The organism is Campylobacter sp. BCW_6461 (genome assembly GCF_001762735.1).
Classification (GTDB): domain Bacteria; phylum Campylobacterota; class Campylobacteria; order Campylobacterales; family Campylobacteraceae; genus Campylobacter_D; species Campylobacter_D jejuni.
The window spans coordinates 1-57,671 of the sequence record NZ_MJXJ01000020.1; the positions used below are offsets into that span (position 1 = coordinate 1).

A 57,671-nucleotide genomic window follows, 5' to 3' on the forward strand; every position below is an offset into this window, starting at 1 on the left:
ATGGCGCAGCGGACGGGGCTCGAACCCGCGACCTCCGCCGTGACAGGGCGGCATTCTAACCAGCTGAACTACCGCTGCATCCAAAGTAAAGAAGTAGAGATTATAAAACCTATTTATGATTTTATAAAATGGTGGTCACTATAAGACTCGAACTTATGACATCCACCTTGTAAGGGTGGCGCTCTACCAACTGAGCTAAGCGACCTTTATAATGGTGTCCCGTGTTGGATTCGAACCAACGGCCCCCTCCTTAAAAGGGAGATGCTCTACCGGCTGAGCTAACGAGACATTTATCTGAAATAAAAATGTGATTATGCCAAAATTAGCTCTATTTGTCAAGCTTTTTTAAATCATTTTTGGCATTTTCTCTCCAAATAACGAGAAAATATACTTATAGGTAAAGTCAAAACAAGATATGTAATAGCCAAAATTACATAAGCTTCAAGAGTAGCAAAAGTATAAGAATTTATCTCTTGCGCACTTTGGGTTAATTCATTTACAGCAATAACGCTTAATAAGGAACTATCTTTAATTAAATTTGCAAATTGTCCACTCAGTGGTGCTAAAATATTTTTTAAAGCTTGGGGAAAAATTACATACGCAAAAACCTGCATCTCTTTTAACCCTAAAGCCCTAGCGCTCTCAAGCTGAGATATAGAAATACTTAAAATTCCAGCTCTAAATATTTCAGCTAAGTAAGCAGCAGAAAAACATGATAAAATAATAACTCCAGCCACATATCGATTATCAAGTCCTAAATTATTTGCAATGATATAATATATCAATAATACCTGCACTAGTAAAGGGGTTCCTCTGATAAGCTCTATGTAAAATGTAGATAAAAATCTTAAAAAAACAATCGAACTTAAAGAAAAAGCACAAAAAACTCCACCCAAAATTATACTCAACAATAAAGAAAAAAAACTGATTATTAAAGTATTTAAAAAACCTTGAAGAAATTTTTCTTTATAGGTCGCAATTGCGCTAAAATCAAAATGATAAGCACTTACACTAAAACTACAATAACAAAACAATATTAAAAATAAAATCAAAAGAATTAAATTGGTGATTATTTTTGACTTTGATAGAGGTTTTAAAGGTTTAAAATTTTTATTTTTTTGAATAAACAAAGACAATAAAAATCTCCAAAATTACAATTTATTCATTTCTTAAAGTATCTAAAATATTAATTTGAGTTGCTTTTTTTGCAGGATAAAAAGATGATAAAGCTATGATTATTAAAGCACCCACAATGGTTAAAGAAAAATCCATTAAAGACAAATCAAGTGGTAATTTACTAGTTCCATAAACATCAGCAGGTAAAGTTACAATATCAAAATTTCCTAAAAGCCATAAAGCAAAAAATGCAAGCACCACACCCACTATCATACCACCACCACCAATAAGCATACCTAAGGCAAAAAAACTCTTTTTTACCTCATTTTTGCTTGCACCTAGAGCAAGTAAAAGTGCTATTTCACTGCGACGATTCATTACTATCATCAATAAAGAACTTACTATATTTAAACTTGCAACCAAAATAATAAGCATCAACACTATAAAAAGCGCTCTTTTTTCAAGTTCTAAGGCTGAAAAGAAATTTTTATTTTGTTCCCACCAACCTACCACAGCATAATCATCTTTTAAATAAGATTTAATTTTTTCAACATCTTTAAAAGCATTATCACTATATACATGAATTCCATCATAATTTGGATTTTTAGGCATTCCAAGTACTTTTTTCAATGCATCAACATCTGTATACATATAAGCTTTATCATAAAATGCAAGCCCTGAAGTAAAACGCGCTTTAACATCAAAACGTTTAGTTTGCGGTATTAAAGAAAATCCACTAGGATTAAGATTTGAAAAAATAAGTGAAAGTTTGTCATTTTTATGCAAACCAAATTCATCGGTAAGTGCTGATCCTACAAGTATATCAAAACCACTTAAATTCTCATCCTTTAAAGCTTTAGCAACCACTTCGTTTATTTTTTTTTCATCATTAAAATTAACGCCAAAAAGCACACCACCTTCAAAACGATTATCTCCCTTTACAACAACTTGAGTGCTTATATAAGGGCTAAATAACAAATTTGGAAATGTTTTTCTTAACTCATCTATAAATTCATCATTTACAGGAGCGTAAAATTTAGGCAAAATAGCAATAGGATAATTCATCACAAAAAAGCGTTTTTCAAATTCTTTATCAAAACCATTCATAATTGCCATAGCTACAAGCAAAACGCAAAGTCCTACACAAACTCCTAAAAAGGCCAAAAGCATAGAAAGATTGATAAAGGGTTGTTCTTTATCAAATCTTAAATATTTAAAAAGTAAATATTTTAAAACGCTTTTATTCAAGCTAAAATTCCTTGCTTAGGACCACTTTTTCCATGGCATTCTTTAAATTTTTTTCCACTTCCGCAAGGACAAGGAGCATTGCGTGGAACTTTTTTAAACTCAGCTTCGCCAAGATTATCTTCGCTTGCGCCCATTTCTACTGAGCTTTGAAGTAGCTTTTCATTTTCTTCATTGGCTTTATTTTCTAAATTTTGTACCTCTTCTTGATTAAATTGCACGCTAAAAAGTAGTTTAATACTATCAAATTTAATACGATTGACCAACTCCAAGAAAAGATTATAACTTTCTTTCTTATATTCCACAAGAGGATCTTTTTGATTGTATCCACGAAGCCCTATTCCTGTTTTTAAAATATCCATTTGATACAAATGCTCTCTCCAAGCATTATCCAAAACTTGCAAATATAAAATACGCTCTATATTACGCAATTCTTTAATCTCAAGTCTTGACATCTTTTCGTTATAAGAATTTTCAAGAATTTGACTTAGCTTGTCTTGCATTTCAATGACACTTAAATTCTCAAAATCTTTTTCACTAATCTGAGTTGAACATTCGTATAAAATTTTTGCTTTCAAATTTTCAAAATTTACATTAGAACCGCTCTCATCAAGTATATAATCATTCATTACATTTGCACTATATTCAGCGATATTTTGAGAAATTTTAGCTCTAATATCATAGTTTTCATCTAAAAGCTCATTACGATAACGATAAATAGTTTTTCTTTGTTCATTTGCTACATCATCGTATTCTAACAAATGCTTTCTGCTTTCAAAATGCAAGCTTTCAACTTTTTTTTGCGCATTTTCAACCGCTCTTGTAACGATTCTTGATTCTATGCTTTCGCCCTCTTCTATGCCCAAGCGATCCATAATACTTTTAATACGATCCCCACCAAAAATTCTTAAAAGATTATCTTCTAAACTTAGATAAAAACGACTTATTCCAGGATCACCCTGCCTTCCTGCACGACCACGAAGTTGATTATCAATACGGCGGCTTTCATGTCTTTCTGTACCGATGATATAAAGCCCACCCAAAGCCCTAATCTCATCATCGATTTTTATATCCACACCACGACCTGCCATATTTGTAGCGATAGTTACAGCACCTTTTTTACCTGCATCTTGGATAATCAAAGCTTCTTGCTCGTGATTTTTAGCATTTAAAACATGATGAGGGATTTTCTCTTTTACAAGCATATTGTGAAAAACTTCACTGCGCTCTATACTTGCGGTTCCTACAAGTACAGGCTGACCTTTAGCATTGGCTTTTTTAATCTCTTCAATTACAGCTTTGAATTTTTCATTTTGAGTTTTATAGATAAGATCATCTTTATCTTGTCTTTTAATAGGAATATTTGTCGGTATAGAAATAACATCTAAACTATAAATTTGAGAAAATTCAGTCGCTTCTGTTTGTGCAGTTCCTGTCATACCTGCAAGTTTATTGTACATTCTAAAATAATTTTGAAAAGTAATATCTGCTAGAGTTTGGCTTTCTTCTTGAATTTTTACATTTTCTTTAGCTTCTAAAGCTTGATGCAATCCTTCGCTAAAACGACGTCCTTCGCTTAAACGCCCTGTAAATTCATCAACAATGATAACTTCATTATTTCTTAAAACATAATGCACATCTTTTTCAAAAAGATTATGTGCTTTTAAGGCTTGATCAAGCTGATGAGCTAAGATAGCATTATCAAGACTGTATAAATTTTCTACGCCAAAAAGTTTTTCAGCCTTAGCAATACCTGCTTCTGTAATTAAAATATTACGATTTTTCTCATCTACTACAAAATCACCCTCAGGTTTTGCAGGGGGTAAAACTGCTTCACCTTTTTGCATTTGTTTAGCTACTTCATTGGCTTTAATATAACCATCTAAAGTACGATTTGTAGGACCACTGATGATAAGCGGAGTTCTTGCCTCATCAATTAAAATACTATCTACTTCATCTACGATAACAAAATTATGCTCTCTTTGAACTTTTTCAGCTTTTGAAAATTTCATATTATCACGCAAATAATCAAAACCAAACTCATTATTGGTTCCATAAGTAATATCACAATCATAAGCTTGCTTGTGTTCTATATCACTATTTTGAGAAGAAAGCACCACGCCAACACTAAAACCTAAAAAATTATAAATCGCACTCATTTGCTCAGCATCTCTTTTGGCTAGATAATCATTTACTGTAACGACATGTACGCCTTTGCCACTCATGGCATTTAAAACAACAGGTAAGGTTGCTACAAGAGTTTTACCTTCTCCTGTTTTCATTTCTGCGATTTTTCCATCGTGCAAAACCATACCACCGATTAACTGCACATCAAAATGACGCATATTTAAAGTTCTCTTACCTGTCTCTCTGACTATAGCAAAAACATCATTTAAAACATCATTTTCGTTTTTTTCTCCGCTTAAAATTTGCTCTTTAAATTTTGCAAATTCGGCTTTTAATTCATCATCGCTTAAATTTTGATAGTTGCCTTCTAAAGCATTGATTTGTGCTACACGCTTGAAATATTTCTTAACTTCACGATCATTTTTTGTGCCAAACACGGCTTTTAAAGTATTTAAAAACATTTTTAAACCTTTATAAATTTTTCAAACTATCATTATAACGATTATTTAATTAAAATTAGCTAGAATGACATAAAAAATATATTTTTTTAAGGAAAATAAATGAAAAAAACATTCTTGATATTTTTTATTTTTATAGGACAACTTTTTGCCCTTGATCTTAATTTTAATACCTTTTCAAGCAATTTTACCCAAATAGTGAAATCCAAAAACTCTACACTTTCTTATTCTGGGCATTTTATACTGAGCAAAGATCAAGCATATTGGAGTTATGATACTCCTAGTAAAAAAGAGATTTATATCAACAAAAATCAAGTAACCATAGTAGAGCACGATCTAGAACAAGTCATTTTCTCTCATCTTGATAACATTCCAAATCTTAATGAAATTTTCAAAAAAGCAAGTCTTATAGATAAGGATAAACTTGCAGCAAAATATGATAATATAAACTATACAATTAAGCTTAATGAAGAGCAAATTCAAAGCATATCCTATAAAGATGAATTTGAAAATGATGTTATAATCAATCTAAACAATCAAATTAAAAATCCAAAAATCAACTCCGATATTTTCAAGGCAAAAATTCCGCAAAATTATGATATAGTTCGCTAATTTTGCGTTGAATTTTCATCAAGCTTTATATCATAGCCTGTTTGTGGTAAATGATAAGGCTTGCTTGCGTTATTTTCTTTGAATATTTGTGGAGGATTGGCGATTAAATCTCTTTTAATTTTTTCTTCTATATCTGGAGTCATTTTAGGTGTATTTAAATTATCTATATTGATTTCTCCATTGTCATTTTTATTTTCTTCATCTGGATCTTTGAAAAGCTGTTCAACTTGCTTGACTTCTAAATTTGGAACACTAGGAGTTGGGATCTTTTCAACACTAGGAACTTGAGTTTTAGGAACTTCTAAGTTTTTAAGTGCTTTTTTTACCTCGCTGCCCATACCCTTCTCTTTAGCCTCAGTACTTTCTAAAAAGCGTTTAAACTCCTCTAAATCAAATTTTTCCACTCCGCTTAAAGATATGATATATATATCATCTAATTCAATCTTATACTTCTTATCTAAAAATTTTTCTAAAGTTTTTTTGAAATTATTTTTTCCAATTTCTGTAAAAATATCTTCGTAAAAAAACCCTGAAATTACTGTATTTACAGCATCAATTAACTTATTTTCATTTTCTTTTAAATTATTCCCATCAAATTCCAAAGAAATTTCGACTTTTTTAAGAACATTTGTCCCACTTTTAGAATACAAATCTGTTCTTATTTTATCTATTTCAAGATTTTGAGCATTTAAACTCAAAACCAAAAAAACACTTAAAAATATTTTTTTCATTTAATGCCTTTAAATGATTTGTTCTTGTATTTCGAGATCTAAAAAATTATGTTTTTTATAAAATTCAATCACATTAGAATCTATTTTTAAAATATTAGCAAAATAAAATCCAAAATTTATCTTTTTTGTAGAATAAATTTTTAAAGTATTTGGGTTTGTAGCGCGAGAAAGAGCGACATAAAGCTGTCCATTTTCAAAAATATGATCAATATCACACACTAATTTTTCAATACTCATACCTTGTGATTTGTGTATAGTAATAGCATAAGCTAATTTAATAGGAAACTGTGTAACACTTGCGAGAATATTAACAACAAAATCTTTACCTGATTGCTCAAGTTCTTCCATGAAAAAAGTATAAGGTTCAAGTAAAATTTTCATCCCATTATTTTTAATAATGCTAATATAAATTTTCTCCTCTTCATAAAGAATATCTTCTATAATACCTTGCTCTCCATTATAATAATTTTTATCCCAATTATTTACGCAAAAAATAATACGAGCGCCTATTTTAATATTTAATTCTTCCAATATATTTAAGCTTCTAATCCAAGAATCAAGCTCTTCATCTTTTATTCTCTTATCTTCTTTTTTAACCTGAGCCTTAAAGCATACAAGCGGGGTCTCAAGTTTGCTTAATTTTTCTTGATTGATATTGTTTACTTTTTTATTGATACCACAAAGTAAAGTATAATCATCTTCTAAATTTTCTAATTCTTTATAATCAATTCGCAAAGATTCAAAAAAGCTTAAAATTTTTTCATCTAAAAAACCTTGTCTAATCAAAGATAAATGGTTATAAAATTCCATATTTTGCGTTCTTTTAGGTTGAGAAAGTTTAATATTCTTAAAATTTAAATCTTGCCAAAAAAATGAAGAAAAAGCATAATAAGAATGGTTAAATAAAGTTTCTTTTTTTTCTTTAATTACTGGAGGCAGTTGAAAAAAATCTCCAACAACTAAAATTTTTCCATTAAATTGAGAATTTTTAAGTCTAAAGCCTATCATTTCAAAAACATTTGCGCTAACCATGGAAATTTCATCGATAATAATAAGCTCAATCGTTTTTAAAAGCTCTTTAAGTTTTGTTAATTTTTCTTTTTGTTTTTGATTGCGATCCAATGCGCTTAATTTCATCATATCATCACAATACCCTAAACAAAAAAAGCTGTGTAAAGTAACACCGCCTATATTAAACGCCGATAGAGCACTAGAACCAAGAGCTATGGCTAATTTTTTTTGTTTTCTATAAGATTTGATAAGCTCATTTGTCAAAAAGCTTTTACCAACTCCAGCGCCACCACTTAAAAAAACATTATCATAAGCTAAAATTTTTTCTAGTTTATCAAGCATTATATTTCCTTAGCTTTAATTATAACTATTTTTTCTAAAAGGTTGATTATGAAATCTTGTTTATATTTTACTTTTATAGTGCTATTTTTAACAGCTTGTTCAACAAAAAATTTAACTTCGCTTCATCATGAAAATTTAGAACAAAAAAATGAAAATCAACATTATGCAAAACTTGAATACGAACAAAATGTAAGCATTTTACCACAATTTACTTACAATATTAATTTTGATGTAAAACGATATAAAAAACATTTCTTTAATCCTTGGCATGATTCATTTAAAAATTACAAAGGACAAAATATTTTTTGGTCCTTTCCTTTATATTTAAATTCAAAAAATACTTATTATTTTTTCAATAAACAAATTATTCCACTTTCATGGTTTAAAAACGCTATAAATAACGCAAATATCCAAGAATTCGGTAAACTTAATCAAAAAGCTTTAATTATCCAAAATACAATCATTAAAAATCTTCCAACCCAAAGAGCTATCTTAAAAAATCCTTTTTTTGAAAATGAAGGAATTCCTTTTGACTATGCAAGCGATGGCATTTTAAATACTGGAACCCCTGTCTTAATTTCACATTTTAGTAAAGATAAGCGTTATGCTTTTGTTTTAGGTGAAGCTGGATTTGGATTTGTTGAAAGTAAAAATTTGGAATTTTTCTCAAACGATAGAGCGAAAATCTATGAAAATCTCAACTTTATCACACCACTAAAAGAAAAATTTCCTATCTATAGCGAGGATGGTAAATTTTTCTTTGAAAGTAGAATTGGCGCTATTTATCCTTACTACAAAGAAGATAAAAACTATTTTTATGGAAAAATAGGTTCTAAAAAATATAAAATTTCTAAAAAAGATGTATCTAAATTTCCTTTACAATTCAATGATAAAAATTTAAAAAATCAACTTTCACAAGTTTTAAATTTGCCTTATGGCTGGGGCGGTTATAATTTTGAAAGAGATTGTTCTTTACTAACTCGTGATATCTTTTCAGCTTTTGGACTTTATCTACCAAGAAATTCAGCTGCACAAAAAAATTCTTTTAATCATTTTGATATAAGCACTCTTAGTAATTCTCAAAAAAAAGATTTTTTAAACCGCTTTGGGAAAGCTTATCTTAGTTTACTTTATTTACCTGGACATATTATGCTTTATGCGGGACAAATTACAGATAATAATATTGCCATACATAATATATGGGGCTTAAGAAAAGATGCAACCCAAAGACTTCTCATAAGTTCTAGCGTCATCACTTCTTTAGAAATAGGAAAAAATGAAATTTTAGAAGATAATTTGCTTTTATCAAGACTTAAAGAAATAAGTTTTATAAATTTAAACGAACAAGAAAAAGAGCAAATAAAAAGCTATCTTGAAAATATACAAAACAAATAAGATTTATTGATTTAATCAATAAATCTTTTAGTTAAATCTGCAAAATATTCTATGCGTCTATCTCGCAAAAAAGGCCACCAACGACGCACATTTTCACTTCTTTTTTTATCTATTTCTATGATTTTTACACATTCGTTTTGAGAATCTAAAAGACAAAGTTCTTCACCTTGAGGGCCAAAAACAAAAGAATTTCCCCAAAATCTAATGCCCTCTTCTACCCCGCTTACATCTTTTTCAAAACCTACCCTATTGATAGCTACTACATATAAACCATTAGCTATAGCATGTCCTTTTTGTACGCCAAGCCAAGCATTGAGCTGTCTTTGTTTTTCTTCATCTTTATCCTTATCAAACCAACCAATTGCCGTGGGATAAATAAGAATCTCAGCTCCTTTTAAAGCCATAATTCTTGCTGCTTCAGGATACCACTGATCCCAACAAATAAGCACTCCAAGCTTACCTAAACTTGTATTTATAGGTTCAAAACCCAAATCTCCAGGAGTAAAATAAAATTTTTCATAAAAACAAGGATCATCGGGTATGTGCATTTTGCGATATTTGCCTGCTATAGAACCATCTTTTTCAAAAACCACTGCAGTATTATGATAAAGTCCGGCACTTCGTTTTTCAAACAATGAAGCAATAAGCACTATTTGATTTTTTCTAGCTATATTTGCCCAAAATTTCACATCTTTTTCATAATCATTAGCATAGTCAAAAAAATCCACATTTTCACTTTGACAAAAATACTCACTTTGATGAAGTTCTCCTAAGCAAACAAGCTCAGCTCCTTGTTTAGAGGCTTCTTCTATAAATTCGCAAGTTTTTTTTATAGTTTGTTCTTTATTTAAATGAAATTTTTGTTGTATTAAAGCGATTTTCATTGTCTTTGCCTTTCTTGTTCTGCATCATCATAAGGATCTAAATGAATTTGTATATCCCATTTTTCATTTTCAAACATCTTACGCACACCTTCTTCTATTTCATCTGAAATTTTATGCGCATTTAAAAGCGAAATTATAGGGCAAAAAACCAAATGCACGCTTAAATAATTACAACTTGGAGTTTTACGCGTCTTTAATTCATGATAGGAAATTATTTCAGGATTATTAGAAATCAAAGTACAAATTTTATCCACTTGTTCCTTAGGTAAAGCCTCATCCATTAAAAAAGCTAAAGCTTTTTTAATGATTTTAAAAGCAGAAAATGCCGTATAAAGACTGATCACTATCCCAAAAATAGCATCAATAATATGTAAATTTGTAAAATAAATCAAAACCAAAGCCCCTAAAGTACAAGCATTGGTTAAGCAATCTGTTTTGTAATGCAAAGCATCACTTTCTATAATTAAACTTTTGGTTTTTTTAGCTACATAATTTAAAAAAAGTACAAGAAAAAAAGTCATAATTAAAGCAAAAATCATCACATAGATGCTTGAATTTAAATCTTTAATTTCTTCTTTATAATAAATCTTTAAAATACTCTCATAAAAAATAAAAATCCCCACGCCAACTATAAAAACACCTTCTAACAAACCCATTAAAGCTTCAATTTTAGAAAAACCAAAATTATAATTTTCATTCGCCTTTTGTGAGCTTTTTTTAAGAGCCAAAAAATTAAAAGCAGAAATAGCAAAATCCATTAAAGAATCAATCGCACTTGAAAGTACTGCAACAGAACCACTTGTTAAGCCTACTATAAATTTAACCAAGGCTAAAACAATGGCACATAAACTTGCTACAAGAGTTGCTTTTTTTTGCAAACTCATCTTAAACCTTTGAAACGATTTTGACAAGAACAATGCAAAGAACCGTTTTGTCGTAAAAACACTCTTGCATCTACTCCTATAATTTTATGACTAGGTAAAGCTTTAGAAAGTCTTTTAGCTATGATTTCATCATTTTTATCCTTATAAAAAGGCACAATTAAAGCATTATTTATAAAAACAAAATTCGCATAAGTTGCGCCTAATCTTCTTCCTTCATAGTATAAAGGATTAGGTATAGGAAGTTCTACTAAATCAAAGCCTGTTTTTTTAAGCTCTTCTTTCATTTTTTGCAAAGGCAAATAATGTTCATCCTCTTCATCTTCACAAATACAATGTGCTATGGTATTTTTATCTATAAATCTTGCTAAGGTATCGATATGATGATCTGTATCATCACCTTTTATGAAACCATTTTCTAGCCAAATAATTTGCTTTAAACCAAAAATTTCTTTTAATTTTATATCAATTTGGGTTTTGTTTAGATGAGAATTTCTATTTTCATTTAAAAGACAATGAGAGCTTGTAAGCATCACACCCTCTCCATTAAAGTCAATACTTCCTCCTTCTAAAATAAAATCAACCTTTTTAAGTTCCTCTTTAAATTTCTCTTTAAAAAGCTTAGAATTTACAGCATTATCAAGCTCACTTTGAAATTTATTTCCCCAAGCATTAAAAGTAAAATCAAGAGCCTTTAAACGACCATTTTCTATTATATCTATAGCTCCAAAATCACGTATCCAAGTATCATTGGTATCACATTTAAAATACTCTACTTTTTTTATATCTTTAAAATTTTCAAAATCACTCTGTTTAGGAGCTATAAGTAAAACTTTTTGAAATTCACTCACTGCTTTTACAAATTCTTTATAACTTTGCAAAATTTCCTCTAAATAGGGATTCCAATCGCTTTTTTCATGGGGTAAAGAAAGCATGAGGTATTCTTGCTCACTCCATTCAGGAATTGATTTTATCATTTAACTACCTTTTTTGATAATAAAATTATAATTGTATCATTTTTTAGACTTTTGTCAAATTTAAGAAGATTACCTCGATATTTCGAGGCTTTAGGATATTATTTAAAAAAGATCTTCATTTCATCATTACTTAAAACAAGTTTTCCATTTTCATTTGAAATTTTAAAAATTCCTTTGAAATTTGAAAGGAAAGAATTTTCAAAATCCATTACATCCATTGGATGACAAAGCATTTGAGTTGAAGCTACGCGATCACCTTCGATTTGCAAAGTATCCGCCTTAGTTTGATAAGAACCAAAAAAACGATTACACCCTGAATAACCATAAAATTTATTATTTTCAAAACTAATATTTGGACTTTCCTCCGCGTTTTTTGGATCAAAAGTTTTACCATTAACTATAATTTTTTCTATTTTGAAAAGCTGATTCTGCATAAGTTCATTACTACCTTTAGAAACAGATGAAGTAACAGAAGTACTAGCACAACCTGCAAAAAAAGTTGCAGCTAAAGCAATTTGAAGCGTTTTTTTCATTTTATTCCTTTAAATTTAAAATTGGTTAAGTTCGCTTTCGAGATTATGACACACTATTTTTAACTCATCTACAACTTGAAGTAGAATTTTAGAAATTTCTTCATTCTTTTCACTTACTTCAACATTTTCTTGCATACGAGAAAGTAAATTTTATATATTCTCTTGGGAAATTTTTATTTTTTCAGTACATTGAGTTACCAAAGCCCTAGCATCTTCGTTACATAATTTAACCTCATTAGCATCATCAACCAATAAAGCGGTGTCATCATTTAAAGCTTGTATACTTTGAGTATTTTTCTTTAATTCTGCGTTAACCTCATTAATACTTTGCAAAAGCTCTTTTGTAATTTGAGCTACATTTCCCAAAAATTCTTCACTGTTCTGAGCCAACTGCCTATCATCCTCAGCAATTACAGAAAAACCTAGTCCAAATGCACCAGCCCTAGCTACTTCTATGTCAGCATTTAGGGATGGTAATTTTGTTTTATCTGCGATCTTATCCATCATTTGAGTTGCTTTTTGTATATTACCTGCTTGATTAACCATGTTTTCAACTTTTTTAGCCAATTCATTTTCATTTTGGGATACTATTGATACTTTATTAGCAACATTAAACAAAGATTTAAGCATTTGCTCTAATAATAAAAAGGATTTTTCATTGGCACTATTTGCCTTATTTGACAAACTAGCAAGTTCTCTAAGTTCATTGCCAACATTTGCACCAAGTTTAAAACTTTGATCTATTTGCTTATGACTTTGTGAACTGATATCACTTAAAAAATAGCATTTGAATTTAAAAGATTGCTTTGTTTTTCTACATTTTTTAAATTATGACTTGCACTGCTAACTGCCTTGTGAGTTTTTTCGATAAATTGATTGATATATCCACAAGCTAAAGCAATTTCATCTTGACCTTTAACTGAAATACGAGCTTTTAAAATTGCCGCTTCCTTGAGCTAATTCTTTAGCATGATTTAAAAGCTCTAAAACGGGCTTTCCAACAACAACTTTAAGCATTAAAAGAACCACCACAAAGGGTAAAAATCAAAGCAATAGTAAATATTATAATATAAGATTGACCGGTTTTGCTTATATCTTTTTAAACACCTTCTAAAGAATGTGATATATCCATAACCCCAATCACACTTCCTGTATTAGCATTTCATGACAAGTAACACAACTTTCATCTGCAATCAAAGGGCGTATCAATCTTAAATACACAACACCATTTATATTTTCTTCCAAAGCTTGAATTTTAGGATTTGAAAATTGTTCTACAATACGCTTATCATTTGAAATTTGAGGGGCTTTCATCTCAAAAAGATCTATAGTATCTTTTGAAGGATAAATTTTAATATCACTAATACCCTCTATACTTTTTACATCTTCAATGGCTTCTTTAATTTTTTCAGGATCTCCTAAATTCATAGCCATTCTCATTGTTTGAAAAACAGAAGTACTTACGGTATTTAAATTTGCCCTGCTCATTTTATTGGCAGTATTTTTAAAATCCAAATTTAAAATCACTTGCATTACAATGAAACTTATAAGCAACACCACAAAAATTGCAGCAGAAACCTTAAATCCTATAGTTTTAAACATCATAGTTTCCTAAAAATAAAATTTTTCGGAAATATTTTACACATAATTTATTTAATTTTTATTGAATTATGTGTAAAAAACATAACATTCCATTAAACTTAATGTAAGAAATGTCTTACTCCTGTAAAATAAAGCGCCATACCATACTCATCAGCCGCCTTTACCACTTCATCATCTCTTATACTTCCGCCTGGTTCTACTATAGCTTTAACTCCTACTTTACTTGCTTCATCTATGCTATCTCTAAAAGGAAAAAAGGCTTCACTTGCTAAAACGCAACCTTGCAAATCAAGCCCCATTTCTTTAGCTTTAGCGATTGCTACCTTTGCTGCATCGATTCTGCTTGTCATACCCATGCCTATAGCCACCATAGCGCCATTTTTTACATAAACAACATTGTTTGATTTGGTAAATGCTGCTATTTTCATGGCGATTTCAAGATCTTTTAATTCTTCCTTACTTGCCTCTCTTTGACTCATAAGCTTTGCATTTTTAAACTCATCTTCGCCAACTTCATCGCTGTTTTGATATACAAAACCCCCATCAATATGTTTAAAATCATATTTATCAAAACTGCGGATTAAAAACGAGCTTTCTTGAGTGAAAATTTTAATGCGTTTTTTACCTTCAAACACAGCTAAAGCTTTTTCATCTACATTGGCTGCGATGATTACTTCTACATAAATTTCATTGATTTTATTTGCTAAAGCCTCATCAAGAGTTCCATTGATTGCAACCACTCCTCCATAAGCACTAACGCTATCGCATTTTAAAGCATGTATATAGCTTTGTACTAAATTTTCTTTTATAGCAAAACCGCAAGGATTTCCATGTTTTACTATAGCAATAGCTGGAGCTTTATCGAAACTACTAGCCAAATTTAAAGCTGCGTTAATATCGGTTAGATTATTAAAACTTGCTTCGCCTTTAAGGGCTTTGAAATTTGCACTAAAAAAGGCATCAAACTCGTATAAAGCCCCTTTTTGATGTGGATTTTCTCCATATTTTGTATCAAATACTTTTTGTCCTACTATAAATTTACTCGCTCCAAAACCTCCGTTAAAGCGTTCATTCATATAATTTGCAATATAAGCATCATAATTTGCCGTATGCTCATAAGCTTTTATCATCAAATTTAAACGAAAATTCTCATCAATTTGACCTTTTTTTAAAGTCTCGATGACTTTTTCATAATCAAGCGGATCGCAAAGTACCATCACATCTTTATAGTTCTTTGCTGCACTTCTTATCATCGCAGGCCCACCTATATCGATATTTTCTATAATTTCATCAAAATCATCACTCATGATAGTGGTTTTTTTAAAAGGATATAAATTCACACAAACTAGATCAATTCCTAAAATTTCATTTTCTTTTGCTTGTTTGATATGATTTTCATTGCTTCTTTTGTGTAAAATTCCACCATGAATCTTAGGGTGTAAAGTCTTTACACGCCCTTCAAAAAGCTCAGGACTTTTTGTAAAATCACTCACTTCCATAACTTTTATTCCATTTTCTTTTAAAAACTTAAAAGTCCCACCTGTTGAAAGAATCTCAAAGCCTAAATTTTCAAGCTCTTTGCCAAATTCTACTATACCTTCTTTATCACTCACACTAAGCAATGCTCTCATTTTTACCTTTCTAAATGTTTTTTAACTTTTTCGTAAGCTTCGTTGATTTTTTGAAATTTCCCTACACCGATTTTAAGCTCTTCTTCACTAACATTGTTTGCATTTAAAATATCAGGATGATATTTTTTTGCTAAATTGCGGTATTGTTTTTTTACCGCATTTAAATCTGCATTATTTGGAAGTTCTAAAATAGTAAAAGCTTCATCAAGACTTAATTCTTTTTTAGAACTTTTTAAATTTGAAAGACTTGCTATAAAAGCGTCTAATTCGCTTTTTGCTATATCAAAGGCTTTAGCGATTTGCTCTAAAATTTCACGCTTTTTAGCATTAAAATCTGCATCGATTAAAGCCATAAAAACAAGCACACGCAAAACATTAAAACGCTCATTTTTAGGTAAAGGTACTTCTTTTAAAAAATCTTTTGCCACGTAAAAAGCATCGCTTAAATTTTCTTTATGTTCATTAAAACTTGCTTTTAAAAAAGCTCTTTCTTTTTCATCTTTGGCATTTGCATCTAAAAGATCTTTGATCATTTCAGCTTCATTTTCACTTACTCTGCCATCGCTTTTTGCAATTTTTGCCAAAAGTGCGATAACATAGTAATTCATACGCCTTTTAAACTCATCCATTCTTTCTTCCATAACCCCACGAGCAAAACCCTTAGCAAAGCCTTTGGCTCCTCTTGTAGCTGAGTTTAAAAAATCCTGTTTTCCCCAAGTTTTATAATACCAGTAAAACACCAAAACAACGAGTATAATTAAAACTAAAGTCATTGGATTTGCTCTTTAAAACTTTCAAAATAAAGCTTATCAAGTTCAGCCTTGCTTAACTCAATGCTATCAAGTTTAAAATGTTTTTGGCTAGTACTCACACCTAATTTATAAGCTTTTACTCCAAATTCTTTGGCTAAATTTAAAAAAGCTTCTTCATTTTCTTTACTAAGCCCTACTATAGCACGACTTGCACTCTCATCAAAAATCATTTTTTCATCATCAAAACCACTTGTTAAATTTGCACCTACACTAGAAATAGCAAACATTTTTGCCAAAGTCATAGCAATACCCCCTATTCCTACGCTATTGGCACACTCAAGTAAAGAATTTTGATTGGCTTTATAAAGCAAATCCCAAAGTGCAATTTCAGCTTTATAATCAAGCTCTTTAAGACTTCCTGATACTTTTTTATCTTGGATTTTCATTACCATAGATCCACCAAATTCCCCTAAACTTTCACCCAAAAGATAAACACTTAAATTTTCTTTTTCAAAACTAGCTTTTAAGGTTTTATTTGCATCTTCTAAAACCCCTACGCTTACTATAGTAGGACTTGGATAAATACTTACGCCTTCAGTTTCATTATAAAGTGAAACATTGCCGCTTACTACTGGGGTATTTAACTCTTTACAAGCTTCTTTAATGCCTTCGCAACCTTGTGCAAATTGCCACATCACTTCAGGATTTTGCGGATTTCCATAATTTAAACAATCACTTATTGCCAAAGGCTTAGCCCCCGTGCAAGCAACTTTTCTTCCTGCTGAAGCTACTGCTAAAGCTGCTCCTATTTTAGGATTTACATAATTTAAGCGTGAGTTACATTCTATAGCCATAGCCACACTTGCACCATTTTCTTTGATACGAATGGCACTAGCACCTAATCTTCCATCAGCTTTTATAGTATTGGTTTGCACACTTGAATCAAATTGATCATAAATAAAAGCTTTGTTGTTAATATTTTCATTTTGAAGCATTTGTATAAAAAGCTCTTGAATGCTTAATTTTAACTCAAATTTATAATCTTTAATTTCACTTAAATATTTTGGCTCACTTATAGGACGACTTAAAATCGGCGCTTTTTCACTTAGAGGCTCGATAGGAATAAGCCCTACAAGCTCATCATGCCAAAAAAGCTCCATTTTTCCTGTATTGGTAACTTCACCTATAACCACAGCATCTAAATCCCATTTTTTGAAAATTTCTATAACCTTATCTTCATAGCCTTTTTTCGCACAAATAAGCATTCTTTCTTGAGACTCGCTAAGCATTAACTCATAAGGAGTCATACCGCTTTCACGTATAGGAGTTTTATCTAAGTAAAGTTTCATGCCACTGCCACTTCTTCCTGCCATTTCAAAAGAACTTGAAGTAAGCCCTGCAGCACCCATATCTTGAATACCCACAATATAATCAGTTTTAAAAAGCTCTAAACAAGCTTCCATAAGAAGTTTTTCACTGAAAGGATCGCCAATTTGCACTGTAGGACGCAAAGATTTGCTTTCTTCATTGAAGCTATCACTTGCCATAACCGCTCCACCAAGTCCATCACGCCCTGTTTTTGAACCCACATAAATCACAGGATTTCCTACACCTTCAGCCTTAGCATAAAAGATATCTTCACTTTTACAAACCCCTAAAGCAAAGGCATTAACTAAGATATTTCCATTAAAACACTCATCAAAAGCACATTCTCCACCTATAGTTGGCACACCCATGCAATTTCCATAATGAGAAATTCCATTTACCACACCTTTAACAAGGTATTTTTGATGTTTGCTGCATTTTTCATTATGAATATTGCCAAATTTTAAAGAATTTAGCCCTGCAACCACTCTTGCACCCATAGTAAAAACATCACGTAAAATTCCCCCTACTCCTGTAGCCGCACCTGCAAAAGGTTCAATAAAGCTAGGGTGATTGTGACTTTCTACTTTAAAAACTGCTGCCATACCTTGCCCGATATCAATAACCCCTGCATTTTCACCTGGGCCTTGAATCACCCAAGGTGCTTTAGTTGGAAAACCATTAAGATATTTTTTACTAGATTTATAAGAGCAATGCTCACTCCACATCGCAGAAATAACCCCAAGCTCTAATAAATTTGGCTCACGTCCTAAAATTTCTAAAATTTGTGTATATTCTTCATCGCTAATTTTGTGTGCTTTTATGGTTTCTTTGTCCATTTTTATCCTTTCATTTTCCTAAACAAAAATTACCAAACATTTCGTCTAAAATTTCATCTCTTTGAAAATCTTTGGTAAATCTTGCAAGTTCATTAATCGCTAAATTAAGTTCAAAAGCAAAAAGTTCTAAAGAACTTTCCTCTAAAAGTCCCTTAGCTCTAAAAATCGCTTCACTTGAAATTTTACAAGCATTAATAAGATCTAAAGAACTTACCATAATACCTTCACTATCAAAAGAATTAAGATAATTTTGCAATTCTTCTTTTAACAAAGTGATGTCTTTTTGAGCACTAAGCTTGATAAAATTTTTATTTTGAGTATTTTTGAAAACATTTTCTAAATCACTTTTATTTAAAATCCAAAAGATTTTTTTATCAGTATTTGCTAATAAGTCAAAAATTTTCTCATCTTCTTTATCTTGCACTCTTGAAGCATCAAAGACTGCCAAAATAATATCTGCATCTTCTAAACTTTTTTTACTTAAAGCTACGCCGATTTGTTCTATAACATCTTTACTTTCCCTAATACCCGCTGTATCTATAATGCGTAATAAATGCGTTCCTAATTTAAAGCTCTCTTCTATAGTATCACGAGTGGTGCCTGCTATATCTGAAACAATAGCTCTTTCATAAGAAAGCAAGGCATTTAAAAGCGAAGATTTGCCTACATTTGGCTTACCTACAATAGCGATTTTAAAACCTTCTATGAGTCCTTTTTTGCTTTGAGAAAGCGTATAAATTTCTTTTAAAATTTTAGAATTTTCTTCACACATAGTAGAAATTTGTTCTAATAAATCAGAAGGTAAATCATCATCAGCATAATCAATACTAGTTTCTACAAAAGCTAAAGTTTTAACCAAATCTGTGCGAATTTTTTCTAAAAGTTCTCCTAAGTTTCCTTGCATGTTGCGTGCTATAATTTTAGCTGCAAGTGCAGATTTTGAAAGTATGAGATCTTGTATATTTAAAGCTTTTAAAGGAGTCATTTTGCCATTTAAACACGCTCTTTTGCTAAATTCCCCTGCTAAAGCAAGTCTTGCTCCTAAACTCACAAGTTCTTCGAGTAAAACTTCACTCACACTAAATCCTCCATGAATTTGAAACTCTACTATATCTTCCCCTGTAAAACTATAAGGGGCTTTAAAATATATCATTATAGCTTCATCGATAATTTCATTATTTTGATTAAAAAGTTTTGTAAAAGTAGCATGGCGTGGGGTAAGTTTGGTTTTGTGGCTAAGCTTTAAGGCAAATTCTAAAGCCCTTTCACCGCTTAATCTTACAATAGAAATCGAACCCACACCATGAGCTGTGGCAATAGCCGCTATAGTATCACTCATCTTTTTTGAAAAAGTCGTTTATTACAACAAATCTTTGATCATTATTTTGCTTAATTCCTACATACTTATCTGGAAATTCAGCTCTTAACTGCTCTAAAGCGATTTTTATCAAAACCCCATCTAAAGGTTTGGTTTGACCACGTCCATGAATTTTAATTTTTTCAATCACGTTTTGTAAATAAAGCTGCATACCTTGAATTTGATTTTCTAAAAATTGAGCGATCTCAAGGCGCACTAAAAGATTATATTTTAAATTGATCCAATTATGTAAAAGATAAGAAATAGCCTTGTAACGATGTGCTTCTTTACCTATCATCAAAGCAGCATCTTCCCCATCCAATCGAATCAAAACGCAATCTTCATCATACATTCTAAGTTCACTAAGCTCTATTTTAAACTGGGAGCTTTCTAAAAGTTTTACAAGCTGAATGCGAATCTCATCTAAAATATCCTGAGTATTACGCACTCCTTTGCTTTCTCGATGAAAACTATCAAAAATTTCATCACTTTTTACTGTATATTTTTCTTTTTGGCTTTTATTTTTTTCATTTTTTGTTTCAATCTTGTTTTCTTGTTTTGGCTCATGTGTTTCTGGTTTGTGATTTTTTGAACTTGTAAATTCTTTTTTAGGATTTTTTTTCAAAATCCTTTTTTTTGCTTTAGCCTCTATAATTGCCTTTTTTCTTCCAAATCCAAAAAAACCTTTTCTTGGATGCTGAATAATCTCATATTCTAAGTCCATCACAGAACATTCTAAACTTCTTGAAGCTTCTGTTAAGGCACTTTGAAGATCAATGGCTTCGATTTTCATTTTTCATGCTCCGCTTGTTTTTTGTGATGTTCTTTAGCAAATATTTTATTGATAACCCATTGTTGAACCAAAGAACAAAGGTTATTTACAAACCAATAAAGCGTAAGTCCTGCTGGGAAAGTGATAAAGAAAAAAGTAAAAATCACTGGTAAAAATTTCATAATCTTAGCTTGCATAGGATCTTGTATAGTCATAGGCGTAATAAGTTGTTGTAAAAACATCGTTGCACCCATTAAAATAGGCAAAATGAAATAAGGATCCATTACCGATAAATCATGTATCCAAAACGCCCAAGGAGCTGCTTTTAGCTCAATAGCATTAAGCAAAACGCGATAAATAGCAAAGAAAATAGGAATTTGTAAAAGTATAGGCAAACAACCACTCATAGGATTTGCACCATGTTTTTTATAAAGCTCCATCATGTGCATATTCATTTTTTGTGGATCGCCTTTATAACGCTCTCTAATATCTTTCATTTTAGGAGCAAGATCTTTAAGTTTATTCATAGAAATCATAGACTTATAAGTTAGCGGGAATAAAATAATACGCACAATTAAAGTCATCACAACGATAGCCCAACCCCAATTTCCTATATACTGATGCAAGAAATTCAAAAACTCAAACATAGGCTTAGCAATAAAAGTAAACCAACCATATTCAACAACTGCTTCAAGGCGTGGATCTATACTTCTTAAAATCACATGTTCTTTAGAGCCTATATAGCCCCCTGCTTTAAATTCATTATCACTATAAGCAAAAACTATAGGGTTTTGATTAGCATCCTTGCTGATTGCCACATTTAAAGGTTTATCAAAATTATAAAAGAAAGTTGCATAGTATCTATCAAAAGCCGAAGTCATTACGACATTATTAGCACTTTCATCCTTTTCTACATCTCCATCTTTATAAGTTTCGATGGTTTCTTTATTATCCATTACCAAAGCACCATGAACTGTATAACTATCTACGGCAATATTTGGACGATATCCTGGACTTATAAAATAATTTGCATTCTTGCTGAGTTTAACTTCTATCTCATAATTTCCTTTTGGATAAAAAGTAATATCTTTTTCGATTTTCAATCCAGAAAGATTTTGAGTGAGTTTTAAAACTTGACTTCCATTTTCATCAACAAAAAGATTGCTAGCGTTAGCAACATAAGGAATTTTAAAAGCCTCTGAGTTAATACTTGGATCACTAAAACGCATTTCTAAAGGATAAGGACTATTTTCCTTGCTAACAAGATTTATAAATTCTCCTTTCTCATTTTGGTATTTTTTATCTTTTAAATAAAAAGCAGAAATTCTACCAAAAGAGTCAATTTGTGCTTCAAAATGCTTGCTTTGAACCTTAGATATCACACTATCTTGTGAAACTAAAGCTGCACTTGGAGTATTTGTGGTGGTATTTTGTATATTAGGAGTGTTATTTATGCTTGTGTTTTGTTGATTTTGTTGTGTAATGTTTTGTTCTATTTTTAAAGGTTGTTTTGGAATGAAAAAATAATCGTAAACAACAAAAAATAAAAAAGAAATCACAACAGCTAAAAGTATACGCTTTTGCTGAAAAATATTATTTGAATTATTCACTGATTTGTCCTTTTAAAGATGATTTTTATAAGATAAAAACTTTTATTTTTATAAGGTATATATAAAAAACAAAGTTGTTTTTTTGCTAAAAATATAGGCTTAAAACATAAATTTATAGGATAAAAATTTTTAGAAACTCTAGGATAATCAAACCCCCCTTTAAAAAAAGGGTTGCATCTTAAAACTCTAAAAAAAGTAGAAAAAAAAGCTAGAAAAAAATTCTTTTTTTGAAACTGCCAAAGCGCATACTCAGAACAACTAGGATAATACCTACAAGCAGCGGGTTTTAAAGGACTTAAGAATTTCTGATAAAAACGGAGTATTTTTAGGCATATCATTTGAAACATTCTAGTTTTTTCAATCCCCATTTTAGATTTTTTTCTAACCTAGAAAAAGAAAGTTCAGTGATTTCATTTTTAGCTACAAAAATATATTTGCCATCTCGAAGATATCTTTCAAACTTAGCAAACAAAGCCCTTAAAATTCGTTTTGAACGATTTCTAACCACTGCTTTTCCAACTTTTTTACTAGCAACAACTGCTATTTTTTTTTCATAACTATTCAGATAAAAAATAATCACACCTTCGCAATGCCATTTTTTACCTATTTTGTATACAGATGAAAATTCCTCGTTTGTGCTAAATTTATCAAAATTTTTCACACAGCAAGTCTTTTTCTACCTTTAGCGCGTCTTGCATTGATCACCTTGCGACCATTTTTAGTTTTCATACGAACACGAAAACCATGAGTACGTTTTCTTGGAGTGCCATGTGGCTGATAAGTTCTTTTCATTTGATTTTTCCTTAAAAAATTATAAAATAAACTTGTATTTTATCTTAATCTTACTTATAAATTGCTTTTGATTAAGAGTAATTTTTAAATTCTTTTGATAAATTTTGAAATTATTTTTAAAAGGTTAAAAATGTCAGAATTTAAAATTATTGATTTAAGACAAGAAGATTTAGATATTTTACAAGAAATGATCATAGAATTTGCAAAATACGAAGATATGTTAGATTTTCTTCAATGCACGAAAGAAAAACTGGAACATTCTTTACTAAAAAATAAATTTGCTCGTGCTTTTTTGTTAAAAGAAAATGAAAAAACTATAGGCTATATGATTTATTTTTATACTTTTTCGTCTTTTTGGGGCAGCGGTGGAATTTATCTTGAAGATATTTATATACGAGAAAATTTTCGTAAAAAAGGTTATGGAAAAGCTGTGTTTAAATTTTTAGGAGAAATTTGCAAAAAAGAAAATTTAAAAAGACTCGACTGGGTTTGCTTAAATGATAATATTTTAGGTATTAATTTTTATGAAAGTTTAAACGCTAAACATCTTAAACAATGGAGAAATTATCGTCTAAGTGGAGAAAATTTAGAAAAATTGTGTGATTTATGATAAGAAGTCTTTATTATTTAAAAGCTATGGGATTTAACTTTGTTGATACACATACAAACCACTTTGAACAAGTACAAAATTTTCAAGAATTAAAACAACTTGTTTCATCTTGCACCTTATGCCAATTTTCCAAAACAAGAAAATTTAGTCTTATGGAACCTAAGATAAAAAATGTCAAATTGCTAATTCTTGATGTTTTTGGGCAAAAGAGTGAAAATGAAAGCGGAATTTTACTTAATTCAAAAAAAGGTGAAAAATTAAAACACTATATTTATCAAATTTTAGGGCTTTGCGATGAAGATTTTTATTTTTCTTATTTATTTAAATGTTTTTGTAATGGAAAATTTGATGATTTTTCGCTACAATCTTGCTTACCATTTTTCTGGAACGAACTAAAACTGATTCAACCTGCTTTTTTGCTTTGTCTAGGAGAATATACATTTAAAAGCTTGGGATTTAAAGATTATCACATTTTAAAAGGTGAAGTTTTTGCTTATAAAAATTTTTTCATAATGCCAAGTTATGATTTAGATTTTATAGAAAAAAATCCAAGTTATGAAAAAAATTTCATACAAGATTTAAAAAAAATTAAAGGATTTTTATGAAAAAAATATTTTTAATATTTTTCTTATCTTGCTTTTTGCTTAATGCAAAAGAGCAAAAATTAGTCGATGTAAAACCTGTTGAAAATTTTTATCCTAAATTAAGCGTTCAAGAATGCAACACAAATTGTCTTTTTGATCTTTTAGAATCAAGATTGTATCTCAGTTTTTTAAGTGAATTTGCAGACCAAAACGATCAATTTTTATCCAATGTTTATGCAAAATTATTAAATTCCATTACTGATTTTGAAAAAAATGTTCAAAAAATTACTTCTGTTAAACTTGCGATAATTATCCCAGAAAAAACCATAAAAAGCTACTCAAATACTATAATAAATTCAAGCATAGCCTATCTTTTAAGACAAAGAGCTGAAATCAAAGTAAAAGTTTTTTTAACCGGCACAGAAGATAGTGATAAAATTCGAGCCGCGCTTGATGCAGCACAAGCTCAAGGATATCAGTATGCCATAGCTGGATTTACCTTAAAAGGTGCTAATGAGTTGAAAAATTACTCAGGAAATATGAAAATTTTCATACCGACTATCCATAAAAACAACATACAAATTTCGAATCAAAATATTATTTTTGGAAGTATTGACTATGATGCTCAAATTGCCACACTTTTAAGCAAATCAAATGCTAATATCGCAATATTTAGCGATGGCTCTGCCTTATCAAGCAATCTAAATTCAAGAATTCTTGCTCAAAATAATAATGCTAGAATATATACCATAGAAGGCGAGAAGCTTGATTTCAGCAGGCTTTTAAGATCACAAGGTGGAGTTAATAATGCCTCAATATTTTTTAACACTCCATTGATCAAAACAGCTCTAGCAAGTTCTCAACTAAGAATTTATAACATTCATCCTTATGTGCTTTTATCCACTCAAATCAACTATAATCCAACATTTTTAAGTTTAACACAACAAGGAGATAGAGAAAATTTTATCATTGCTAATTCTATCAATAACCACGATGATAACTTAGTCTATCTTAATGAAATTTTTAATCAAAGTATAGATTATAACTGGATTGCTTATGCTACTAGCATAGGAGTTGATTACTTTTATACCGAATTCCTAAATAAAAAAAGCGAAAGTTTATTTGATGAGAAAATCAAAAATTCTCAAGTTGATTACAAAGTGCGTCTTATGCAAGGTAAGCAAGCAAGCTTTGAAGAATTAAAATAATTCTTCAAAGAGCTTTTTTAACTGCATATCCATTCTAGCTGGTTTTTCGTTTTTAATAAAAGCTAAAGTTAATTCCATTTTAAAAAACAAAATTTCATCTTTATAAATTTCTTGTAAAATTTCCACAGAAGCATTTTTGACTTCTAAAATTTTTGTTTTAATCTCTATCATATCTCCAAGTTTTGCAGGTTTTAAGAAATTGCAATTTGCTTTTGTAAGTAAAAAATGTCCCTTAGACGCATCAAAAATATCTACTTTTTTATTGAAAAAAATTTCACTTCTTACTCTCTCGCAAAATTTTAAATAATTACTATGATACACCACTCCACCCGCATCAGTATCTTCATAATACACACGCATTTTCATCGCTTTACCTTAAAAAATATTTCACATTTAAAAAACATTAGATTATACAACGGAAATTCTTTGATATCGCTTTTTAGTTTATATTAAAAATTCCGTCCAATCTTAATTTAATAAAGCTTTTTAACTTCACTGGGAGGGGGTATAGAGAAATTTTGTTTTAAACTTTCCATTGTTACCTTCTTAAGCATCAACGCTTTTGCAGCCACTCAAGCAAATACTACAGACAATCGAAATTTCAATATTCCAAAGCATTATTTTAATGATAACGAACTTTATGATAAAACCAATTCTACTTATAAAAAATTCCAAGGTATAAATTATTATGCTAAGAGTTCTAAACAATATATTAACAATATTTAACAATCATAAACCAAATATTACAAATATAAACGATTTAAATTTTAAACATTATTTACTTACTCCTGATATGAGAGAAGATGAATTTCTTTCTTTTAAAGCAAGGCATGGTGTTAATACAGCCGATCGTAGTATAAAAAACAGTTAGAGTGCTTCCTTTTTTAATCACAGCAAAAACCGATCATGCTGATGCAAGTTATAACAAACTTATATTAGAACAAGGAGAACTTAGTTCAGTTTTTTATCTTAAACCTAAAGATACTCATATAAAAACCCTAGTAATTCTAAAAGCAATCAACGCATGAATTTCTTAATGAGTTCTACCTTTACTCATTATAGTAATGCAAGCTATAACCAAACCATACTTCAAAAAGATGCCCATATTAGTATGGGAGTTGAGAACACTTATGATTTAGCCTTAAATGGTTCTCCTTATTTAATCGGAGCTATAACCACTTATGGAGATTCTACAAATAATAGTTTAAATATAAAAGCAAGTAGCAGTGTAGAGTTTTTTACTTCCTTGCCTAAAAAAGATAAAAATGGTAATAATACCTTTGATGAAAGAATCACTCACCTTGTAGGTGGTTTAGCTTATCAAGGTAATGTAAAAAACAATAAAATCTTTATCAAAGATGCTAATATGATTATCCATGGTCCAAGCAAAGCTTATGCTAGTTTAGCTGCTGCTCATATTAGCGCAGGTTATATAATAAAAACTTTCAAGCCAGTAAAAACCTTTTAGACATAGATAGTTTTAATCTTGATATGTATATGAACCATGATAAACAACCCTTAGCTTATAATTCTGTTTTATTTGCTGATTTTTTGGGTGGAAAAACCGAACAAGGACAAGCCTTAGATAATACTATCAATATTAAAAGATATTAAAAACCTAAAAAAATAAAAACAATGAGAACATTTTTGCTCAAGCTTTGTTTAACTTCTACGCAGGAGCTTATAATAATGGAGAAGTAAATTATAATACCTTAAACATAGAATTAAAACATCCTTTAGAAATCGCTAATAACTTCTTAGGTTATAACCAACATTCTTTTTATGGTGACTTTGCAACTAAAGGAGTTAATCATAATACCATTAACATTAAAAACGATCTTACCACAACCGATCTTTCTCAAAGCTATAAAGATGCTTTAAATATTATAGCTGCTAGAACCTTAGAAGGCAGTGCGGATTATAATAAAGTTTATATTAATAATTCTATGTCAACCTTACCTGTATACATTTATACAGCTAAGAAAAACCTTCTTAATAATCAAGACTTTTATCCTAGTAGTGCTAATAACAATAAAGTATCGATTAAAGATTTTGCTTCTTTTAGAAATCTAACTGTATTAACAGAAGCCAAAGAAGCTTCTTATAATACTATAAATTATAACAATGTTCAAAGCATTACTGATGCAAGTAATACAGATAAAGGTTCTAAAATCATCATAAGAGCTTTAGATAAAGCCAATCATAATACCATAGATATAAAAAACTATTCTTCTAATGCAGCTGATAATGCTTATTTGATTATGGCTTATAATGAAGCTGCTTATAATAAAATCATTATCAATGATACTTTATTTGGTGTAGCTTCAGATAAAAGAGAAGGAATTTTAAGTATTATAGCTGGACTTTCAAACAATGGCCATGATAATACCTTAATCATAAACAATCTCAATCTTGATGAGTATAAAAATAACAATTCTGTTTTTATAGCTCCTTCAGATATCAGTTTAAGTAAAAACAATAGACTGATTTTAAATACTAAAGTTGAAGCTAGAATTATTAATAACTTTGAGCATTATTATCTTATTGTATCCAATAAAATCAACACAACTCCCCTTTTTGAAGTCATACGATGCTCCTATTAATATTTCTAGCTAAGGAGTATTAGCTCTTTACACCCTCAAAGAGTAATACCCCTATATTAAAAATAAAGAAATCTTAATCTTACAAAGTGAGCAAGGTTTTATAGATGAAAACTCTAATACTTTAAATCAAGAAGAACTTCAAAGCTTTATTGAAAAAATGCAAAAAAACAAAGAAGATTTTAAACTAAGTTCTATAGATAAATTAAAAAAGATGAATTTACAAAAACTTTCTTATGAAGTAAGAATATCTCAAGATGGCAAAAGCATTTACGCAAGGATAAAATAAATCATTCCTATCTTTAAGATAGGAATGATTTATTTGTATTTTTATAAATATAAACAAAAGATTCTTAAATCTTAATCTTACAAAAAGGAGCAAGTCATGAAAAAGTTAAATAAACTTTCTTTGTCTTTAGTTATAGGTTCTTTCTTTTTACACAAAGCTATGCTTTACCAAGTGGGGGTAAGTTCACTTATGGAACAAGTGGAAGTATAAGTGTTAGTGGTGGCACTATGAATATCTCAGGAAGTAAAACAAACTCTGTTATCCAATGGGGTGGTGGTTTTAATATAGCAAGTGGTGAAACTGTAAATTTTGGACAAGGAAAAACTAACCAAAATTATTTAAATATTGCCTATGGTTCTAAAAGCTCTCATTATAGATGGAACACTCAATGGTGGAAGTATTAATGCAAAAAAATTGTTCTGTCTGCTTCATCAATATAGGATAAGGCAAAAGATGGAAAACTTTCAGCATTTGAAGGAGATCCTAAAACAATATCACCTGTAATTAAATCCAATGCAGGAAATGTTATAAATTTAGAAACTATGACAGTACGAGAAGGGATTGCTATGGTGGGAAAATATGTGACGGAATATGATTCTAATAATAATCATGGTAGATATTTTTTTACAAGCACAATAGAAAAACCGGCTTATTTGTATGTTTACAGCCCTAATGATTTTTTTACATCTTTAGCAGCAAATGGACCATCTATGACAGGTGCTACAAAATCTTTAGTTGGAACAGGAGCGATAAAAAATCGTGAAAACTATAAAGAAACTAGCGATCTTATTGCTAAAGATAACATCTCAAATGAAGTTTTAAATTCTATATTTAATGACTTGAAATTTAATTCTAGTGTTGATATTAGCGACTTAAGTAAATTTTATAAAGATGGAAAAATATTAACAGCTGATGAATTAACAAGCATTAATCAAAGTATGGATTTTATTACTGCTTTATATGGACAAACTCAAGATAGCAATAATGCAACATTTGCAAACGCTTTAAAGGAAGTATTGGGAAATTCTTATGGTGATCTAGGAAAAGCTAATCAAGTCATTATTAAAACAAAGGAAATTCTTTCTCAAAATTCCTAAAATGACCAAAGGGCAAGAAAACGCTCAAAAAACTTACGATACTGCTGTAAATGCTTATAATGAAGCAGTTAAAGCTTGCAATACAGCTCTAAGTGGTATAACAGGTAATAATGGCGATAAAGTTATTGCAGGTTTAAAACAAGCTGTAGATAAAGTTTCTAGTGATTTACAACAAGCTACAATAGCTCTTCAAATCGCTACAGCGAGTACTAATTCTAGTTTAGAAAATTCTAATAAAACTTTAGCAAGTGCGAGCATAAATGGAACTAGTCATCTTACAGTCAATGAAAATATAGTGCAAACTATAAGCCAGTATCCATTATAAATTTAGGATCTAACAACTCCAACAACGGAAACGATGGAACCGATTCAGGTGATATTAACAATGGTAACAACAACGGTTCTAATAATAACCCAAATGATACCATAGGACAACAAGAACCTGACATTGCTACAGCTTTGCTTATGCAAACTACAGATGAAGATCCAAATATCAATGAAGATGATAAACAAGCAAGTATAGATGAAGCCAGCACTCAATTAAGTGGTAATACTTGTATAGTATCGGATAATTTTAAAGCAGGAAATCCTTGCTCAAGATGATAAAATCCAAAAGGTTAAAAGCCTTTTGGATCTTGTTAAAAATTAATAAAACAAAATTTAAAGATTAAAAATCAAAAAAGATTGATAATCAATCAAGCAAATACAAAAAATAAAAAGATAAAAAGAAAGAAAAAATAAAAACAGAAAAAGCAAAAAATAAAAAAGATTAAAAACCAAATCTAAAAACAAGCTCTTATGAAATCATTAAAAAGGAAAAATACAAATGAAACGCATTATCTTACTATCTAGTTTAGCTATCTTAAGCCTTTATGCTAGTGATACTAAAGATAATAAAAAAACCATACAAATGTTAGAACAATCTCCTTATAAAGAAGATGCTAACTTAAAAAACTACAATAACACTTTAAAAGTAAAAGATGGAGTGATTATCATAGATCATTCTAATACTAGTGATAATAATAATTCAAAAACCACTAACACAAAGAAAAACACTCAAAAAGATAATAACAACACTCAAAAAAATCAACCTAACTTGTCTAATGATAATACTTTAAAAACTAAAACCCCAAATTCAAACACTCCTTCTTTAAAAAATACTTCTAAAGAAGAATCAATTCATAAAGTTAGCTTTAACTTTCATATTACCAATAAAAACATAAACTTTAAAGATCTAGGTTTAGATGAGCAAGTTTTACAAGAAGCCTTAAACGATTACAAAAAAGAAAGTATTTCAGTTCAAGACTTACAAGATATAGCCAATATTATTTCTTATTATGTTCAAGTTAGTGGTTATCCTGCTGCTACAGCTTATATCCCACAACAAGAACTAAAAGATCAAATTCAAATCAATATCACCTTAGGTGTTTTAGGTAAATATGTGGTTCAAAACAATTCTAGTGTAAGAGATTATGCTATAGAAAGCAAATTACCTAATCATAAAGGTGAAATCATCACTACTAAATTAGTAGAAGATGCGGTTTATAAAGTCAATGAAATGTATGGCATACAAACCCTTGCTTCTTTAAAAGCAGGAGATAATCTAGGTGACACAGATATAGTGATAGAAACTACCCCTAGTGATAGCTTTGTTTCTGTATTGTTTTATGGGGATAATTACGGTATAAAAGAATCAGGCAGATATAGGGGTGGTACTAGCATGAGTTTTAATAACATAGCTCATCAAGGAGATAGTCTAATGCTTACTTGCAAAGAAGCGATGAAGCACAAACTAACTATGGTATAAATTATACTACTTTCTTGGGGAATTTAAAAATCACTCGAAGCTATTCTAAAGGAAACTATGCTTTATGGGGAATTTGGAGAGAATTTGACTTTATAGGAATTTCTGAAAATCTAGGTATAAATTTAAAATATCCTTTGGGGATTACGACTTATAATTCTTTTTATTTAACTTCAAGTTATTATCATAAAAAGCTTCGTGATTCTAAATTTGATATTTTAACTTTTGATAAAAGCTCTGATACAATAAGCTTTGGTATAGAAGGAGTTTATAATGGTATTAGTAATGATAGTTTTTCTTATAGTGCTAATAAGCTATGGTAATGTTAAAGATGAAGGTATGACTATAGTAGGTATAGGAACAAGCAAAGTAGGTGGAGTAGAATTTGGAAAATTTGCTAAACTCAATGTCAATCTTAACAATGCTTATTTCCTTAATGATACCTTTACTCATCTTTTTAGTTTAAATTATCAACAAGTTATCAATGGATCTACATTAGATAGTAGTGAAACCATATCTTTAGGAGGTCCTTATGGAGTAAGGGCTTATAATAATGGAGATGGAGAAGGAGATAATGCTGTAGTGGCCAGCTTTGGACTTAGAATGGCTACTCCTTTAAAAGATTTTTTATATTACTCCTTTTTATGATATAAGTTATTCTTGGTATGAGAATGATTCTTATACAAACTATATAGATGCTTATGGTTTACAACTGCTTTATAATAAAACAGGGAATTTTTATGTCAAGCTTGATTTAGCTAGAGCTTTAAAGAAGTATAAGCTAGATGATGATTATAGTTCTAAAGCTTATGTAATCTTTAGAAAGTATTTTTGAGTTATTTTTGATCAAATATTTAATGCATATAATTTATATTGCCATAAAAGCTTTTAATGTTATAATTTAGCATTAAAAGCAAATGTCAAGGATAAAAATGCAAGAAAATTTACTTGAAAAACAATTTCTAAATCACCCTTTATACGCTAAAATTCAAGAACTTAAAGCTCTCAATCTTGCTTGTAATTTTTCTTTAGATGATAGTGTAAATTTATCTACAAATTCTCAAGCCAAAGATGAAATCTTAGCTATAGCAAAAGAACTTAAACCATGGAGAAAAGGTCCTTTTAAAATAGACGATCTTTTCATCGATACAGAATGGCAAAGTTTTATTAAATTCAACATTCTAAAGCCTTTCATGAACGAAATTTCTCAAAAATGCGTTGCTGATATAGGCTGTAATAATGGTTATTATATGTTTAAAATGCTTGAATTTAATCCTGCAAAACTCATAGGTTTTGATCCTTCTATCAAATACCGTTTGCAATTTGAACTCATTAACGCTTTAGCTAAAACTCCTATAAAATACGAACTTTTAGGCGTAGAAGATCTTCCAAGCTATGGCTTGAAATTTGATGTGATTTTCTGTCTTGGGGTGATTTATCATAGAAGTGATCCTATAAAAATGCTAAAAGATTTAAAAGCAGGACTTAATAAAAATGGAGTTGTTTTTTTAGATACCATGTATATAGAAGATGAGAGAGAAATCGCTCTTGTGCCTAATAAAACTTATTCTAAAATTCCAAATATTTATTTTGTACCAAGCATTAGTGCATTAAAAAACTGGTGTGAAAGAGCAGGATTTAAAGAATTTGAAGTTTTGGCTACAAAAAAAACCGATGAAAACGAACAAAGAAAAACAGAATGGATAGACTCTTTTTCGCTGGAAAATTTCTTAGATCCAAAGGATAAAAATCTTACCATTGAAGGCTATGAAGCACCCAAAAGAGTTTATATACGCATTAAAATATAAATTCTTTTTATTTTTTACCGATATTGAAAATTAGATATTTTGAAGTAGATAAGTAGAATTTAAAGGTTAGATATGGCAAAAAAAGATAATTTTGAAGAATATGCACAACTTGAAGAATACGCATCTGCAGAAGATATATCTCGCGTTAGAGCAGAATTACTCACTTGTCCTGAATTAAACACCTCGCTTGCTGGAACCATTATAGAAATTGATAAAAACTATGCCAAATCAATTTTAATAACCACAAGCGAAATGGTAGCAGATGATCAAGGATTGATTTTTGATGCCTTTATTTTCGCTGCGGCAAACTATGTAGCACAAGCCTCTATCAATAAAGAATTTTCAGTGATTATTGGATCAAAATGTTTTTTTTATGCTCCGCTTAAATTAGGCGATGTTTTAGAACTTGAAGCTCATGCACTTTTTGACGAAACCTCCAAAAAAAGAGATGTAAAAGTGGTTGGACATGTTAAAGAAGTTAAAATGTTTGAAGGAACGATACAAGTTGTTAGCACCGATGAGCATATATTTAAACTCAAGCGTCCGCCACTTAACACTGTTAAACCTACAGAAAATCAAGAACAAGGTGCCAAAATCAACAATCCAGAAGCCGTAGCAGCTGCATTAATGGCCTCTGTGGGTGGAAAATAATCAAGGAGTCATTTTAATATCTACCCAATTTTTTGGGCAATCCTTATGATAAGTTCCGCTTCCATCATAATACTCTTTACAATCATCATAAAAACGATTTGAAATCCCTCTTTCATTTACAAAACATCCAGAAATTCCTAAAGCTAATAGCACCATTAAAGTATATTTTTTCATGTTTTTCCTTAGAATTTATTGTGTTTTCTCCATTTATAAGGCTCTATAGGATTACTCTCTTTCCAAAGGCCTAAATGATTTTTCTTAGCATTTTCTTGTTCTTTGGTATAAGCGTTACTATAGTAAGTATCAGCCCAAGCATAGCCTTTGCTTACCAAAAATCGATTAATATCAACATCATTAAGCTTTACAATAGCAACAATTCTACCATAAGTATCTTTATTTTTATAAATAATTTCAACTTGTTTGCCGCTTAAAATTCTACTTAAAGTTTCTTTTGATTGCTTTCCAAAACTTTGTTTAAGTTCTGGTGCATCTATACCAAAAAATCTTATTCTAGCGAGTTTGTTTTCATGATTAACTTCTATAGTATCTCCATCAATAATTCTAACTACTTTTCCTTCAAAACTAGAATTTTGGGCAATATAGTTCTGGATAAAAACAACTACAAGAGTGAAGATTAATACAGAAAAAAGTTTTTTTGGATCACTTAATAATTTTCTTAGATTAAATAATTTTTTATAATTTATTCTCATTTTTTAATCATTTTGCCTTTAAATTTTAAAAAATATGCCATAATTTTATCAAAACAAAGGAGATAAAATGCAAAATGTTATAGAAAATTTTAAACAATTATGCAAAATTCCTCATTGCAGTTATGAAACAGAACAAATGAAAGAATTTTTAAGCTCTTACGCCAAAGATAAAGGCTTTAAGGTGAGTGTAGATAAGGCAGGAAATATCCATGCCATAAAAGGCAAACCAAAAATTTGTCTACAAAGCCATTATGATATGGTCTGTATGGGCGATGCACCAAACTTAGAAGTTTATGAAGAAAATGGCTTTTTAAGAGCCAAAAATTCAAGTCTTGGTGCAGATAATGGCATAGGTATAGCCATCATGATGAGTGCTATAGCTGAATTTGAAAATTTAGAATGTCTTTTTACAAACGATGAAGAAGTAGGACTCATGGGAGTGAATTCACTCGAGCACACTTTAGAATCTAAAATGCTTTTAAATTTAGATCATGAAAGCGATGATGAGATCATGATAGGCTGTGCAGGTGGAGTAGATATAGAAGCAAGTTTGTCTTTTAATACCCTTAGAAAAAAGGGTAAAATTTATGAGCTTTGTGCGCAAAATTTTAAAGGTGGACACTCAGGCATAAATATCATACGCAATGAAAAAAGTTCCATCAAAGAAATGGCTAAATTCATACAAGAGAATGAAGGAGAAATCATTTCTTTTGAAGGCGGAGAAAGAATCAATTCTATACCTAAACACGCCAAAGCTTTAGTGCATTTTAAAGATGAAGTAAAGAGTAATAACTGGATAAAATGTGAATTTAAAGAAGAAGGCGAATTTGAAATTTGCGATCAAAGTAAAAAACTTTTAAGCCTTATAAATTCTTTCACTCATGGAGTTAGAGCTTATGATGAAAATCTAGATATAGTTCAAACAAGCATTAACCTAGCTACTTTAAGAATGCAAGATAACCAAATCAAATTCGCACTTTTTGCAAGATCTAATATACTTGATGGACTTAAGCAAGTAGAATTTGAAACTTTAGAATTTTTCAAGGCTTTTGATTTTAAAGTAAGAAGTTTTAATTTCTATCCACCTTGGGAAGGCAAACCAAACGCACTTAGCGACATGGTTTTTAAAGCGCTTAAAAAAGTATCGCCTAATGCCAAAGTTTCAGCTATCCATGCAGGGCTTGAGTGTGGCATTATAGAGAAAAAACAAGAGCTTTTATGCGCTTCTATAGGCCCAAATATCCATAATCCTCATTCAACTGATGAGCATTGTGAAATCGCTTCAGTTGAAAAAATATCTAAGGTTGTTTTTGAAGTTTTAAAAGACAATGCTTAATTCTTTAATCTTGCTTCTTGCAAAAACGCGTTTTAACAAAAACACGCAAAGCAAGGAACAAGATCCCACTATAGCAAGATAAATACCCAAATACTCTTTATAAAAAGCATTAACTATAAAAGGGGTTAAAAAACCTAAAATCGCATAAGAAATATTATAAGCAAAACTAAGCCCGCTAAATTTCAGTTCACTTTTAAAAATTTGCGTCATAAAAACAGGCGCGAAAGTAATAATACCTTGTGCAAAACAAGCCAGTAAAAAATAAAATAAAAAATTCTCATCATAAAAACTAAAAAGCACACCAAAAATAATAAAAGCTATACTAAAAATAAAACAAATCCTATAGCTTCCCCATTTGCTTGCTAAAAAACCTTGAAATAAAGCTCCAAAAATCACCGCTAAAATAGCAAAATTTTGCACCCATAAAGCAGAAGTTTTACTCATAGCTAAAAGACTTTCAAAATACTTAGGTAAAATCATCAAAGTTGCCACACCGCTTGTTAAAACCATGGTCATTAAAAAACAAACAAGCATACTCATTTTATGAGTTTTTAAAGCTTCGAACAATGGAAAACTTAAAATTTTCTTTTCATTTTGAACTTTTATAAATTCTGGAGTTTCGCTGAGTTTATTTCTTAAAAACAAAGCTAAAATTCCAAAAAATCCTCCTATGATAAAAGGAATTCTCCAAGCATAGCTTTGAACTTCTTCTGGGGTAAAATAAGATCTTATGCCTAAAGTGGCAATATTTCCTAGCAATAAACCTATGGTTAAAGTCGCTGAAATAAAACCAAGAGCTAAAGGAATTTGACGCCCTTTGACAAATTCGCTCACATAAATCCAAGCTCCGCTCACCTCAGTTCCAACGGCTAAACCTTGCAAAATGCGTATAGTAAATAAAATCAAAGTAGCAAATATACCTATACTTTCATAACTTGGCAAAAAAGCTAAAGCAAAACTAGGCAAAACCATCAAAAGCATAGAAATATAAAAAATATTCTTTCTTCCATATCTATCAGCAAAATGTGCCATCACAATAGAACCAAAAGGACGCGCTAAATAAGCAGCACCAAAGGCTATATAAGCATTTATCTGCATCCAAAAAGCATCATTTTGCGGAAAGAATACCTTAGCAAAAATATCCAAAAAAAAGGCAAAAAGCACAAAATCATAAAATTCTAAAATTCCACCCAAAGAAGCATAAATAATATTTTTGTATTTTTTTTGCATATTTTATCCTAAATCAATATAAAGGGCAAAAAGCCCTTTATTAAATTTTTCCACCTTCAATCACTACATCATCAGCCTTAACATCATCTCCAAAATGAGCTTTTAAAGTTTCATCATAAGCCTTGTGAAAAAACTGCTCTTGGCCTAGTTTAATGATCAAATTATCGATAAATTCTTTAAGTTCTTTATCGCCTTTTTTAACCGCTGGTGCGATAACATCTTTGTTACCTAACTCTTTGATACCCATTTTAAAATCAGGATGATCTTTCACCCAAGCAAAAAGCAAGGTATTATCATGACTTAAAGCATCGCCTCTTTTATCCATCAAAGCGGCAAAGGTTTCGGTATTTTGATCATATTTTAAAGTTTTAATATTAGGATAATTTTGCGTAAAATAAGCATCTGCTGTTGTACCTTTGTTTAAAAGCAAGGTTTTATCTTTTAAATCTTCTACGCTAGTTATATTACTATCCTTTGGTACAGCTACGCCTAAAGCTACCTTCATATAAGGCAAGCAAAAATCAACCTGTTCTGCCCTTTGCGGAGTTTGAGTAAAATTAGCCAAAATAATATCTACTTTATTTGATTTTAAAAACTCAACCCTATTTGCAGCTTCAACAAGAACAAATTGCACCTTATTTTCATCGCCAAAAAGTTCTTTTGCTATGCGTTTAGCTAAAGCTATATCATAGCCTTGATTGTTTCCTTTTTCATCTACATAACCAAAAGGTGGTTTATCGCCAAATACCCCAATCCTAACAACTCCATTTTGCTTGATCTTATCAAGAGAATTTAAAGTTTTAGAGTCAGAATTTCCTCCACAAGCAGCCAATACTACTGCAACAAAGGTCGTTAAAACACTTAGAAGTATTTTTTTCATACATTTCCTTTCTTTAAAAATAAGCTTAAAGCTGTTGCAAAAATATATAATAATTGCAAAGTTAATTATACTTAAAATTATAAATAATGCATTTGAAACAAACTAAAAAGATTTTCCTATGTGTAAAAATGTAATTAATCACACACTCTCTTTTAGTATTGTTTAAATTTTAAGTAAAAAAAGATATAATCTTTTTTTTAAATTTTTAAGGAGAAAACTATGAAAAAAGGTATTTTTCTCTCTATTGGAATAGCTGTTTTGTTTTCAGCTTGCGGAAATTCCATAGATGAAAAAACAGTTAAAAAATATGAAAATCAACTAAATCAAACAGTTAAACAAGAAATTGCAAGTCTTTCTCAGGACTCTGGAATAAAGATTGAATTTTCTGATTTTAAATGCAATGCAGATGGTGATTTTATAGCGTGTTTAAGTCCAAATTTCAAAACTCTTGCAAAAGATAATAACGATGAGTATCAAGAACTATTTCAAGCAAAAAATATCAAAATTCGTTCAAATGAAATTTACAAAGGCGAAGCAAATACATCAATTAGCATTAAAGAATATTACAACGATCTTTTTAAAAACCAAAAAAGCATACAATCAAATTTGGTTTTTGAAGATTTTAAACTTGGAGAAAAAGTTGTTAGTGACATCAATGCAAGCTTATTTCAACAAGATCCAAAAATCAGATCTTTTATCAATAAATTAAGCTCGGATTCTTATACTTTATCATTTGATAACTCTATAAACAAACAAGAAAACAATTATCTAGATAATCTTGATATAAAATTTTATAACGCAAAATTAAATTTCAATACAAATCTAAATATAAATCTAAAAGAAGATTTGCTTAATTACCTTGATTCTAAGGGTATAAAATTTAACACTCAAACTTTAGCTATGGATGAACAAGCTATCAATGAACTTCTTAATATAGCAAACTACGAACAAGCTTCAGATTTTAGCAATACAATCCAAAAATACATCATCTTAAACAATTTTAAAATTGATTCAACTCTTAAAACCGAAGGCGTATTTAGTAGCTATATAACAACTGCTAAGGAAAATTTACAAACCTTAAAAACTCAAAGTCAAAATGAAGAACAAGCATTAATCTTTGATAAAGCTTTAGCTATTTTAAACAATATCACTCAAAATGATGATTATAAACTCAATCTTGATTTAAAATTTAAAAACATCCCTGTTAGTGACTATAGCACACAGGGAATCGACAGCATAGAAAAACTAAGCATCAACAATCAAGATGCCACAGAAGCGTTAAAAATTATACTTCCATTTATCATGTTTTCTATGTTAATGGGCGGAGCGTCATTTTAAATTTTAAAATGATAAAAACTTCAAAAACATTAAAAGCAAGATTAAATTTCTTTGCTCTTAATGTTTTCATAACATTAACAAAAAAGGCTAAAATGAAAATTTTATTCTCCCCTAGTGAAAGCAAAAATGAAAATTGTACAAAAAATCCCATCGATGAAAACTCATTTATATTTAAAGAATTATTTCCTTATAGAATGGAAGCTTTAAAGCATTATGGAGAATTTATCAAAAATGCAAGTTTAAAAAATTTACAAGAACTTTTTGGCATTAAAAACGAAAATGAAATTGATAAATTTAAACACAACTTAAAACAAGCTCCCACTCAAGAAGCTATATTGCTTTATACTGGGGTAAGTTATGAATATCTTAATTTTAAAGCTTTAGATAAAAAAAGTCAAGCTTATATTTTAGAAAATACTCTTATATTTTCTAATCTTTTTGGCGTTGTAAGAGCTAATGATACCCTACCTTTTTATAAATTCAAGCAAGGGGCTAAAATAGGAAAATTTGCCATAGAGAAATTTTATAAAGAACATTTTAGTAAAGCCTTAGATGAATACTTAGAAAATAAAGAAATACTTGACCTTAGAGCAGGATTTTATGATAAATTCTACACCCCAAAAAAGAAATTTTATACTTATAAATTTGTAAAAAATGGTAAAGTCATCAGTCATTTTGCTAAAGCTTATAGGGGAATTTTACTCTCCATAAGCGCAAAAAACCAAATAAAAAACAATAAAGAGCTTTTAGCAAACCTTCCTTCAAACCTAAAACTCAAAGAAATTCAAATCAAAGGTTTAAAGGAAGAAATTGTGCTTGAAATTCTAGATTAGTTTTTATTTTAAGTATTTTAAAGCTAGCTTCGCATAATAACTTGCAGCCCTAGCTAAAAGCTTATCATTAAAAACATAACTAGAATTATGTAAATAAATGTCGTTTTCATTTTCTAAAAAAGCATAGGCACATTTTTTCATTTCGCAAAAAAATCCAAAATCCTCACTTGCCATTAAAGGACGATGATTAAATTCACAATTTTTTTCGCCAAATAATTCTTTTGCAACCTCACTAGCAAAATCCACAGCTTCATCGTTATTCATAGTCACTGGTGCAACAACATTTTTATTGATTTTAATCTCTATATCATTAGCCTGTGCAAGACCTTTACAAATTTTATAAATTTTTTCTTCAGTTAGCTTTCTAGTTTCATTATCTAATGCTCTAACACTCATTTTAATCGTTGCAATATCTGGAATGATATTAAAAGCATGTCCTGCATTAAAAGTTCCTATGCTTACAACTGCTGAATTTTGGGGATCAACATTGCGAGATACTATGCTTTGTAAAGCCACAACAAGTAAAGAAGCAGCATAAATAGGATCTTTTGCCTTTTCTGGAGCACTTCCATGACCACCTCTTCCAATAACTTCAATGCTATAACTATCCGAAGAAGCCATCATCGCACCTTTTTTAAGATAAAATTTCTTATCGCTACCAAAAGGCATATTGTGCCATCCAAAAACATAATCACTATCAAATTTTTCAAACAATCCATCTTCTATCATTGCCTTAGCACCACCCAAACCCTCTTCAGCAGGTTGAAAATAAAGATTTAAAATGCCATTAAAATTCTGACTTGCTAAATACTTTGCAGCAAGCAATAAAGAAGTAGTATGTCCATCATGACCGCAAGCATGCATTACATTTTCTTTTTTGCTTTTATAAGGCAAATTTGTGCATTCTTGCAAAGGCAAAGCATCCATATCTGCACGAAGTCCTATTTTTTTATCGCTATTCCCCTTTTTTAAAACCCCCACAACGCCTGTTTTTCCTATTTCCTCATAAACCTCATAACCAAATTCTTTTAATTTTTGCGCCACTAATTTTGCAGTACATAATTCATCAAAACCAAGCTCAGGATTTTCATGAATTTGATGACGAATTTTTTCAAATTCGCCTTGTAAGTCTAGTATTTCTGGAATTAAATTCATTCTATTTTTCTCCTTGTATAAAATTTTCTCTTCTAGGTAAAACAAATTGTGCTAAGATCGCTGAAATAAAAATCAAAGCAAAAATATAAACAAAACCCAAAGTAAAACTATGGGTTTTATCAACACTCCAAGATACTACCCATAGGTTAAATGATAGTATAACAAAGGTAATACTCCAAAAAGCACTCATAATATAAGCAGTTTGATTTGGGTTGGAATTTTTTAATTCTGAAGGTAGATTAAAGAAAAATGGAAACCACATAGAATAAAAAATGCCTGATAACACAGCAAAAATCTGTATCAATACTAAATTTTGTAAAAACAACATACAAAATCCGCATATAAAAATACACGCTCCTCCAGACAATAGCATTATTTTAAAAGAGATATTTTTTCTTTTAAAAAATAATCCAAGATAAGCACCAAAAATTTTCGCAACTACTATCATACTAGTGATTAAAGTAGCTTGCTGAGTATTTAGGGCAAGATCATTTGAAATCAAAGGCATTAAAGACCCTGTTGCTGCCCAAGAGATACTAAAAACAGCATAAACACTAAAAATGATAAATTCAACTCCAATGCGTCTAAAATGAAATAAAAGTGATTTTTCCATATTAAAATCCTTTTTAGATATTTATTAAAATATAACATGAAAAAATAAGATATTTATTATCTTTAATTATTTTTTTAATTTAATTATTTTTTTATATATTTTTTTGTTACTTTTTGAAAATTTATATATAAGTTTAAAGATAAAAAAACTAAAATACAAAATAAAAAAACCCGTAAAAGTTTTTTGAAGTATTTAAATGATATATTTCAAAATCTAGTTTTAAAAAGGAAAAATATGGAATTTTTAGCATTTATTTTTTTGATTATTATATTTTTATTTGTAGTCTTTATCATCGTTACTCGCTATGAAAAAAAGATAAAATTACTCAACCAAAACATACAAAATATGAAAGAAGATATAGCCGATCTTAAAGAAACAACTCAAAAAAATCGCTCTTTAATTGAAAAAAATCGCTCTAATATAGAAAATATAATAAAATAAAACTAAGAAAGATTTGCGATAAGCTTATAGTGTTTTTTCTGATTTATCATTAAAGTAAAAATTTTTTCACTTGAATTTTCGCTTTTATTTTTATAAATCATACTTTTTAAAAACGGAAAAAGCATCGTACTAGAAGTTTTACCTTGTAAAATAATATGCATAGAGCCTTTTAAAATTCCGTACTTATAGCTCATACCGCTTGGAAATATATCAAGATTAAAGCTTAAACTATCTTCATTGCTATCATAATTTAAAATTTCAATTTTAACAAAGCTAATTTCTTGATCTTCTTGAGATAAATTTTTAAAAATTTCAAGTTTTTCATGTTTTTTGATAGTAACAACTTCTTGCTTACTTTCTTTAAAATCAGAAAGAAAATTTTCATTTTTAAAAATTCTTGAAAAAAATTTTAAATTTTTAAATTGCATACTTGTTTGTTTTGTGTTTTCATGTATTATTTTTTCGGATTTTAAGATGTTGTGTTCTATATCATCTTCTTGGTTTTGATTATCTTTGTTTGATTTCATGTCAAAATCTTCAACGATAATCATATCTTCACTATCACAAATATTAAAATGTTTTACAATTTCTTCAAAAGTAAAACTGTCATCACTAAATTCCAAAAGATCTACATTTGAAGTAATAAAATCAACACCATCTCGTTCTTCAATCTTATCTTTAATCACAAAAGCATCAACACAAAAGCACGATCTTTGAATTTCATATTCAGAACTTTTGCCTTTAAATACTATCTTCATCATCACAAAGCTTTTGCTATAAGTTCTAAAGGACTAGCAAAAACAACCTTGCTTGAATTTTGTTCTAATGCATTTGAAATTTGCATTCTGCAAGCTGAACACTCGGCACTTACCACACTAGCCTTACTTTCATCGATCATTTGTGCTTTTTTAAGCCCTACACTTAAGGCTCTATCATAATAATCCGTTTGCATACCCACCCCGCCAAAACCGCAACAAGTATTAGAATTACTCATTTCTACAAAATGATAATTTGTTTTTAAAAGTTCTCTTGGCTCTTTAAAAACCCCTTGCATTTTTCTTGCATGGCAAGGATCGTGATAAGTAATGCTATAATTAATTTTATTTTTTGTTTTTAAAATTTCTTCTAAAGAAGTAAATTTATAAAAATACTCGCTAGCCATATATATCTTAGATGACACACATTTTGCGCGTTTTGCCCAGTCTAAATCATTTTGCATTATAAAAAAATGTTCATAATCTATCTTTAACATAGCCGAACAAGTGGCCTCAGGAACTATAATAGCATCTAATTTTTCTAATTTTTTTTCAAAATACTCAATATTTTTTTTAGCCAAAACTTCAACACTTTTAAAATCACCCGTAAAAAATTGCGGCGCTCCACAACACACTTGTTCTTTCATCAAATCCACATTGATTTTTAATTCCTTAGCGATTTTAAGCACTGCATTAGCCGTATCTATGTAAAAATAATTCGCCAAACAACCTACAAAAAAACCTATTGTTTTTTCTCCATCATTATTGATAAATTTTGGATTAGAATTTAAGAAACTTTTTTTATTAAAACTTGTAAGTAATCTTCCCTTTTTAACAAAAGGCATGGAAAATCTTGCCTTCATACCTGTATTTTCATTCTCATTTTGAATTTTAAACGCACAACTTTGAAACACATAGCCAAGCTTAGCTACCAAATCTAAAATTTTGCGTCTTCTTAAAAAGAAAAAAATAAGTTTTTTATACCAAGCTATACCAAATTTTTTAGCTATATCATAACGAACTTCTTCTATGGCATTATCTACTCTTAATTTACTTGGACATACTTCAACACAATTGGTGCATAAAAAACAAGATTCAAAAACTTTCTTAGCTTCTTTATCAAGTTCTAAACTTCCCTCTTTATAAGCAGCTAAAAGATCTAAAAATCCTCTTGGACTAGTAATTTCATCGCGATTTTCTTCATGTATAGTACAAACAGGTATACATTTGCCACATTTAACACAAGCATCACTTATTTGACTAAATTTCATCTTACACCGTTTTTGAGAATACTTTTTTATCTTCACTAATGTTTTTCATATAAGCATCAAAACACATGGCAATATTTCTTATAAGCAAAACGCCTGTTTCATTGACTTTGATAAAATTTTCATCAAAATTAATAAAATCTTTGTATTCTTCTAAAGCTCTTAAATCCTCTTTAAAATACTCCTGAAAATCAATGCAAAATTCTTTTTCTATTGACTTAATATCAAGCTTAAAATTTGCCATTAACTCCATAATAACTGCTTTTCTAAGCTCATCATCATCGCTTAAAACTACACCTCTTTCAAAAGGCAAAACTCCTCTATCTAATGCAGCTTCATAACTTGACATATCTTTGAAATTTTGTGCATAATGTCTTTGTCCTTCACCTATACTTGTAAGCCCAACACCGACTAAATCAGCACCGCCTTTGGTGGTATAACCTTGGAAATTTCTATGTAAAGTTCCATTTTCTAAAGCTTTAAAAAGCTCATCATCTTCTTTTGCAAAATGATCCATTCCTATCATTTTATAGCCGTTTTTACTCAAAAAATTCTCACAAAATTCTAAAATTTCAAGTTTAACATCAGGACTTGGCAGGGTATTTTCATCAAATTTTCTCATATTTTTCTTAAGCCAAGGCACATGAGCGTAATTAAAAATCGCCAAACGATCAGGGTTTAAAAGCATAACTTTTTCTAAAGTTTGTGTAAAGCTTTGTAAATTTTGATAAGGCAAACCATAAATTAAATCCATATTTACAGACTTTATGCCTTTATTTCTTACAAGATTTAAAGCATTTTGTGTTAATTCAAAAGGCTGGATGCGATGAATTTCTTTTTGAACTTTTTCATCAAAATCCTGCACTCCAAAGCTGATACGATTAAAGCTATTTTGCGTTAAAACTATGGCTTGTTTCTCATTTAAAAAACGCGGATCGATCTCACAGCTAATCTCTGCATCTTTAGAAAAATTTCCAAAAACAGATCTAATTTTTAAAATCAAATTTTGAAGTTGTTTAGCACTAAAAAAAGTTGGAGTTCCGCCCCCAAAGTGCATTTGCACCACTTCTCTTTTAGTATCTAAAATAGTACTTAAAATATCAAGCTCTTTAAAAATATAAGTTAAATACCTTTCTTTACTCTCTTCTTTTGCAGTATAAATAACATTGCAACCACAAAAATAACAGGCACTCCTACAAAATGGTAAATGAAAATAAAGCGATAAAGATCTATCTTGCTTTTTTAAAATTTCTATATATTCTTCGTATTTGAAATTTGCATTAAACTCTATTGCTGTAGGATAAGAAGTGTAGCGTGGTCCTGCTTTAGAGTATTTTACAAAAGCTTTATAATCTCTCATTTTGGTTTACCCTTTCTATCATCGCTTGCATATCTACAAATAAATTTGGATGCTCTTGTTTGATTTTAGAAATTAATTTTTCAAGATCAATACTAACTTCCATGGTGCCATTTTGCGCCTTTTGCTTGATCTCATCCATAGCAACCGTCCAAACATCGTTAAAATCTACAGGAATTTGTTGATAAATCGCCTTTTCTAAACGCAATTCAAAATTCTCTTTTTGACTTTGTTTTAAACTTTCAAGTATATTCTTAAGACTTTGTAAAGAAAGCAAAGTGTGAATTTCATCGTTTTCATCGATCACAAACCAAGGCTCAGGAGAATCAAAACTTCCATTTTCAAGAACTAAACATTTTTCGTTTTCATTCTCGCTTTGCTTCATTTTAAAAATCGTTCTATCTTTTTTCTTTATTCCTAGATTTTGACTAAATTCATCAATGCGTTTTAAGCAAGTGCTATACTTTTCTAGCTCTTTCATTCTCTTCCTCTCTGATTATCCAAAAAGCAAAGCAAGGCTTTTACCACATAAAGGCGATTTCTTGCTTCTTCAAAAATCACATCTGCATGTTTTTCAAAAATTTCTTCACTCACTTCATAACCCCTATAAGCAGGCAAACAATGAAGCAATATCGCGTCTTTATTGGCAACGCTCATAGCCTTTTCATCAATCATAAATCCTTCAAATTCTTTAATCTTGCGTTCTTTTTCATTCTCTTCACCCATAGAAACCCAAGTATCGGTAATGACTACATCTTTATCCTTTAAGGCTTCAAATTTATCATGACTTAAGGAAATTTTAGCTCCTGAAATCAAAGCCTGTTTCATAGCAAATTCCCAAATTTCAGGGCTAATTTTATAGTTTTTTGGTATAGCTATACTAAATTCAAAGCCCAAAATCGCAGCCGCAATAAGCCAAGAATTGCACATATTGTTACTATCTCCGATAAAAGCAACTTTTGCTATACCATTTTGCATCTTATTCCATTCTTTGATAGTAAGCAAATCTCCTAAAACCTGAGTAGGGTGATAAAGCTCGCTTAAAGCATTGATCACAGGGGCTTTAGAATATCTTGCAAATTCGAGTAAAGTTTCATGTTTATTGACTCTCATCATCACAAAATCAACCATCGCCCCTACCACCCTAGCTGTATCCTTTACAGGCTCGCCACGACTAAGTTGTAAATCATTGCTACTTAAAAATAAAGCCTTTCCGCCAAGCTCTGTTATGGCTAATTCAAAGGCCATTCTTGTTCTTGTAGAGTTTTTTTCAAAAATCATTGCTAAAGTTTTATCTTGTAAAAGTTTTTTAGGCTCTTTTTTTAACTCGCTAGCATGATTTACAAGGCTTAAAATTTCCTCCTTAGAAAAATCTCTTAAAGTTAAAAAATGTTTCATTTTTCTCCTTTTAACATTTTAGCTAATTCTTTGGCATGATAAGTGATGATAAGCTTTGCCCCTGCTCTTTTAAAAGCTATCATAGTTTCATACAAAACTTTTTCATAATCAATCACTCCTGCATTTTTAGCTGCCTTTAACATAGCATACTCTCCGCTTACATTATAAACACACAAAGGCAAGTTAGAATGAAGGGATATTTCTTTAACCACATCAAGATAAGCAAGAGCGGGTTTTACCATCAAAATATCAGCTCCTTGTGCTTCATCTTCCAAGCTTTCTTCTAAAGCTTCTTTACCATTAGCAAAATCCATTTGATAGCTTTTTCTATCTCCATAACTTGGAGCTGATTCTGCTACATCTCGAAATGGCCCATAATAACTTGAAGCAAATTTAGTAGAATACGCCATTATAGGCAAATTTTCAAAACCTTCTTTATCTAAAGCTTTGCGCAAAGTAGTGATAATACCATCCATCATTCCACTAGGTGCTATCATATCTACCCCTGCTCTTGCGTGAACTAAGGCTTGTTTGGCTGAAATTTCTAAAGTGACATCATTATCCACACTTTTTGTTTTTGGATCGATAATCCCACAATGCCCGTGATCTGTGTATTCACAAAAACAAAGATCACTGATTATAAAAAGATCTGGAAAATTTTTCTTAATCTCTCTTATACTTCTTGCAACAAGCCCTTCATCATCTAAAGCATCGCTTCCACAGCTGTCTTTTTTCTCATTTTCCAAAACGCCAAAAAGTATAATGGCTTTAATGCCTAAATTAACTACATTTTGACACTCTTTTAAAATTTCATCTAAACTCATTTGAAACACATCAGGCATAGAAGAAATTTCTTTTTTTATCCCCGTTCCATTAACCACAAAAAGCGGATAAATCAAATCATTTACACTTAAAGAATTTTCTCTTACCATGGCTCTTAAGTTTTCATTAAGCCTTAATCTTCTAAATCTTTTAAACATTTTTTTGTCCTTTTTTTGCTAAAATCTTAACATAAATTTGATTATAGAGAGTAGTAAATGAAAATAAAAATTTCAGAAATTGCGAATTTACCTAGCAAATGGGGAAATTTCCAAATACAAAGTTTCAAAGAAAATGATAAAGAACATTTATGTATATTTAAAAATACTCCAAAAGACACACTCAATCTAAGAATTCATTCAGAGTGCTTAACAGGAGATGCTTTAGGAAGTTTAAAGTGTGATTGTGGGGAACAGCTTGAATTTTCACTAAAATATATAGAAAAGAATGGCGGAATGGTGATTTATCTTAGGCAAGAAGGAAGGGGTATAGGGCTTTTTAACAAGGTTAATGCTTATGCTTTACAAGATAAAGGTTTTGATACGATTAAAGCAAATCATCAGCTTGGCTTTAAAGCCGATGAGAGAACTTATGAAATTGTAGAATTTATACTCAAACACTATGAAATTTCTAAGGTTAATTTACTCACAAATAACCCTGAAAAGCTAGATTCTATCAAAGAAAAAATCATCACACGCATACCGATTTTAATAGAACCTAATCGTTTTAATGTAGAGTATTTAAACATAAAACAAACTCAAATGGGACATCTTAAATAAATGATTTTTAAAGATTATGATTTTTTGCAAAACTACGATTTAAAAAACTTTGAAGAAAAGGTAAAAATTTATAAAGAATTATTATCTAAATTTAACCGCATTCACAATCTTACTCATTTAAAAAATATAGATGAAAATATCTTTGATAGTATTAAAATTTTAGATTTTTATGATTTTTCTAAAGCAAAAAATATTGCCGATATAGGAAGTGGCGCAGGATTTCCAGCTGTATTTTTAGCTTTTTTACTGCAAAGCAATTTTCATCTTTTCGAACCCAATCCCAAAAAAGCTGCCTTTTTGCGGACATTAAAAATAGAATGTGAACTTCCAAATTTACATATTTACAAAAAAAAAGTTCAAGAATACAAGAATACCTTTAAAGCTGATATCATCACTTCAAGAGCCTTAATGGATGTCAAGCCTTTGCTTGAAATTTGCAAAAATCTAAAAGATGAAAATACAGTTTTTATTTTATGGAAAGGTAGTGAAATTTATCAAGAACTTGAAAATATAAAAGATTATGAAATTTTTGAAAATAATTTAAGAAGATATTGTATTTTAAAGTAGCCCTAAGGCTACTTTTTATTCTGCTAAATCAGCATTAAAACTGATATCCACTAAAGGCCAAGAAATTCCACCATGTCCTGCAGCAACATCGCTTAATGCTTTTAATGCTTTAGAACCATTTTTAAAAGTATGCAAATCAAGTTGTCCTTTAGCTTCAAATTTATTATCTTTGATGGTATAAGTTAAAGGTACAATAGTACTTTTTTTATCCATAGTAATTTTTGCTGAAATAACGCCTTTATTTTCACCCGCAATCACATCTTGAAAAACAACTTTAATATCCGTATCTCCCAATAAAGCAGGGAAAAATACTTTTGTGATATTATTGGTTATAATATCATTGCCTTCACCCATAAAAGCATTGCTTGGCTTTATGGTAGCTTTAGCGCCTTTAAGATAACTTGCCAAATCCTTTATATTTTTAGAAAATTTATATTCTACATTTTTAAATTCACCTTTTGTTCCTATCATATCTTTAGTTTTATATCCTTCAAAAGAAACCTTTAAACTATCTTCTTTAAAAGATACAGCACTTAAAGCCGAAGCTAACAAGCAAGAACTTAAAACACTTACAAGAATTTTTTTCATCTTTATTCCTTTTTAATAAATTTAATTAATGAATTAAATTATATTCTTAGTTGATTAATAAAATAAAATTTTCTAAAATAAAAAATAATTTTTATTACCAAAGTATACCTTTAAAAGCTAAGGTTAAAAAATATCCTCCAAAAATCAAAACAAGCCCTAAAACAAAAGCCAAGCCAAATACCCTAGAGCCACTTTTTAAAAATTTTTTAAAGTCAATTTGCAAGCCTAAAGCTGCCATAGCAAAAACGATACATAAAGTACAAAGTGTTTTACCTAAAGAGATGATATCACTCGTAGCAATACCTAAAATACTTTCTTTGCTTGCTAAATAAGTATTTAAAACTATCATGCCTAAAAATGCAAAAGCAAAATAAGGTATAGTGATACTTTTTGCAGTTTTTCCACTGCTTGAATGTTGATTTTTAGCGAAAAAATAAGTCACTATAAGCAAAAAAGGCACAAGTAAAATCACTCTCATCATTTTTATAATCACTGCAACATTAGAAGCACCTTGCTCAAATCCTGCCATATCCTTTGCCATTTCAGCAGCACCTGCGACATTTGCCACCTCATGCAAAGTAGCTCCCATAAAAACACCCATAGCATTTTGATCAAAAAAAGGAAAAAGATTTAAAGAAAAAGCTATGGGATATAAGAACATAAATACAAGTCCAAAAATCACCACCGTACCTACAGCTAAAATTCCCTTAAAAGGATCACTTTTCAAACTTGACTCTAGTGCTAAAACCGCTGCCGCACCGCAAATCGCACTTCCAGCTCCAACAAGCATAGAAGTTTCTTTATCGAGTTTAAAAATTTTCGTTCCCACAAATAAAGCAATAATAAAAACAAAAAATATCACTATAGCAGAAAGCAAAAATCCTTTCAATCCTACGCTTAAAAGCTCAGTTAAAGTGATATTAAAACCATATAAAACAATGCCAAGTCTTAAAAGTTTTTTCGCACTAAAATGCACTCCGGCTTGAAAATGATGCTGGTATTTAAAAAACCAAGGAGAAAGCAACACTCCTATGATAATAGCAAAAGCAGTCGCTGCTAAATGAGTGGTATCTTTGATACTTTGAACACTAGAAAGATACATAGCAAAAATCACTATACAAGCAGTAAAAAGCAAACCCTTAAAATTTGATCGCACTATAGCCACGCTATGTGCTAAAAAACTTGTTTTCATTTATTTTCCTTTTTGTAAATTTTGTGTTATTATATTTTTTTTATTAAAATTATAGAAATATATTATTTTAATTTTTATAATAAATTTTTTTTATTAAATAAAGGAATCACTCATGAAAATCAAAGATATGGAAATATTTTTAGATCTTTTAAACACTCAAAGTCCAACTCATACAGCCAACAATTTTTCCATAACTCAACCTAATGTTTCAATAGTAATTAAAAATTTAGAAAATAAATTTGATGGCATTTTATTTGAAAGACTTGGAAAAAAACTCTTACCTACACCAAAAGCTTTAGAACTAGGAAAAAATTGGTTAAAAATTATACAAGCCTACTACCAAAGCTTAGAAAAATTAAACGACGAAAGTATGCTCTTAGGGGAAATAAAAATAGCCTCAACTCAAAGCATTTCTGAACATTTTTTAGCTCCTATTTTATTTGATTTTAAGGCAGAATTTAAAAACATAGAAATTCGCTCTCAAACGCAGAATTCAAAAGAATGTTTAAATTTACTAAAAAACGGAAATATAGAATTTGCAATCATTGAAGCAGAACTTGATCCAGCTTTAGTGGAGTATGAAAATTTAGAAATAAATTTTTGGCAAGATGATGAACTTATAGTAGCTACAAGTGATAAAAAACTCAATGAAAAAGAATTTTATATCGATGAACTTTTGGAACAAAAGTGGATTTTAAGAGAAGTAGGCTCAGGCTTAAGGGATAAATTTTTAAACGAAATTGGTGCAAGCTCAAAAAAACTTAATATTTTTCTTGAACTTGATAGAATGGCTGCGATTAAAGAACTTGTTTTACAAAAAAAAGCAATCTCTATTTTTTCCAAAAAAAGCATAGAAAAAGAATTAAAAAATTCAACACTTTATGAAATTAAATTAAAAAATATCGACCTAAAGCGTAAATTTTATACCTTAAAAAGAAAAAATTATAATTTTAACAGAGCTTTAGAAAAATTTGAAAAAATATTCAAATCATAAACATAATAACCGATTTATATAGAAAGTTAAGCAATTTTTAGATAAAATCCAAAGCTTATATAAATTTCAAGGATAATCAATGAACGCCAAAACTCAAGAAGCTGAATTAGAAGAATTATTTCAAGAAAATGCAAAAGATTATATCACATATGAAAAATTGGTAAAATATCTTACAAAACAACCAAGTGCATCAACCACTAAAAAAGTGCAAGCATTAATGAAAAAACACAAAGTGCAACTTTTTTCAGCAGCTGAAATTGCACAAATGAAAAACATAGAAGATGCAAAAAGACTTCAAGAAGAAAAACAAAAACTCCAAGATACAAGCCTTGAGAACGAATTTGATTTAGCCAATGAAAACGATTTATTAGAATGGAGCAGATCAGACTCTCCTGTTCGTATGTATTTAAGAGAAATGGGACAAATTGCTTTATTAAACAAAGATGAAGAAATTGAAATTTCCAAAAAAATAGAACTTGGCGAAGATATTATCATTGATGCTTTTTGTTCTGTACCTTATTTGATAGATTTTATTTTAGATTATAAAGAACCTTTAATAAACAGAGAAAGAAGGGTAAAAGAACTATTTAAAAGCTTTGACGATGAAGAAAAAAGTGATGATAAACTTGATGAACTTGATATAGATGAAGATGAAGAAAACGAAACAGAATTAGAATCAGATGAAGAAAATACTAAAAAAAACAGCAAAAAAGAAGATGAAAGAACTTTAAAAGTTATAGAAAAATTTAAAGCTCTAGAAAAAGCTAAAAAAGATTGGCTAAAAACATCCAAAGACAAAGAAAGCGGAGATGAACTTTTAGATAAATTAAGCATTGCGTTCAAAAAAAATATTTTAAAAGAAAAATTAATGGATCTAGGCCCTACTTCAAAACTTATTAGCGAAATCGTAAAATCAATGGAAACTGCACTAAAAAGTGATGAAGAATTTGACAAAGAACTTAAGCGTTTAGAATACCGCTTACCTATGTTTTCTGATGAACTTAAAAAACGCCATGCAGATATTTTAAAAGATATTACAAAATTGAGCAAAGAAGAAATCACAGAGCGAGCTTTAGAAACAACCATGGTAAGCACTTATATGGAAATTAAAAAACTATTTCAAACTAAAGAAGCCAGTGAAAAAAGCTTTGATCTTGAAAAATCACGCTTAAAAGAAATTTTGGAGCAAATTAAACGCGGTAAAAAAATCTCTGATGAAGCAAAAGGAAGAATGGCAAAATCAAACTTGCGCCTTGTTGTAAGCATAGCTAAACGCTACACAAATCGTGGTCTGCCTTTCTTAGACCTTATCCAAGAAGGAAATATAGGTTTGATGAAAGCTGTGGATAAATTTGAATACAAAAGGGGTTATAAATTTTCCACTTATGCAACTTGGTGGATCAGGCAAGCTATTTCAAGGGCTATAGCTGATCAAGCAAGAACCATAAGAATTCCAATCCATATGATAGAAACCATCAATCAAATTAACAAAATTATCCGCGAACATCTACAAAAAGATGGAAAAGAACCTGATGTCAGTGTTATAGCTAAAGAAGTAGGTTTAAGCGTAGATAAGGTTAAACAAGTTATTAAAATCACAAAAGAACCAATTTCTCTTGAAGCTCCAATAGGAAATGAAGATGATGGTAAATTTGGAGATTTTGTTGAAGATAGAAATTCACTTTCTCCAATGGATCATATCTTAAAGGATGATTTAAAAGAACAAATTGATGAAGTTTTAGATCAATTAAACGATAGAGAAAAAGCGGTAATTCGTATGCGTTTTGGTTTAATGGATGATGAAAGTGATAGAACTTTAGAGGAAATTGGAAAGGAACTTAATGTCACTCGAGAAAGAGTGAGACAAATAGAAAGCTCAGCTATAAAAAAACTCAAACACCCTAAAGTAGGAAGAAAACTAAAAAATTATATAGAAGGTTGGAAGTAAGAGTCAATCTCCTTACTAAAAACCCAGATCTTTTTCTTCTTTTAACTTGCGTACATGTTCAAAAAAAACTAATTTTCCGCTATGTTTTTTTAAATTTTTAAATTCCTTAATATCAAATTCTAAACACAAGATAGAAGAAGTTGGAAAAGAAGCTAAACATAGCGAACTTAATAACTCTCCAAGCTCCATTAAACTAGGATTATGACCCACTAAAAATACTTCATTAAACTCATCATCAATATCTTGCAGAATTTTTAGCAAATTTTCAACATTGCAAAGATACAATCTTTCATCAAAACAAATTCTATTTTTATCAAAATTATAAAATTTGGCTATTTTTTTCGCTGTTTTAGCGGTTCTAACAGCAGGACTTGATAGCACCAAATCAGGATGAATTTCATGCGAAGCAAGATTTTTAAAAAGTTTTTTTAAATCTTCCTTTCCACTCTTAGTAAGTTTTCTTTCAAAATCATCGATGTCTTCACTCTTACTTGCTTTTGCATGTCTTATAATATAAATTTTTTTCATTTTACCTCTTTTATTTTAGCTAAAATATAACCACACATAAACCCGAAAATATGACCATACCAAGCAACATTTACCCCCATAAGCAATGGCACAAAACTCATAAGTAAAATTGCCACTATAAGTCCTTTTGTGCTATTTTTATCAATAACAGCATAAAAGCCCATTAAAACACAAATTGCACCACTAGCGCCTATGACATTTATATTTTCTCCAAAATATTTAAAATCAAAATACACATAAAAAACACTTAAAAGTGAGCACAACAATCCGCCAATAAAATAAATAAAAATAAAACACAAAGCACCCAAATAAGTTTCTAACATACGCCCAAATTGAAACAAAACTATCATATTTAATATAAGATGAGTTAAATTTCCATGTAAAAACATTGAACTTAAAAGCTGCCAATAAGCTCCATTAAAAAATAAAATATTCAAACCAAGGATATTGTAATAATCATAAGAAATCAAAAAATAACATAAAATATTTAAAAAAATTAAAAAAATTGTAAGCAAAATATAAAACCTTTATTTTTTATAATATTGTCTTAAAATTCACATAAAATTCACATAAATTCTTTACAATTTTACTAAAAAATAATTTAGGAAAAATATTGAAAATTAAATTTTTAAATATTATTACTATTTTAAGTTTATCTTTAAATGCTGATATAATAATTTCTGCTGATAATTTACCGAATGTTTCTAAAGAATTTTTACAACATAATTTCAAAGCGCCTATAGGGATCGTGCAAAAAGACAAAAATTCCTATGAAGTCTATCTTAGCGATGGAACAGAGCTTGAATTTGATATAGATGGAGCTTGGAAGGAAATTGAAAATAAAGCCTTTCCTTTTGATCTAGATTTTTTACCTCAAAATTTAGCCAATATCATCAAAAACGAATTTCCAAATACAAAAGCTAGAGAAATTGAAAGAAAAATCAACCATTATAAGATTAAACTTGATAACGATATAAAAATTCTTATAGATTTTAATGGAACTATCTTATATAAAGAATTTGATGATTAAACATATCATCAAACCTGCATTATATCTTTAACATCGTTATATTCTATCTTTTCTTTTTCAAGCAAAAGCTCTGATAATTTTAAAATTTTATCCTTCATAGAATTTAAAAATTCATCCATTTCTTTTTTTTGTTCACTTAAATTTGACTCTTTCAACATATCAAAACTCAACATATAATCAAGCAATTCTTTAATCTTTAAAAAATCATCTTGCGAGTTAGTATAACTTTCATTGTAAATCAATCTCATGGCTCTAGAACCAGCCAAATAAACTTTTATACGATTGATAAGCTCTGATTTTGATCTTATATTATGCTCATATTCTTTAAAACGATCTTCAATGAGAGTGATTTTTTCAAATCCTATGTCAAAATAATACGCACTCAAAGCTTTTGCAGCTTGATAAGTGGCTTGAATTTTCTTCTCTTCATTATTAAAACTTAAAATCTTTTTCTTACCTAAAAGAACTTTATTTAATACAGCATAAAAATCGCTTTCCTCAACTAAAGCACTATTTCTTCTTAAAGCATTAATTGCTGCTTCATTGACCAAAGTTTCAAGCCCTGCTCCACTAAAACCTACGCTTGCTTTAGCGATTTTATTTAAATTGATATTATTGTTTTTATCTTTCATATAAATTTCTAAAATTTTAAGTCTATCCTTAAAATCAGGCAAAGATAAAAAAATTCTCCTATCAAAACGCCCCGAACGCAATAAAGCAGGATCCATAAGTTCGATTTTATTTGTCGCAGCTATAACTATAACCCCGCTATTGTCCTCAAAACCATCCATTTGAGTTAAAAGTTGATTTAAAGTGCTATCTCTTTCAACATTGGACATTTCTCCTCTTGCCTTACCTACGGCATCTATTTCATCAATAAAAACTATGCTAGGCGCCATCATTTTAGCTTTTGAAAAAAGCTCTCTAACTCTTTTTGCACCCATACCTACATAAATTTCAACAAAACTTGAACCACTTTGATAAAAAAATGGCACCCCTGCTTCTCCTGCAACTGCTTTTGCTATCAATGTTTTTCCTACACCAGGTGGGCCTACCATTAAAACACCTTTTGGCATTTTTACACCAAATTCTTTATATTTTTCAGGATTTTGTAAAAAATCCACAAGTTCGCTTAGCTCCATTTTAACTTCATCAACACCTGCTACATCATTAAAAGTAATATTTGAAATCACAGGTTTTATATGGGAACTTTCTAAATTTATATTTGAATTTTGAGCTTGAGTGTGATTTTGATTCTTATTTGATATTGGATATTTAGCCAACTCTTTTTTACGAGCAAAATAACCAAGACTTATAAAAAGTGCGATAATAAAAATAAGTAAAACAAAAAACACCCAAAGCGTATTATCTTTTTTAACCTCTACGGGAACTTTTGATAAAAGTGTTTTTATATCTATGCCATCTTTTATAATTATGTAATTTTCACCTTCTGCCTTAAGCCAAATTTCGTCTTTATCAATCACAGCTTTTTGGATTAAATTTTGACTTAACAGACTTTGATAAAGATTTTCATCTATATATTTAGGTTCATTTTTAAAATATAAAATTCCCAAAAGCATACATAAAACCATAAAAGATGCTAAAATTATCTTTTTATTTTTCATTATCTAGCCTTTTAAATTTGCAAAGTTAGACTTTTCTTGTACTTCATATTCAGATATAACGATCCATTCTTTAGCTATATCTTTATCACTTTTAATTTTGATCTTATTAAAAAACTGATCATAACCCTCAAAAAAACCATCTTTTTGATTTTCTACCAAAACTTCAAGTGAAACTTGATTTTTTTTCCTAAATTCATAATTATTTTTTTCTACTATGGATTTTAAAGTGTTTAGCCTTTCTTTAGCTAAAGTTCCATTTATCACATCTTTCATGGTAGTAGAATGCGTGTTGTTTCTAGGGCTAAAAATAAAAGCATGGATATGAGTGAGTGGAAATTCTTTAAAATTTCTTAAAGCTTCTTGCCATAGCTCTTCACTCTCGCCTGGATGAGCTACTATAAAATCCGTCCCTAAAGCATATCCTTTGCTTGCTATAGTATTAAAAAGCTTTAAATCATTATCCGTATGTGATCTTCTTCTCATTATACGAAGCATTTTTTCACTTGTATGTTGCAATGCAATATGTAAATGCCTTTCAAGCCAAGCTTCATCTAAGATTTCTAAAAAACTTTCATCAAGCTGTGCAGGTTCTAAACTACCTAGC

The 57,671-nt window shown here is 29.8% G+C and carries 61 protein-coding genes, 3 tRNA genes and 3 pseudogenes (1 of these 67 running past the window's edge); 24 read left to right on the plus strand and 43 right to left on the minus strand.

Annotated features, from left to right (window positions below; genetic code table 11):
* Position 1: 1 nt before the first annotated feature.
* The 6 genes from AJ882_RS03050 to secA all read right to left on the minus strand — a co-directional run bounded on the left by AJ882_RS03050 (position 2) and on the right by secA (position 4,949).
* Positions 2-78: transfer RNA gene (locus AJ882_RS03050), tRNA-Asp, on the minus strand.
* 51 nt (positions 79-129) lie between these two features.
* Positions 130-205: transfer RNA gene (locus AJ882_RS03055), tRNA-Val, on the minus strand.
* 7 nt (positions 206-212) lie between these two features.
* Positions 213-288, minus strand: a tRNA-Lys gene (locus AJ882_RS03060).
* Between the two features lie 62 nt (positions 289-350).
* Positions 351-1,136, minus strand: coding sequence for an amino acid ABC transporter permease (locus AJ882_RS03065; RefSeq protein WP_002867441.1), 786 nt, complete (start codon positions 1,134-1,136; stop codon positions 351-353).
* Positions 1,137-1,158: 22 nt separating this feature from the next.
* Positions 1,159-2,364, minus strand: a complete 1,206-nt coding sequence (locus AJ882_RS03070; RefSeq protein ID WP_070279666.1) for an ABC transporter permease — start codon at positions 2,362-2,364, stop codon at positions 1,159-1,161.
* The gene (gene secA, locus AJ882_RS03075) at positions 2,361-4,949 is read right to left on the minus strand and encodes a preprotein translocase subunit SecA (protein ID WP_002867439.1); all 2,589 of its coding nucleotides are present in this window, start codon (positions 4,947-4,949) and stop codon (positions 2,361-2,363) included. The genes AJ882_RS03070 and secA overlap by 4 nt, the downstream gene beginning before the upstream one ends.
* Positions 4,950-5,048: 99 nt before the next feature.
* On the opposite strand from secA, the gene lolA reads away from it, so the two are divergent.
* On the plus strand, positions 5,049-5,558 hold the full coding sequence (lolA, locus tag AJ882_RS03080; RefSeq protein WP_002867438.1) for a LolA-like outer membrane lipoprotein chaperone: 510 nt from the start codon (positions 5,049-5,051) through the stop codon (positions 5,556-5,558).
* On the opposite strand, the gene AJ882_RS03085 is transcribed toward lolA, so the two are convergent.
* Together AJ882_RS03085 and pif1 are read right to left on the minus strand one after the other, a co-directional pair.
* Positions 5,555-6,289 (minus strand): hypothetical protein, encoded by a 735-nt coding sequence (locus AJ882_RS03085; protein WP_002867437.1) that lies wholly within the window; start codon positions 6,287-6,289, stop codon positions 5,555-5,557. The genes lolA and AJ882_RS03085 overlap by 4 nt on opposite strands.
* A 9-nt stretch (positions 6,290-6,298) precedes the next feature.
* Positions 6,299-7,642 carry an ATP-dependent DNA helicase Pif1 gene (gene pif1, locus AJ882_RS03090; protein WP_002867436.1) on the minus strand — a complete coding sequence of 448 codons (1,344 nt, stop codon included), beginning with the start codon at positions 7,640-7,642 and terminating at the stop codon, positions 6,299-6,301.
* A 48-nt stretch (positions 7,643-7,690) separates the two neighbouring features.
* Here pif1 and AJ882_RS03095 point away from each other — a divergent pair, with 48 nt between their 5' ends.
* Entirely contained in the window at positions 7,691-9,037 is a 1,347-nt protein-coding gene (locus tag AJ882_RS03095) for an SH3 domain-containing C40 family peptidase (protein WP_002867435.1), read from the plus strand.
* Between the two features lie 11 nt (positions 9,038-9,048).
* Here the strand turns inward: AJ882_RS03095 and AJ882_RS03100 are convergent, their stop codons facing one another.
* From AJ882_RS03100 to rpmH, 16 genes are all read right to left on the minus strand, one after another.
* Positions 9,049-9,921 (minus strand): N-carbamoylputrescine amidohydrolase, encoded by an 873-nt coding sequence (locus AJ882_RS03100; protein ID WP_002867434.1) that lies wholly within the window; start codon positions 9,919-9,921, stop codon positions 9,049-9,051.
* Positions 9,918-10,805: a cation diffusion facilitator family transporter gene (locus AJ882_RS03105; protein WP_002853697.1), complete on the minus strand. Its 888-nt coding sequence runs from the start codon at positions 10,803-10,805 to the stop codon at positions 9,918-9,920. Before AJ882_RS03105 ends, AJ882_RS03100 begins: the two co-directional genes overlap by 4 nt.
* Complete coding sequence (locus tag AJ882_RS03110; protein ID WP_002869906.1) at positions 10,802-11,779, minus strand: agmatine deiminase family protein; 978 nt, start codon at positions 11,777-11,779, stop codon at positions 10,802-10,804. The genes AJ882_RS03105 and AJ882_RS03110 overlap by 4 nt, the downstream gene beginning before the upstream one ends.
* A gap of 98 nt (positions 11,780-11,877) precedes the next feature.
* Positions 11,878-12,312 carry an META domain-containing protein gene (locus AJ882_RS03115; protein WP_011049817.1) on the minus strand — a complete coding sequence of 145 codons (435 nt, stop codon included), beginning with the start codon at positions 12,310-12,312 and terminating at the stop codon, positions 11,878-11,880.
* A gap of 15 nt (positions 12,313-12,327) precedes the next feature.
* Positions 12,328-12,447, minus strand: a complete 120-nt coding sequence (locus AJ882_RS09705; protein ID WP_002886201.1) for a hypothetical protein — start codon at positions 12,445-12,447, stop codon at positions 12,328-12,330.
* A gap of 15 nt (positions 12,448-12,462) precedes the next feature.
* Positions 12,463-12,996: a methyl-accepting chemotaxis protein gene (locus tag AJ882_RS09710; RefSeq protein ID WP_002867433.1), complete on the minus strand. Its 534-nt coding sequence runs from the start codon at positions 12,994-12,996 to the stop codon at positions 12,463-12,465.
* A 456-nt stretch (positions 12,997-13,452) separates the two neighbouring features.
* A complete protein-coding gene (locus tag AJ882_RS09715; protein ID WP_014517250.1) occupies positions 13,453-13,914 on the minus strand; it encodes a membrane protein in 462 nt (153 codons plus the stop codon).
* A gap of 98 nt (positions 13,915-14,012) precedes the next feature.
* On the minus strand, positions 14,013-15,545 hold the full coding sequence (purH, locus tag AJ882_RS03130; protein WP_002900032.1) for a bifunctional phosphoribosylaminoimidazolecarboxamide formyltransferase/IMP cyclohydrolase: 1,533 nt from the start codon (positions 15,543-15,545) through the stop codon (positions 14,013-14,015).
* Between the two features lie 2 nt (positions 15,546-15,547).
* Complete coding sequence (locus AJ882_RS03135) at positions 15,548-16,318, minus strand: DnaJ domain-containing protein (RefSeq protein WP_002885199.1); 771 nt, start codon at positions 16,316-16,318, stop codon at positions 15,548-15,550.
* Positions 16,315-18,501 carry a phosphoribosylformylglycinamidine synthase subunit PurL gene (gene purL / locus AJ882_RS03140; RefSeq protein ID WP_011049819.1) on the minus strand — a complete coding sequence of 729 codons (2,187 nt, stop codon included), beginning with the start codon at positions 18,499-18,501 and terminating at the stop codon, positions 16,315-16,317. Before purL ends, AJ882_RS03135 begins: the two co-directional genes overlap by 4 nt.
* Positions 18,502-18,511: 10 nt before the next feature.
* Complete coding sequence (mnmE, locus tag AJ882_RS03145) at positions 18,512-19,840, minus strand: tRNA uridine-5-carboxymethylaminomethyl(34) synthesis GTPase MnmE (RefSeq protein WP_002867429.1); 1,329 nt, start codon at positions 19,838-19,840, stop codon at positions 18,512-18,514.
* Positions 19,833-20,651, minus strand: a complete 819-nt coding sequence (locus AJ882_RS03150; RefSeq protein ID WP_002859220.1) for a Jag N-terminal domain-containing protein — start codon at positions 20,649-20,651, stop codon at positions 19,833-19,835. Before AJ882_RS03150 ends, mnmE begins: the two co-directional genes overlap by 8 nt.
* Entirely contained in the window at positions 20,648-22,240 is a 1,593-nt protein-coding gene (gene yidC / locus AJ882_RS03155) for a membrane protein insertase YidC (protein WP_002867428.1), read from the minus strand. Before yidC ends, AJ882_RS03150 begins: the two co-directional genes overlap by 4 nt.
* Positions 22,237-22,578, minus strand: a complete 342-nt coding sequence (gene yidD / locus AJ882_RS03160) for a membrane protein insertion efficiency factor YidD (RefSeq protein ID WP_002869899.1) — start codon at positions 22,576-22,578, stop codon at positions 22,237-22,239. The genes yidC and yidD overlap by 4 nt, the downstream gene beginning before the upstream one ends.
* The gene (gene rnpA, locus AJ882_RS03165; RefSeq protein WP_002859217.1) at positions 22,575-22,901 is read right to left on the minus strand and encodes a ribonuclease P protein component; all 327 of its coding nucleotides are present in this window, start codon (positions 22,899-22,901) and stop codon (positions 22,575-22,577) included. The genes yidD and rnpA overlap by 4 nt, the downstream gene beginning before the upstream one ends.
* Complete coding sequence (gene rpmH, locus AJ882_RS03170; protein ID WP_002776864.1) at positions 22,898-23,032, minus strand: 50S ribosomal protein L34; 135 nt, start codon at positions 23,030-23,032, stop codon at positions 22,898-22,900. Before rpmH ends, rnpA begins: the two co-directional genes overlap by 4 nt.
* Before the next feature lie 130 nt (positions 23,033-23,162).
* On the opposite strand from rpmH, the gene AJ882_RS03175 reads away from it, so the two are divergent.
* From AJ882_RS03175 to AJ882_RS03185, 3 genes are read left to right on the plus strand one after another with little or no spacing between them, the layout of a single operon-like run.
* On the plus strand, positions 23,163-23,642 hold the full coding sequence (locus AJ882_RS03175; protein ID WP_002867426.1) for a GNAT family N-acetyltransferase: 480 nt from the start codon (positions 23,163-23,165) through the stop codon (positions 23,640-23,642).
* Positions 23,639-24,247 (plus strand): uracil-DNA glycosylase family protein, encoded by a 609-nt coding sequence (locus tag AJ882_RS09435; RefSeq protein WP_002867425.1) that lies wholly within the window; start codon positions 23,639-23,641, stop codon positions 24,245-24,247. The genes AJ882_RS03175 and AJ882_RS09435 overlap by 4 nt, the downstream gene beginning before the upstream one ends.
* Positions 24,244-25,434: a hypothetical protein gene (locus AJ882_RS03185; RefSeq protein ID WP_002865964.1), complete on the plus strand. Its 1,191-nt coding sequence runs from the start codon at positions 24,244-24,246 to the stop codon at positions 25,432-25,434. The genes AJ882_RS09435 and AJ882_RS03185 overlap by 4 nt, the downstream gene beginning before the upstream one ends.
* Here the strand turns inward: AJ882_RS03185 and AJ882_RS03190 are convergent.
* The gene (locus AJ882_RS03190; protein WP_002859213.1) at positions 25,426-25,800 is read right to left on the minus strand and encodes a YbgC/FadM family acyl-CoA thioesterase; all 375 of its coding nucleotides are present in this window, start codon (positions 25,798-25,800) and stop codon (positions 25,426-25,428) included. The genes AJ882_RS03185 and AJ882_RS03190 overlap by 9 nt on opposite strands.
* 141 nt (positions 25,801-25,941) lie before the next feature.
* On the opposite strand from AJ882_RS03190, the pseudogene AJ882_RS03195 reads away from it, so the two are divergent.
* The 10 genes and pseudogenes from AJ882_RS03195 (at position 25,942) to AJ882_RS03225 (ending at position 33,683) form a co-directional block, all read left to right on the plus strand.
* Positions 25,942-28,050, plus strand: a pseudogene (locus AJ882_RS03195) (hypothetical protein).
* A 144-nt stretch (positions 28,051-28,194) separates the two neighbouring features.
* Positions 28,195-28,323: a hypothetical protein gene (locus tag AJ882_RS09565; protein WP_002867420.1), complete on the plus strand. Its 129-nt coding sequence runs from the start codon at positions 28,195-28,197 to the stop codon at positions 28,321-28,323.
* 227 nt (positions 28,324-28,550) lie between these two features.
* Complete coding sequence (locus AJ882_RS09570) at positions 28,551-28,727, plus strand: hemagglutinin (RefSeq protein WP_011049821.1); 177 nt, start codon at positions 28,551-28,553, stop codon at positions 28,725-28,727.
* Positions 28,728-28,889: 162 nt separating this feature from the next.
* Entirely contained in the window at positions 28,890-29,420 is a 531-nt protein-coding gene (locus tag AJ882_RS03205) for a hypothetical protein (protein WP_011049823.1), read from the plus strand.
* Position 29,421: 1 nt separating this feature from the next.
* The gene (locus AJ882_RS03210) at positions 29,422-29,745 is read left to right on the plus strand and encodes a hypothetical protein (protein ID WP_011049824.1); all 324 of its coding nucleotides are present in this window, start codon (positions 29,422-29,424) and stop codon (positions 29,743-29,745) included.
* Between the two features lie 140 nt (positions 29,746-29,885).
* A complete protein-coding gene (locus AJ882_RS09440; RefSeq protein ID WP_014517253.1) occupies positions 29,886-30,023 on the plus strand; it encodes a hypothetical protein in 138 nt (45 codons plus the stop codon).
* Positions 30,007-30,098 (plus strand): annotated as a pseudogene (locus AJ882_RS09735) (hypothetical protein); the annotation flags it as partial. The gene AJ882_RS09440 and the pseudogene AJ882_RS09735, both read left to right, overlap by 17 nt.
* A gap of 232 nt (positions 30,099-30,330) precedes the next feature.
* Positions 30,331-32,059: pseudogene (locus AJ882_RS03215) on the plus strand (ShlB/FhaC/HecB family hemolysin secretion/activation protein).
* A gap of 82 nt (positions 32,060-32,141) precedes the next feature.
* Positions 32,142-33,032 (plus strand): tRNA 5-methoxyuridine(34)/uridine 5-oxyacetic acid(34) synthase CmoB, encoded by an 891-nt coding sequence (cmoB, locus tag AJ882_RS03220; protein ID WP_002859209.1) that lies wholly within the window; start codon positions 32,142-32,144, stop codon positions 33,030-33,032.
* A gap of 72 nt (positions 33,033-33,104) precedes the next feature.
* Positions 33,105-33,683, plus strand: a complete 579-nt coding sequence (locus AJ882_RS03225) for a hypothetical protein (RefSeq protein ID WP_002853367.1) — start codon at positions 33,105-33,107, stop codon at positions 33,681-33,683.
* On the opposite strand, the gene AJ882_RS03230 is transcribed toward AJ882_RS03225, so the two are convergent.
* Together AJ882_RS03230 and AJ882_RS03235 are read right to left on the minus strand one after the other, a co-directional pair.
* Positions 33,684-33,857, minus strand: a complete 174-nt coding sequence (locus AJ882_RS03230) for a hypothetical protein (RefSeq protein WP_002853638.1) — start codon at positions 33,855-33,857, stop codon at positions 33,684-33,686.
* An 8-nt stretch (positions 33,858-33,865) separates the two neighbouring features.
* Positions 33,866-34,393 carry a thermonuclease family protein gene (locus AJ882_RS03235; protein WP_004308473.1) on the minus strand — a complete coding sequence of 176 codons (528 nt, stop codon included), beginning with the start codon at positions 34,391-34,393 and terminating at the stop codon, positions 33,866-33,868.
* A 67-nt stretch (positions 34,394-34,460) separates the two neighbouring features.
* On the opposite strand from AJ882_RS03235, the gene AJ882_RS03240 reads away from it, so the two are divergent.
* Complete coding sequence (locus AJ882_RS03240) at positions 34,461-35,729, plus strand: M20/M25/M40 family metallo-hydrolase (RefSeq protein ID WP_004308475.1); 1,269 nt, start codon at positions 34,461-34,463, stop codon at positions 35,727-35,729.
* Here the strand turns inward: AJ882_RS03240 and AJ882_RS03245 are convergent.
* Together AJ882_RS03245 and AJ882_RS03250 are read right to left on the minus strand one after the other, a co-directional pair.
* Positions 35,712-36,959, minus strand: a complete 1,248-nt coding sequence (locus tag AJ882_RS03245; protein ID WP_002853620.1) for an MFS transporter — start codon at positions 36,957-36,959, stop codon at positions 35,712-35,714. The two genes, AJ882_RS03240 and AJ882_RS03245, sit on opposite strands and share 18 nt — an antisense overlap.
* Positions 36,960-36,999: 40 nt before the next feature.
* Positions 37,000-37,839: a cysteine ABC transporter substrate-binding protein gene (locus AJ882_RS03250; RefSeq protein ID WP_002860724.1), complete on the minus strand. Its 840-nt coding sequence runs from the start codon at positions 37,837-37,839 to the stop codon at positions 37,000-37,002.
* A 219-nt stretch (positions 37,840-38,058) separates the two neighbouring features.
* Between AJ882_RS03250 and jlpA the strand changes: the two genes are divergently transcribed.
* Together jlpA and AJ882_RS03260 are read left to right on the plus strand one after the other, a co-directional pair.
* Entirely contained in the window at positions 38,059-39,177 is a 1,119-nt protein-coding gene (gene jlpA / locus AJ882_RS03255; RefSeq protein WP_004308480.1) for a lipoprotein adhesin JlpA, read from the plus strand.
* A 92-nt stretch (positions 39,178-39,269) separates the two neighbouring features.
* Positions 39,270-40,010 carry a YaaA family protein gene (locus tag AJ882_RS03260; protein ID WP_070279668.1) on the plus strand — a complete coding sequence of 247 codons (741 nt, stop codon included), beginning with the start codon at positions 39,270-39,272 and terminating at the stop codon, positions 40,008-40,010.
* A 3-nt stretch (positions 40,011-40,013) separates the two neighbouring features.
* Here the strand turns inward: AJ882_RS03260 and AJ882_RS03265 are convergent, their stop codons facing one another.
* Together AJ882_RS03265 and AJ882_RS03270 are read right to left on the minus strand one after the other, a co-directional pair.
* The gene (locus AJ882_RS03265) at positions 40,014-41,165 is read right to left on the minus strand and encodes a M20 aminoacylase family protein (RefSeq protein ID WP_004308483.1); all 1,152 of its coding nucleotides are present in this window, start codon (positions 41,163-41,165) and stop codon (positions 40,014-40,016) included.
* Between the two features lies 1 nt (position 41,166).
* Positions 41,167-41,778 carry a hypothetical protein gene (locus tag AJ882_RS03270; RefSeq protein ID WP_002860728.1) on the minus strand — a complete coding sequence of 204 codons (612 nt, stop codon included), beginning with the start codon at positions 41,776-41,778 and terminating at the stop codon, positions 41,167-41,169.
* A 234-nt stretch (positions 41,779-42,012) separates the two neighbouring features.
* Here AJ882_RS03270 and AJ882_RS03280 point away from each other — a divergent pair, with 234 nt between their 5' ends.
* Positions 42,013-42,219 (plus strand): membrane protein, encoded by a 207-nt coding sequence (locus AJ882_RS03280; protein WP_002853356.1) that lies wholly within the window; start codon positions 42,013-42,015, stop codon positions 42,217-42,219.
* Between the two features lie 2 nt (positions 42,220-42,221).
* Here AJ882_RS03280 and AJ882_RS03285 read toward each other — a convergent pair whose 3' ends face one another.
* From AJ882_RS03285 to hemB, 6 genes are read right to left on the minus strand one after another with little or no spacing between them, the layout of a single operon-like run.
* Complete coding sequence (locus tag AJ882_RS03285) at positions 42,222-42,983, minus strand: DUF5416 family protein (protein WP_011049828.1); 762 nt, start codon at positions 42,981-42,983, stop codon at positions 42,222-42,224.
* Positions 42,980-44,245, minus strand: a complete 1,266-nt coding sequence (locus tag AJ882_RS03290; protein ID WP_002860729.1) for a (Fe-S)-binding protein — start codon at positions 44,243-44,245, stop codon at positions 42,980-42,982. The genes AJ882_RS03285 and AJ882_RS03290 overlap by 4 nt, the downstream gene beginning before the upstream one ends.
* A 1-nt stretch (position 44,246) precedes the next feature.
* Positions 44,247-45,602 (minus strand): oxygen-independent coproporphyrinogen III oxidase, encoded by a 1,356-nt coding sequence (hemN, locus tag AJ882_RS03295; protein ID WP_014517257.1) that lies wholly within the window; start codon positions 45,600-45,602, stop codon positions 44,247-44,249.
* On the minus strand, positions 45,589-46,080 hold the full coding sequence (locus AJ882_RS03300; protein ID WP_002853412.1) for a DUF2603 domain-containing protein: 492 nt from the start codon (positions 46,078-46,080) through the stop codon (positions 45,589-45,591). Before AJ882_RS03300 ends, hemN begins: the two co-directional genes overlap by 14 nt.
* On the minus strand, positions 46,077-46,997 hold the full coding sequence (gene argF / locus AJ882_RS03305; RefSeq protein WP_002859199.1) for an ornithine carbamoyltransferase: 921 nt from the start codon (positions 46,995-46,997) through the stop codon (positions 46,077-46,079). The genes AJ882_RS03300 and argF overlap by 4 nt, the downstream gene beginning before the upstream one ends.
* Positions 46,994-47,977, minus strand: a complete 984-nt coding sequence (gene hemB, locus AJ882_RS03310) for a porphobilinogen synthase (RefSeq protein WP_002859198.1) — start codon at positions 47,975-47,977, stop codon at positions 46,994-46,996. Before hemB ends, argF begins: the two co-directional genes overlap by 4 nt.
* Before the next feature lie 57 nt (positions 47,978-48,034).
* On the opposite strand from hemB, the gene ribA reads away from it, so the two are divergent.
* Together ribA and rsmG are read left to right on the plus strand one after the other, a co-directional pair.
* Positions 48,035-48,595 carry a GTP cyclohydrolase II gene (ribA, locus tag AJ882_RS03315; RefSeq protein WP_002855920.1) on the plus strand — a complete coding sequence of 187 codons (561 nt, stop codon included), beginning with the start codon at positions 48,035-48,037 and terminating at the stop codon, positions 48,593-48,595.
* Positions 48,596-49,162, plus strand: a complete 567-nt coding sequence (gene rsmG / locus AJ882_RS03320; protein ID WP_004308485.1) for a 16S rRNA (guanine(527)-N(7))-methyltransferase RsmG — start codon at positions 48,596-48,598, stop codon at positions 49,160-49,162.
* Between the two features lie 15 nt (positions 49,163-49,177).
* Here rsmG and AJ882_RS03325 read toward each other — a convergent pair whose 3' ends face one another.
* Together AJ882_RS03325 and AJ882_RS03330 are read right to left on the minus strand one after the other, a co-directional pair.
* A complete protein-coding gene (locus AJ882_RS03325) occupies positions 49,178-49,750 on the minus strand; it encodes a hypothetical protein (RefSeq protein WP_002859197.1) in 573 nt (190 codons plus the stop codon).
* A gap of 94 nt (positions 49,751-49,844) precedes the next feature.
* Positions 49,845-50,942: a YeiH family protein gene (locus AJ882_RS03330; RefSeq protein WP_002853043.1), complete on the minus strand. Its 1,098-nt coding sequence runs from the start codon at positions 50,940-50,942 to the stop codon at positions 49,845-49,847.
* Between the two features lie 112 nt (positions 50,943-51,054).
* Between AJ882_RS03330 and AJ882_RS03335 the strand changes: the two genes are divergently transcribed.
* Both AJ882_RS03335 and rpoD read left to right on the plus strand, forming a co-directional pair.
* Entirely contained in the window at positions 51,055-51,936 is an 882-nt protein-coding gene (locus AJ882_RS03335) for a LysR family transcriptional regulator (protein WP_002855820.1), read from the plus strand.
* Positions 51,937-52,015: 79 nt separating this feature from the next.
* Positions 52,016-53,884: an RNA polymerase sigma factor RpoD gene (rpoD, locus tag AJ882_RS03340; protein ID WP_002852997.1), complete on the plus strand. Its 1,869-nt coding sequence runs from the start codon at positions 52,016-52,018 to the stop codon at positions 53,882-53,884.
* A gap of 15 nt (positions 53,885-53,899) precedes the next feature.
* Here rpoD and AJ882_RS03345 read toward each other — a convergent pair whose 3' ends face one another.
* On the minus strand, positions 53,900-54,412 hold the full coding sequence (locus AJ882_RS03345) for a SixA phosphatase family protein (protein WP_002852934.1): 513 nt from the start codon (positions 54,410-54,412) through the stop codon (positions 53,900-53,902).
* Positions 54,409-54,927 (minus strand): rhomboid family intramembrane serine protease, encoded by a 519-nt coding sequence (locus AJ882_RS03350; protein ID WP_002853058.1) that lies wholly within the window; start codon positions 54,925-54,927, stop codon positions 54,409-54,411. Before AJ882_RS03350 ends, AJ882_RS03345 begins: the two co-directional genes overlap by 4 nt.
* A 98-nt stretch (positions 54,928-55,025) precedes the next feature.
* Between AJ882_RS03350 and AJ882_RS03355 the strand changes: the two genes are divergently transcribed.
* Positions 55,026-55,442 carry a PepSY-like domain-containing protein gene (locus AJ882_RS03355; RefSeq protein ID WP_002853001.1) on the plus strand — a complete coding sequence of 139 codons (417 nt, stop codon included), beginning with the start codon at positions 55,026-55,028 and terminating at the stop codon, positions 55,440-55,442.
* An 8-nt stretch (positions 55,443-55,450) separates the two neighbouring features.
* On the opposite strand, the gene AJ882_RS03360 is transcribed toward AJ882_RS03355, so the two are convergent.
* Both AJ882_RS03360 and mtaB read right to left on the minus strand, forming a co-directional pair.
* Entirely contained in the window at positions 55,451-57,067 is a 1,617-nt protein-coding gene (locus AJ882_RS03360; protein WP_004308486.1) for an AAA family ATPase, read from the minus strand.
* Positions 57,068-57,070: 3 nt separating this feature from the next.
* Positions 57,071-57,671 carry the 3' end of a tRNA (N(6)-L-threonylcarbamoyladenosine(37)-C(2))-methylthiotransferase MtaB gene (gene mtaB / locus AJ882_RS03365; protein ID WP_004308487.1) on the minus strand. The gene runs 650 nt beyond the window's last position, so the window shows 601 of its 1,251 coding nt (coding positions 651-1,251); its start codon lies beyond the right edge, outside the window — the gene reads right to left on this strand; it ends in the stop codon at positions 57,071-57,073.

Coding starts and splice junctions, on each gene's coding strand:
- AJ882_RS03260 (WP_070279668.1), top strand. CDS start 39,270: ATGAAAATTTTATTCTCCCCTAGTGAAAGCAAAAATGAAAATTGTACA.
- AJ882_RS03185 (WP_002865964.1), top strand. CDS start 24,244: ATGAAAAAAATATTTTTAATATTTTTCTTATCTTGCTTTTTGCTTAAT.
- pif1 (WP_002867436.1), bottom strand. CDS start 7,642: ATGCTTGATAAACTAGAAAAAATTTTAGCTTATGATAATGTTTTTTTA.
- rpoD (WP_002852997.1), top strand. CDS start 52,016: ATGAACGCCAAAACTCAAGAAGCTGAATTAGAAGAATTATTTCAAGAA.
- AJ882_RS09565 (WP_002867420.1), top strand. CDS start 28,195: ATGCAAAAAAACAAAGAAGATTTTAAACTAAGTTCTATAGATAAATTA.
- ribA (WP_002855920.1), top strand. CDS start 48,035: ATGAAAATAAAAATTTCAGAAATTGCGAATTTACCTAGCAAATGGGGA.
- AJ882_RS03115 (WP_011049817.1), bottom strand. CDS start 12,312: ATGAAAAAAACGCTTCAAATTGCTTTAGCTGCAACTTTTTTTGCAGGT.
- secA (WP_002867439.1), bottom strand. CDS start 4,949: ATGTTTTTAAATACTTTAAAAGCCGTGTTTGGCACAAAAAATGATCGT.
- AJ882_RS03250 (WP_002860724.1), bottom strand. CDS start 37,839: ATGAAAAAAATACTTCTAAGTGTTTTAACGACCTTTGTTGCAGTAGTA.
- AJ882_RS03335 (WP_002855820.1), top strand. CDS start 51,055: ATGAAAATCAAAGATATGGAAATATTTTTAGATCTTTTAAACACTCAA.
- AJ882_RS03190 (WP_002859213.1), bottom strand. CDS start 25,800: ATGAAAATGCGTGTGTATTATGAAGATACTGATGCGGGTGGAGTGGTG.
- AJ882_RS03135 (WP_002885199.1), bottom strand. CDS start 16,318: ATGACTTTAGTTTTAATTATACTCGTTGTTTTGGTGTTTTACTGGTAT.
- mnmE (WP_002867429.1), bottom strand. CDS start 19,840: ATGAGTGATACTATAGCGGCTATTGCCACAGCTCATGGTGTGGGTTCG.
- AJ882_RS03100 (WP_002867434.1), bottom strand. CDS start 9,921: ATGAAAATCGCTTTAATACAACAAAAATTTCATTTAAATAAAGAACAA.
- AJ882_RS03360 (WP_004308486.1), bottom strand. CDS start 57,067: ATGAAAAATAAAAAGATAATTTTAGCATCTTTTATGGTTTTATGTATG.
- AJ882_RS09715 (WP_014517250.1), bottom strand. CDS start 13,914: ATGTTTAAAACTATAGGATTTAAGGTTTCTGCTGCAATTTTTGTGGTG.
- AJ882_RS03205 (WP_011049823.1), top strand. CDS start 28,890: ATGGTGGGAAAATATGTGACGGAATATGATTCTAATAATAATCATGGT.
- AJ882_RS03240 (WP_004308475.1), top strand. CDS start 34,461: ATGCAAAATGTTATAGAAAATTTTAAACAATTATGCAAAATTCCTCAT.
- AJ882_RS03290 (WP_002860729.1), bottom strand. CDS start 44,245: ATGAAATTTAGTCAAATAAGTGATGCTTGTGTTAAATGTGGCAAATGT.
- AJ882_RS03110 (WP_002869906.1), bottom strand. CDS start 11,779: ATGATAAAATCAATTCCTGAATGGAGTGAGCAAGAATACCTCATGCTT.
- AJ882_RS03105 (WP_002853697.1), bottom strand. CDS start 10,805: ATGAGTTTGCAAAAAAAAGCAACTCTTGTAGCAAGTTTATGTGCCATT.
- AJ882_RS03175 (WP_002867426.1), top strand. CDS start 23,163: ATGTCAGAATTTAAAATTATTGATTTAAGACAAGAAGATTTAGATATT.
- AJ882_RS03325 (WP_002859197.1), bottom strand. CDS start 49,750: ATGAAAAAAATTCTTGTAAGTGTTTTAAGTTCTTGCTTGTTAGCTTCG.
- rsmG (WP_004308485.1), top strand. CDS start 48,596: ATGATTTTTAAAGATTATGATTTTTTGCAAAACTACGATTTAAAAAAC.
- argF (WP_002859199.1), bottom strand. CDS start 46,997: ATGAAACATTTTTTAACTTTAAGAGATTTTTCTAAGGAGGAAATTTTA.
- hemB (WP_002859198.1), bottom strand. CDS start 47,977: ATGTTTAAAAGATTTAGAAGATTAAGGCTTAATGAAAACTTAAGAGCC.
- AJ882_RS03300 (WP_002853412.1), bottom strand. CDS start 46,080: ATGAAAGAGCTAGAAAAGTATAGCACTTGCTTAAAACGCATTGATGAA.
- AJ882_RS09440 (WP_014517253.1), top strand. CDS start 29,886: ATGCAAACTACAGATGAAGATCCAAATATCAATGAAGATGATAAACAA.
- AJ882_RS03085 (WP_002867437.1), bottom strand. CDS start 6,289: ATGAAAAAAATATTTTTAAGTGTTTTTTTGGTTTTGAGTTTAAATGCT.
- cmoB (WP_002859209.1), top strand. CDS start 32,142: ATGTCAAGGATAAAAATGCAAGAAAATTTACTTGAAAAACAATTTCTA.
- jlpA (WP_004308480.1), top strand. CDS start 38,059: ATGAAAAAAGGTATTTTTCTCTCTATTGGAATAGCTGTTTTGTTTTCA.
- yidD (WP_002869899.1), bottom strand. CDS start 22,578: ATGATATGCCTAAAAATACTCCGTTTTTATCAGAAATTCTTAAGTCCT.
- AJ882_RS03270 (WP_002860728.1), bottom strand. CDS start 41,778: ATGGAAAAATCACTTTTATTTCATTTTAGACGCATTGGAGTTGAATTT.
- AJ882_RS03330 (WP_002853043.1), bottom strand. CDS start 50,942: ATGAAAACAAGTTTTTTAGCACATAGCGTGGCTATAGTGCGATCAAAT.
- AJ882_RS09705 (WP_002886201.1), bottom strand. CDS start 12,447: ATGCAAGAAAATGTTGAAGTAAGTGAAAAGAATGAAGAAATTTCTAAA.
- AJ882_RS03095 (WP_002867435.1), top strand. CDS start 7,691: ATGAAATCTTGTTTATATTTTACTTTTATAGTGCTATTTTTAACAGCT.
- AJ882_RS03265 (WP_004308483.1), bottom strand. CDS start 41,165: ATGAATTTAATTCCAGAAATACTAGACTTACAAGGCGAATTTGAAAAA.
- AJ882_RS03245 (WP_002853620.1), bottom strand. CDS start 36,959: ATGCAAAAAAAATACAAAAATATTATTTATGCTTCTTTGGGTGGAATT.
- AJ882_RS09570 (WP_011049821.1), top strand. CDS start 28,551: ATGAATATCTCAGGAAGTAAAACAAACTCTGTTATCCAATGGGGTGGT.
- AJ882_RS09435 (WP_002867425.1), top strand. CDS start 23,639: ATGATAAGAAGTCTTTATTATTTAAAAGCTATGGGATTTAACTTTGTT.
- AJ882_RS03280 (WP_002853356.1), top strand. CDS start 42,013: ATGGAATTTTTAGCATTTATTTTTTTGATTATTATATTTTTATTTGTA.
- AJ882_RS03210 (WP_011049824.1), top strand. CDS start 29,422: ATGACCAAAGGGCAAGAAAACGCTCAAAAAACTTACGATACTGCTGTA.
- AJ882_RS03225 (WP_002853367.1), top strand. CDS start 33,105: ATGGCAAAAAAAGATAATTTTGAAGAATATGCACAACTTGAAGAATAC.
- lolA (WP_002867438.1), top strand. CDS start 5,049: ATGAAAAAAACATTCTTGATATTTTTTATTTTTATAGGACAACTTTTT.
- AJ882_RS03150 (WP_002859220.1), bottom strand. CDS start 20,651: ATGAAAATCGAAGCCATTGATCTTCAAAGTGCCTTAACAGAAGCTTCA.
- purL (WP_011049819.1), bottom strand. CDS start 18,501: ATGGACAAAGAAACCATAAAAGCACACAAAATTAGCGATGAAGAATAT.
- AJ882_RS03235 (WP_004308473.1), bottom strand. CDS start 34,393: ATGAGAATAAATTATAAAAAATTATTTAATCTAAGAAAATTATTAAGT.
- hemN (WP_014517257.1), bottom strand. CDS start 45,602: ATGAGAGATTATAAAGCTTTTGTAAAATACTCTAAAGCAGGACCACGC.
- purH (WP_002900032.1), bottom strand. CDS start 15,545: ATGAGAGCATTGCTTAGTGTGAGTGATAAAGAAGGTATAGTAGAATTT.
- AJ882_RS03345 (WP_002852934.1), bottom strand. CDS start 54,412: ATGAAAAAAATTTATATTATAAGACATGCAAAAGCAAGTAAGAGTGAA.
- rpmH (WP_002776864.1), bottom strand. CDS start 23,032: ATGAAAAGAACTTATCAGCCACATGGCACTCCAAGAAAACGTACTCAT.
- AJ882_RS03230 (WP_002853638.1), bottom strand. CDS start 33,857: ATGAAAAAATATACTTTAATGGTGCTATTAGCTTTAGGAATTTCTGGA.